The organism is Streptomyces spinosisporus (genome assembly GCF_022698145.1).
Lineage (GTDB): Bacteria > Actinomycetota > Actinomycetes > Streptomycetales > Streptomycetaceae > Streptomyces > Streptomyces spinosisporus.
The window spans coordinates 1-55,821 of record NZ_JALDAX010000017.1; the positions used below are offsets into that span (position 1 = coordinate 1).

General features: G+C 70.9%; 56 protein-coding genes and 2 riboswitches (1 of these 58 only partly in view). Of the genes, 36 read left to right on the forward strand and 20 right to left on the reverse strand.

Features of this window, described 5'->3' with window-relative positions; translation table 11 throughout:
* From MQN93_RS33760 to MQN93_RS33770, 3 genes are all read left to right on the forward strand, one after another.
* Positions 1–664 (forward strand): cytochrome c oxidase subunit I (locus tag MQN93_RS33760; RefSeq protein WP_242712529.1); only part of this gene is annotated, 664 nt, incomplete at its 5' end.
* Positions 661–1,059 carry a cytochrome c oxidase subunit 4 gene (locus MQN93_RS33765; protein ID WP_016435785.1) on the forward strand — a complete coding sequence of 133 codons (399 nt, stop codon included), beginning with the start codon at positions 661–663 and terminating at the stop codon, positions 1,057–1,059. The genes MQN93_RS33760 and MQN93_RS33765, both read left to right, overlap by 4 nt.
* A gap of 131 nt (positions 1,060–1,190) precedes the next feature.
* The gene (locus MQN93_RS33770; RefSeq protein ID WP_242712530.1) at positions 1,191–2,450 is read left to right on the forward strand and encodes a L,D-transpeptidase; all 1,260 of its coding nucleotides are present in this window, start codon (positions 1,191–1,193) and stop codon (positions 2,448–2,450) included.
* 25 nt (positions 2,451–2,475) lie between these two features.
* Here MQN93_RS33770 and MQN93_RS33775 read toward each other — a convergent pair whose 3' ends face one another.
* Positions 2,476–2,880: a response regulator gene (locus MQN93_RS33775; RefSeq protein WP_016435787.1), complete on the reverse strand. Its 405-nt coding sequence runs from the start codon at positions 2,878–2,880 to the stop codon at positions 2,476–2,478.
* 145 nt (positions 2,881–3,025) lie between these two features.
* Here MQN93_RS33775 and ctaE point away from each other — a divergent pair, with 145 nt between their 5' ends.
* The 6 genes from ctaE (at position 3,026) to MQN93_RS33805 (ending at position 10,150) form a co-directional block, all read left to right on the forward strand.
* Positions 3,026–3,646 carry an aa3-type cytochrome oxidase subunit III gene (gene ctaE, locus MQN93_RS33780; protein ID WP_016435788.1) on the forward strand — a complete coding sequence of 207 codons (621 nt, stop codon included), beginning with the start codon at positions 3,026–3,028 and terminating at the stop codon, positions 3,644–3,646.
* A gap of 78 nt (positions 3,647–3,724) precedes the next feature.
* Entirely contained in the window at positions 3,725–4,534 is an 810-nt protein-coding gene (gene qcrC / locus MQN93_RS33785; protein ID WP_037782551.1) for a cytochrome bc1 complex diheme cytochrome c subunit, read from the forward strand.
* On the forward strand, positions 4,531–5,586 hold the full coding sequence (qcrA, locus tag MQN93_RS33790; RefSeq protein WP_016435790.1) for a cytochrome bc1 complex Rieske iron-sulfur subunit: 1,056 nt from the start codon (positions 4,531–4,533) through the stop codon (positions 5,584–5,586). Before qcrC ends, qcrA begins: the two co-directional genes overlap by 4 nt.
* Positions 5,583–7,217 carry a cytochrome bc1 complex cytochrome b subunit gene (gene qcrB, locus MQN93_RS33795; protein ID WP_016435791.1) on the forward strand — a complete coding sequence of 545 codons (1,635 nt, stop codon included), beginning with the start codon at positions 5,583–5,585 and terminating at the stop codon, positions 7,215–7,217. Before qcrA ends, qcrB begins: the two co-directional genes overlap by 4 nt.
* A gap of 140 nt (positions 7,218–7,357) precedes the next feature.
* Entirely contained in the window at positions 7,358–8,422 is a 1,065-nt protein-coding gene (gene trpD, locus MQN93_RS33800) for an anthranilate phosphoribosyltransferase (RefSeq protein ID WP_016435792.1), read from the forward strand.
* A gap of 96 nt (positions 8,423–8,518) precedes the next feature.
* Positions 8,519–8,635: riboswitch (SAM riboswitch) on the forward strand.
* A 153-nt stretch (positions 8,636–8,788) separates the two neighbouring features.
* Positions 8,789–10,150, forward strand: a complete 1,362-nt coding sequence (locus tag MQN93_RS33805; protein WP_242712531.1) for an aminotransferase class V-fold PLP-dependent enzyme — start codon at positions 8,789–8,791, stop codon at positions 10,148–10,150.
* A 747-nt stretch (positions 10,151–10,897) separates the two neighbouring features.
* Here the strand turns inward: MQN93_RS33805 and MQN93_RS33810 are convergent.
* The gene (locus MQN93_RS33810) at positions 10,898–11,179 is read right to left on the reverse strand and encodes an Lrp/AsnC family transcriptional regulator (RefSeq protein ID WP_016435794.1); all 282 of its coding nucleotides are present in this window, start codon (positions 11,177–11,179) and stop codon (positions 10,898–10,900) included.
* On the reverse strand, positions 11,176–11,907 hold the full coding sequence (locus tag MQN93_RS33815) for a rhomboid family intramembrane serine protease (protein ID WP_242712532.1): 732 nt from the start codon (positions 11,905–11,907) through the stop codon (positions 11,176–11,178). Before MQN93_RS33815 ends, MQN93_RS33810 begins: the two co-directional genes overlap by 4 nt.
* Positions 11,908–12,071: 164 nt before the next feature.
* Here MQN93_RS33815 and MQN93_RS33820 point away from each other — a divergent pair, with 164 nt between their 5' ends.
* From MQN93_RS33820 to MQN93_RS33840, 5 genes are all read left to right on the forward strand, one after another.
* Positions 12,072–12,311 (forward strand): hypothetical protein, encoded by a 240-nt coding sequence (locus MQN93_RS33820; RefSeq protein WP_108013339.1) that lies wholly within the window; start codon positions 12,072–12,074, stop codon positions 12,309–12,311.
* 34 nt (positions 12,312–12,345) lie between these two features.
* Positions 12,346–13,689 carry an NYN domain-containing protein gene (locus MQN93_RS33825; RefSeq protein WP_016435797.1) on the forward strand — a complete coding sequence of 448 codons (1,344 nt, stop codon included), beginning with the start codon at positions 12,346–12,348 and terminating at the stop codon, positions 13,687–13,689.
* Between the two features lie 223 nt (positions 13,690–13,912).
* Positions 13,913–14,947: a C40 family peptidase gene (locus tag MQN93_RS33830; protein WP_242712612.1), complete on the forward strand. Its 1,035-nt coding sequence runs from the start codon at positions 13,913–13,915 to the stop codon at positions 14,945–14,947.
* A gap of 214 nt (positions 14,948–15,161) precedes the next feature.
* Entirely contained in the window at positions 15,162–16,178 is a 1,017-nt protein-coding gene (locus MQN93_RS33835) for a C40 family peptidase (RefSeq protein ID WP_242712533.1), read from the forward strand.
* A 33-nt stretch (positions 16,179–16,211) separates the two neighbouring features.
* Positions 16,212–17,402 carry a hypothetical protein gene (locus MQN93_RS33840; RefSeq protein ID WP_242712534.1) on the forward strand — a complete coding sequence of 397 codons (1,191 nt, stop codon included), beginning with the start codon at positions 16,212–16,214 and terminating at the stop codon, positions 17,400–17,402.
* A 35-nt stretch (positions 17,403–17,437) separates the two neighbouring features.
* Here MQN93_RS33840 and MQN93_RS33845 read toward each other — a convergent pair whose 3' ends face one another.
* Positions 17,438–18,673 carry a glycosyltransferase 87 family protein gene (locus tag MQN93_RS33845; protein ID WP_242712535.1) on the reverse strand — a complete coding sequence of 412 codons (1,236 nt, stop codon included), beginning with the start codon at positions 18,671–18,673 and terminating at the stop codon, positions 17,438–17,440.
* A gap of 120 nt (positions 18,674–18,793) precedes the next feature.
* Here MQN93_RS33845 and MQN93_RS33850 point away from each other — a divergent pair, with 120 nt between their 5' ends.
* Positions 18,794–19,936, forward strand: coding sequence for a glycosyltransferase family 4 protein (locus MQN93_RS33850; RefSeq protein ID WP_242712536.1), 1,143 nt, complete (start codon positions 18,794–18,796; stop codon positions 19,934–19,936).
* Positions 19,937–20,026: 90 nt separating this feature from the next.
* Here the strand turns inward: MQN93_RS33850 and MQN93_RS33855 are convergent, their stop codons facing one another.
* Positions 20,027–21,823 carry an AMP-dependent synthetase/ligase gene (locus MQN93_RS33855; protein ID WP_016435803.1) on the reverse strand — a complete coding sequence of 599 codons (1,797 nt, stop codon included), beginning with the start codon at positions 21,821–21,823 and terminating at the stop codon, positions 20,027–20,029.
* Positions 21,824–22,159: 336 nt separating this feature from the next.
* Between MQN93_RS33855 and MQN93_RS33860 the strand changes: the two genes are divergently transcribed.
* The 6 genes from MQN93_RS33860 to MQN93_RS33885 all read left to right on the forward strand — a co-directional run bounded on the left by MQN93_RS33860 (position 22,160) and on the right by MQN93_RS33885 (position 27,705).
* Positions 22,160–22,915, forward strand: coding sequence for a metallophosphoesterase family protein (locus tag MQN93_RS33860; protein ID WP_242712613.1), 756 nt, complete (start codon positions 22,160–22,162; stop codon positions 22,913–22,915).
* 126 nt (positions 22,916–23,041) lie between these two features.
* Positions 23,042–23,485 (forward strand): SRPBCC family protein, encoded by a 444-nt coding sequence (locus MQN93_RS33865; protein ID WP_016435805.1) that lies wholly within the window; start codon positions 23,042–23,044, stop codon positions 23,483–23,485.
* 113 nt (positions 23,486–23,598) lie between these two features.
* Entirely contained in the window at positions 23,599–24,768 is a 1,170-nt protein-coding gene (locus MQN93_RS33870) for an ArsA family ATPase (protein WP_016435806.1), read from the forward strand.
* A gap of 57 nt (positions 24,769–24,825) precedes the next feature.
* Positions 24,826–25,323, forward strand: coding sequence for a DUF5304 domain-containing protein (locus MQN93_RS33875; protein ID WP_016435807.1), 498 nt, complete (start codon positions 24,826–24,828; stop codon positions 25,321–25,323).
* Between the two features lie 110 nt (positions 25,324–25,433).
* The gene (locus MQN93_RS33880; RefSeq protein ID WP_016435808.1) at positions 25,434–26,387 is read left to right on the forward strand and encodes an ROK family glucokinase; all 954 of its coding nucleotides are present in this window, start codon (positions 25,434–25,436) and stop codon (positions 26,385–26,387) included.
* A gap of 565 nt (positions 26,388–26,952) precedes the next feature.
* On the forward strand, positions 26,953–27,705 hold the full coding sequence (locus MQN93_RS33885) for an endonuclease/exonuclease/phosphatase family protein (protein ID WP_037782552.1): 753 nt from the start codon (positions 26,953–26,955) through the stop codon (positions 27,703–27,705).
* A 30-nt stretch (positions 27,706–27,735) separates the two neighbouring features.
* Here MQN93_RS33885 and MQN93_RS33890 read toward each other — a convergent pair whose 3' ends face one another.
* A complete protein-coding gene (locus tag MQN93_RS33890) occupies positions 27,736–28,311 on the reverse strand; it encodes a hypothetical protein (RefSeq protein ID WP_016435810.1) in 576 nt (191 codons plus the stop codon).
* Complete coding sequence (locus MQN93_RS33895; RefSeq protein WP_016435811.1) at positions 28,304–29,083, reverse strand: alpha/beta hydrolase; 780 nt, start codon at positions 29,081–29,083, stop codon at positions 28,304–28,306. Before MQN93_RS33895 ends, MQN93_RS33890 begins: the two co-directional genes overlap by 8 nt.
* Before the next feature lie 192 nt (positions 29,084–29,275).
* On the opposite strand from MQN93_RS33895, the gene MQN93_RS33900 reads away from it, so the two are divergent.
* The 4 genes from MQN93_RS33900 (at position 29,276) to MQN93_RS33915 (ending at position 33,104) form a co-directional block, all read left to right on the forward strand.
* Positions 29,276–30,031 carry a lysophospholipid acyltransferase family protein gene (locus MQN93_RS33900; protein ID WP_037782936.1) on the forward strand — a complete coding sequence of 252 codons (756 nt, stop codon included), beginning with the start codon at positions 29,276–29,278 and terminating at the stop codon, positions 30,029–30,031.
* Between the two features lie 35 nt (positions 30,032–30,066).
* On the forward strand, positions 30,067–31,281 hold the full coding sequence (macS, locus tag MQN93_RS33905; protein WP_308404483.1) for a MacS family sensor histidine kinase: 1,215 nt from the start codon (positions 30,067–30,069) through the stop codon (positions 31,279–31,281).
* Positions 31,278–31,955: a response regulator gene (locus MQN93_RS33910; RefSeq protein ID WP_016435814.1), complete on the forward strand. Its 678-nt coding sequence runs from the start codon at positions 31,278–31,280 to the stop codon at positions 31,953–31,955. Before macS ends, MQN93_RS33910 begins: the two co-directional genes overlap by 4 nt.
* Before the next feature lie 120 nt (positions 31,956–32,075).
* Complete coding sequence (locus tag MQN93_RS33915) at positions 32,076–33,104, forward strand: 6-phosphofructokinase (protein WP_016435815.1); 1,029 nt, start codon at positions 32,076–32,078, stop codon at positions 33,102–33,104.
* 46 nt (positions 33,105–33,150) lie between these two features.
* Here MQN93_RS33915 and MQN93_RS33920 read toward each other — a convergent pair whose 3' ends face one another.
* Both MQN93_RS33920 and MQN93_RS44430 read right to left on the reverse strand, forming a co-directional pair.
* Positions 33,151–35,007 carry an anthranilate synthase family protein gene (locus MQN93_RS33920; protein ID WP_242712538.1) on the reverse strand — a complete coding sequence of 619 codons (1,857 nt, stop codon included), beginning with the start codon at positions 35,005–35,007 and terminating at the stop codon, positions 33,151–33,153.
* A 114-nt stretch (positions 35,008–35,121) separates the two neighbouring features.
* The gene (locus tag MQN93_RS44430; protein ID WP_078516689.1) at positions 35,122–35,178 is read right to left on the reverse strand and encodes a trp operon leader peptide; all 57 of its coding nucleotides are present in this window, start codon (positions 35,176–35,178) and stop codon (positions 35,122–35,124) included.
* Positions 35,179–35,274: 96 nt separating this feature from the next.
* Between MQN93_RS44430 and MQN93_RS33925 the strand changes: the two genes are divergently transcribed.
* Together MQN93_RS33925 and MQN93_RS33930 are read left to right on the forward strand one after the other, a co-directional pair.
* A complete protein-coding gene (locus MQN93_RS33925) occupies positions 35,275–36,627 on the forward strand; it encodes a class II 3-deoxy-7-phosphoheptulonate synthase (RefSeq protein WP_242712539.1) in 1,353 nt (450 codons plus the stop codon).
* 148 nt (positions 36,628–36,775) lie between these two features.
* Positions 36,776–37,009, forward strand: coding sequence for a (2Fe-2S)-binding protein (locus MQN93_RS33930; protein WP_037782556.1), 234 nt, complete (start codon positions 36,776–36,778; stop codon positions 37,007–37,009).
* A 7-nt stretch (positions 37,010–37,016) separates the two neighbouring features.
* On the opposite strand, the gene bfr is transcribed toward MQN93_RS33930, so the two are convergent.
* On the reverse strand, positions 37,017–37,496 hold the full coding sequence (gene bfr, locus MQN93_RS33935) for a bacterioferritin (RefSeq protein WP_242712540.1): 480 nt from the start codon (positions 37,494–37,496) through the stop codon (positions 37,017–37,019).
* A gap of 173 nt (positions 37,497–37,669) precedes the next feature.
* Here bfr and MQN93_RS33940 point away from each other — a divergent pair, with 173 nt between their 5' ends.
* Positions 37,670–38,317: a sulfite oxidase-like oxidoreductase gene (locus MQN93_RS33940; protein WP_242712541.1), complete on the forward strand. Its 648-nt coding sequence runs from the start codon at positions 37,670–37,672 to the stop codon at positions 38,315–38,317.
* Between the two features lie 27 nt (positions 38,318–38,344).
* On the opposite strand, the gene MQN93_RS33945 is transcribed toward MQN93_RS33940, so the two are convergent.
* The 6 genes from MQN93_RS33945 to thiO all read right to left on the reverse strand — a co-directional run bounded on the left by MQN93_RS33945 (position 38,345) and on the right by thiO (position 43,999).
* On the reverse strand, positions 38,345–38,818 hold the full coding sequence (locus MQN93_RS33945) for a DUF4396 domain-containing protein (RefSeq protein ID WP_016435821.1): 474 nt from the start codon (positions 38,816–38,818) through the stop codon (positions 38,345–38,347).
* 55 nt (positions 38,819–38,873) lie between these two features.
* Positions 38,874–39,764 carry a deoxyribonuclease IV gene (locus tag MQN93_RS33950; protein ID WP_242712542.1) on the reverse strand — a complete coding sequence of 297 codons (891 nt, stop codon included), beginning with the start codon at positions 39,762–39,764 and terminating at the stop codon, positions 38,874–38,876.
* Positions 39,765–39,798: 34 nt separating this feature from the next.
* Positions 39,799–41,730 (reverse strand): Stk1 family PASTA domain-containing Ser/Thr kinase, encoded by a 1,932-nt coding sequence (gene pknB / locus MQN93_RS33955; RefSeq protein WP_242712543.1) that lies wholly within the window; start codon positions 41,728–41,730, stop codon positions 39,799–39,801.
* Positions 41,731–41,849: 119 nt separating this feature from the next.
* Positions 41,850–42,644, reverse strand: coding sequence for a thiazole synthase (locus tag MQN93_RS33960; protein ID WP_016435824.1), 795 nt, complete (start codon positions 42,642–42,644; stop codon positions 41,850–41,852).
* A 3-nt stretch (positions 42,645–42,647) separates the two neighbouring features.
* Positions 42,648–42,848, reverse strand: coding sequence for a sulfur carrier protein ThiS (gene thiS / locus MQN93_RS33965; protein WP_242712544.1), 201 nt, complete (start codon positions 42,846–42,848; stop codon positions 42,648–42,650).
* Complete coding sequence (gene thiO / locus MQN93_RS33970) at positions 42,845–43,999, reverse strand: glycine oxidase ThiO (RefSeq protein ID WP_242712545.1); 1,155 nt, start codon at positions 43,997–43,999, stop codon at positions 42,845–42,847. Before thiO ends, thiS begins: the two co-directional genes overlap by 4 nt.
* Positions 43,997–44,108: riboswitch (TPP riboswitch) on the reverse strand. Its footprint overlaps the gene before it by 3 nt.
* Before the next feature lie 53 nt (positions 44,109–44,161).
* On the opposite strand from thiO, the gene MQN93_RS33975 reads away from it, so the two are divergent.
* The 6 genes from MQN93_RS33975 (at position 44,162) to MQN93_RS34000 (ending at position 49,068) form a co-directional block, all read left to right on the forward strand.
* Positions 44,162–44,503 carry an avidin-fold protein gene (locus MQN93_RS33975; RefSeq protein WP_016435827.1) on the forward strand — a complete coding sequence of 114 codons (342 nt, stop codon included), beginning with the start codon at positions 44,162–44,164 and terminating at the stop codon, positions 44,501–44,503.
* Between the two features lie 45 nt (positions 44,504–44,548).
* A complete protein-coding gene (locus MQN93_RS33980) occupies positions 44,549–45,793 on the forward strand; it encodes an NAD(P)/FAD-dependent oxidoreductase (protein WP_242712546.1) in 1,245 nt (414 codons plus the stop codon).
* A gap of 62 nt (positions 45,794–45,855) precedes the next feature.
* On the forward strand, positions 45,856–46,221 hold the full coding sequence (locus tag MQN93_RS33985) for an Rv2175c family DNA-binding protein (protein ID WP_016435829.1): 366 nt from the start codon (positions 45,856–45,858) through the stop codon (positions 46,219–46,221).
* Positions 46,222–46,361: 140 nt separating this feature from the next.
* On the forward strand, positions 46,362–47,018 hold the full coding sequence (gene thiE / locus MQN93_RS33990) for a thiamine phosphate synthase (RefSeq protein ID WP_016435830.1): 657 nt from the start codon (positions 46,362–46,364) through the stop codon (positions 47,016–47,018).
* Positions 47,019–47,137: 119 nt separating this feature from the next.
* Positions 47,138–48,061 (forward strand): methylenetetrahydrofolate reductase [NAD(P)H], encoded by a 924-nt coding sequence (gene metF / locus MQN93_RS33995; RefSeq protein WP_037782563.1) that lies wholly within the window; start codon positions 47,138–47,140, stop codon positions 48,059–48,061.
* Between the two features lie 56 nt (positions 48,062–48,117).
* Positions 48,118–49,068 (forward strand): SCO2102 family sporulation regulator, encoded by a 951-nt coding sequence (locus tag MQN93_RS34000; RefSeq protein WP_016435832.1) that lies wholly within the window; start codon positions 48,118–48,120, stop codon positions 49,066–49,068.
* 7 nt (positions 49,069–49,075) lie between these two features.
* Here MQN93_RS34000 and MQN93_RS34005 read toward each other — a convergent pair whose 3' ends face one another.
* The 4 genes from MQN93_RS34005 to MQN93_RS34020 all read right to left on the reverse strand — a co-directional run bounded on the left by MQN93_RS34005 (position 49,076) and on the right by MQN93_RS34020 (position 54,598).
* Entirely contained in the window at positions 49,076–50,584 is a 1,509-nt protein-coding gene (locus MQN93_RS34005) for a phytoene desaturase family protein (protein ID WP_242712547.1), read from the reverse strand.
* Between the two features lie 474 nt (positions 50,585–51,058).
* Complete coding sequence (locus MQN93_RS34010; RefSeq protein WP_108013372.1) at positions 51,059–51,694, reverse strand: TetR/AcrR family transcriptional regulator; 636 nt, start codon at positions 51,692–51,694, stop codon at positions 51,059–51,061.
* Between the two features lie 47 nt (positions 51,695–51,741).
* Positions 51,742–53,826, reverse strand: coding sequence for a YhgE/Pip domain-containing protein (locus tag MQN93_RS34015; RefSeq protein ID WP_242712548.1), 2,085 nt, complete (start codon positions 53,824–53,826; stop codon positions 51,742–51,744).
* Complete coding sequence (locus tag MQN93_RS34020; RefSeq protein ID WP_242712549.1) at positions 53,798–54,598, reverse strand: ATP-binding cassette domain-containing protein; 801 nt, start codon at positions 54,596–54,598, stop codon at positions 53,798–53,800. The genes MQN93_RS34015 and MQN93_RS34020 overlap by 29 nt, the downstream gene beginning before the upstream one ends.
* A 181-nt stretch (positions 54,599–54,779) precedes the next feature.
* Here MQN93_RS34020 and MQN93_RS34025 point away from each other — a divergent pair, with 181 nt between their 5' ends.
* Both MQN93_RS34025 and MQN93_RS34030 read left to right on the forward strand, forming a co-directional pair.
* Positions 54,780–55,346 (forward strand): SAV_6107 family HEPN domain-containing protein, encoded by a 567-nt coding sequence (locus tag MQN93_RS34025; RefSeq protein ID WP_016435837.1) that lies wholly within the window; start codon positions 54,780–54,782, stop codon positions 55,344–55,346.
* A gap of 174 nt (positions 55,347–55,520) precedes the next feature.
* Positions 55,521–55,821, forward strand: partial view of a methyltransferase gene (locus tag MQN93_RS34030; protein ID WP_016435838.1) — the 5' end (the start) only. Its footprint extends 527 nt past the window's final position; 301 of the gene's 828 nt are visible here — the first part of the coding sequence; its start codon is at positions 55,521–55,523; the stop codon falls past the right edge of the window.

Consider the following 55,821-nt stretch of genomic DNA (forward strand, 5'->3'; position numbering starts at 1 on the left):
CTTCGAGACCCCGATGCTCTGGGCCACCGGCTTCCTGATCACCTTCACCTTCGGTGGTCTGACCGGTGTCATCCTGGCCTCGCCGCCGCTGGACTTCCATGTCTCGGACTCGTATTTCGTGGTGGCGCACTTCCACTACGTCGTCTTCGGCACGGTCGTCTTCGCGATGTTCTCCGGCTTCCACTTCTGGTGGCCGAAGATGACGGGCAAGATGCTCGACGAGCGCCTCGGCAAGATCACGTTCTGGACGCTGTTCATCGGCTTCCACGGCACCTTCCTGGTCCAGCACTGGCTGGGCGCCGAGGGCATGCCGCGTCGTTACGCCGACTATCTGGCGGCCGACGGCTTCACCGCCCTGAACACGGTCTCGACGATCAGCGCCTTCCTGCTCGGCATGTCGGTGCTGCCGTTCCTCTACAACGTGTGGAAGACGGCCAAGTACGGCAAGCCGGTCGGCGTCGACGACCCGTGGGGCTACGGCCGTTCGCTGGAGTGGGCCACGTCCTGCCCGCCGCCGCGCCACAACTTCCTCACCCTGCCGCGGATCCGCAGCGAATCCCCGGCGTTCGACCTGCATCACCCTGAGATCGCCGCTCTCGACCAGCTCGAGAACGCGCCGCACGGTGAGCATGCTCTGGCTGGTGGCAAGGAGGCCGGCAAGTGAAGGTTCAGGGCAAGATGTTCATGTGGCTGAGCTTCTTCGTCCTCGCCATGGCGGTCGTCTATGGCGTGTGGTCGAAGGAGCCGGCCGGCACCACGGCGCTCTTCCTGGCCTTCGGTCTGTGCATCATGGTCGGCTTCTACCTGGGCTTCACCGCCCGGCGGGTCGACGCGGGTGCCATGGACAACAAGGAGGCGGACGTCGCGGACGACGCCGGCGAGGTCGGGTTCTTCAGCCCGCACAGCTGGCAGCCGCTCGCCCTCGGTTTCGGTGGCGCGCTGGCCTTCCTGTCGATCGCGATCGGCTGGTGGCTGCTGTACTTCTCGGCGCCGATCATCATGGTCGGCCTGTACGGCTGGGTCTTCGAGTACTACCGCGGTGAGAACCGCACCCAGTAGCACGCGCCGAGCGCACCAGAGCCCGGACACTCCGTCAGGAGAGTCCGGGCTCCTGCTTTTGCCGCAATAACCATCACTCGTACGAGTTACCCGGCGCGCCGTACTTGACGGACGTCCATAGCGTCGAGGGCATGAACCACTCTCCGCGCACCCGCACCGTCGTCAGCTGCACGCTGCTGGTGATCGCCCTCGGCGCGGGCGGCACCGCTTGCAGCAGCGGCGGCGACCCGCTGACCGACAAGCCGTTCGACGCGACGGACCAGATCTCCTTCAACGGCCTCGGCGAGGACGGGAAGAAGACCGACCCGGACAAGCCCCTCGAGGTCACCGCCGACGACGACGGCCGCATCACGGACGTCACCGCCACGGACGCCACAGGCCGCTATGTGACGGGCGAACTCTCCGCCGACGGCACCCGGTGGCACAGCACCTCTCCGCTCGCCGCAAACGCCCACTACACGGTGCGGGTGAGCACGGAGGACGACGACGGTGCGCCGGGCCGCAAGGTCCTCACCTTCGACACCAGCAAGCCCACCACCAAGAAGACCCTCGGCGTGACCTTCGGGCCCAAGTCCGGCACGTACGGCGTGGGACAGCCCGTCACCGCCGAACTGGACCGGCCCATCAAGGACAAGGCGCAGCGGGCCGTGGTGGAACGCGCGCTGCGGGTGGACGCGGTGCCCGCCGTGCAGGGCGCCTGGCACTGGGTGGACGACAAGGAACTCCACTACCGGCCCCGGGAGTACTGGCCCGCCCACACCACGATCCAGGTGCACAGCAACCTCGACGGCGTGAAGATCGGCGACCGGCTGTGGGGGAAGAAGAGCAAGCCGCTGAAGCTCACCATCGGCGACAGCCTCATCGCCGTCACCGACGCGGCGTCACACTCCATGACGGTCTACAAGAACGGCGAGGACATCAACGAGATCCCCGTCACCACCGGCAAGCCCGGCTTCGAGACCCGCAACGGCGTCAAGGTGGTGCTGGGCAAGGAGTACTTCGTACGTATGCGCAGCGCGACCGTCGGCATCGCCGAGGGCAGCTCCGACTCCTACGACCTGCCCGTGTACTACGCCACCCGTCTCACCTGGAGCGGGGAGTACGTCCACGCGGCCCCCTGGTCCGTCGGCTCCCAGGGCTACGCCAACGTCAGCCACGGCTGCACGGGCCTGAGCACCGGCAACGCCGAATGGTTCTTCGACACCGTCCGCGAGGGCGACGTGGTGAAGGTCATCAACTCCGACGGCGAGACCATGGAGCCCTTCGGCAACGGCTTCGGGGACTGGAACCTCTCCTGGAAGAACTGGCGCACGGGCAGTGCCCTGGTGTCCGGCACCCCGGACGCCCCGAGCGCCGCGCAACAGGCACGGCTGCGCCCGGAGAGCGTCTGAGCCGGACAGCAGGGGCCCGGACCGCCTAGGCGCTCTGCTGAAGGCTCTTCTTGCGCAGCAGCGAGGCCAGTGCGGAGGCGAACTCCACCGGGTCCACCGGCAGCGTGACCGCGCCGTCCGCACGGCTCCAGGTCGCCAGCCACGCGTCCTGCGGGCGGCCGATGAGCAGCAGCACCGGCGGGCAGTTGTAGACCTCGTCCTTGATCTGCCGGCACACACCCATGCCGCCCATGGGCACGGCCTCGCCGTCCAGGACGCAGACGTCGATCCCGCCCTTGTCCAGCTCCTTCACGACGGCCGCAGGGGTCGCGCACTCCACGAACTCCACCAGGGGAACGTCGGGAGCGGGCCTGCGCCCGGTCGCCAACCGCACCTGCTCGCGGGTGTTGGAGTCGTCGCTGTAGACCAGCACCGTGGCGGTCGGCTGCATTGTTCCTCCGAGACGTCAGCGTCGTACGGAAAGGCCCGTTGCGGCGGATGTTACTCCGTTCAACACCACGTCAACACCGGTATGGACGGCAGCAACACTCCGAACGGCACCCCCCGGAGTGAGGGCGGGATAAGCGACCGACATAATGTCGGTCGTGGCGACAGCAACGACAGTAGATACCGGGCACGCGCACCCGTCGGTCAACCGGCCGAACCTCACCAGCGTCGGAACCATCATCTGGCTGAGTTCCGAGCTGATGTTCTTCGCGGCCCTCTTCGCGATGTACTTCACCCTGCGATCGGTGACCGGTCCGGACCACTGGAAGGAGATGGCGAGCCATCTCAACCTTCCGTTCTCCGCGACCAACACCACGATCCTGGTGCTCTCCTCCCTGACCTGCCAGCTCGGCGTCTTCGCCGCCGAGCGCGGGGACGTGAAGAAGCTCCGGGGCTGGTTCATCGTCACCTTCGTCATGGGTGCGATCTTCATCGGCGGTCAGATCTTCGAGTACACGGAGCTGGTGAAGAAGGACGGGCTCTCCCTGTCCTCCGACCCGTACGGCTCGGTGTTCTACCTGACCACCGGGTTCCACGGCATGCACGTGACGGGCGGCCTCATCGCCTTCCTGTTCGTCCTCGGCCGCACCTACGCGGCGAAGAGGTTCACTCACGAGCAGGCGACCGCGGCCATCGTCGTGTCCTACTACTGGCACTTCGTCGATGTCGTGTGGATCGGCCTCTTCGCCACGATCTACCTGATCAAGTAGCCGGGCCCGTCCCGCGTGCGCCTGCGGGCGCACAACCCACAAGCATCGACGCAGAAGATCCTGACACCGGGGTAATCCGTGAAAAAGCTCTCCGCACGACGACGCCATCCGATGGCGGCGCTCGTCGTCCTACTCCTCGCGCTGGCATGCACCGGGGGGCTGTACGCCGCGTTCGCGCCTGCGAGCAAGGCGCAGGCCGATGAAACCGCCCAGTCCCTCGCCATCGACGAGGGCAAGAAGCTCTTCTCCGTGGGCTGCGCCAGCTGCCACGGCACCGGCGGTCAGGGCACCTCCGACGGTCCGAGCCTGGTGGGCGTGGGCAGCGCGGCCGTCGACTTCCAGGTCGGCACCGGCCGTATGCCCGCCCAGCAGCCGGGCGCGCAGGTCCCGCGCAAGAAGGTCGTCTACACGCAGGCCGAGATCGACCAGCTCGCGGCGTACATCTCCTCGCTCGGCGCCGGCCCGTCCGTGCCGACGAAGGCGCAGTACGGCCCCGAGGGTGCCGACATCGCCAAGGGTGGCGAGCTGTTCCGCACCAACTGCGCGCAGTGCCACAACTTCACCGGCAAGGGCGGTGCGCTGACGCACGGCAAGTTCGCGCCGGACCTCGAGGGTGTCGACCCGAAGCACATCTACGAGGCCATGCAGACCGGCCCGCAGAACATGCCGTCGTTCCCCGACACCACGCTGTCGGAGCAGAACAAGAAGGACATCATCGCGTACCTCCACGCGGTCAACGGAGACGACACCGAGAGCCCCGGCGGCCTTGAGCTGGGCGGACTCGGCCCGGTCTCCGAGGGCCTGTTCGCCTGGATCTTCGGACTCGGCGCGCTGATCGCGGTCGCCGTCTGGGTCGCCGCTCGGACCGCAAAGGCCAAGAAGTCATGAGTAGCCAAGACATTCCAGAAGAGAACCTGCCGGCTGAGCAGGACGAGCACGGCGCGGTCAGCGTCGCGGACGAGAAGAACCCGTTCGCCGACCCCGGTCTGCCGCCCCACGAGCACCGCGTCCAGGACATCGACGAGCGGGCCGCCAAGCGGTCCGAGCGCATGGTGGCCCTGCTGTTCACGGTGTCGATGCTGGCCACGGTCGGCTTCATCGCCTCGTACGTGGCGATCCCGCACGACAAGGCGATCTACGTCTTCCCGATCGGTCACATCAACGCGCTGAACTTCGCGCTGGGTCTGACCCTGGGGCTCGCGCTCTTCGCCATCGGCGCGGGCGCGGTCCACTGGGCCCGCACCCTGATGTCCGACGTGGAGATCGCCGACGAGCGTCACCCGGTGGAGGCCTCGCCCGAGGTCAAGGCCAAGGTGATGGACGACTTCCGGGCGGGCGCCAAGGAGTCGGCGCTCGGCCGCCGCAAGCTGATCCGCAACACGATGTTCGGCGCGCTGGCCCTGTTCCCGCTCTCCGGCGTCATGCTGCTGCGCGACCTCGGCCCGCTGCCCGGGACCAAGCTCCGCCACACCATGTGGTCCAAGGGCAAGCTGCTCGTCAACATGAACACCAACGAGCCGCTGCGTGCCTCCGACGTCTCGGTCGGCTCGCTCACCTTCGCCAAGCCCGAGGGCCTGGAGGAGAAGGACGAGAACTTCCAGACCGAGATCGCCAAGGCGGCCCTGATGATCGTCCGGATCCAGCCGGACAACATCAAGGACAAGCGCGAACTCGAGTGGTCGCACGAGGGCATCGTCGCGTACTCGAAGATCTGCACCCACGTCGGTTGCCCGATCTCGCTGTACGAGCAGCAGACGCACCACGTGCTGTGCCCCTGCCACCAGTCCACCTTCGACCTCTCCGACGGTGCCCGAGTGATCTTCGGCCCCGCCGGCCACGCCCTGCCGCAGCTGCGCATCGGCGTGAACGACGAGGGCTACCTCGAGGCGCTCGGCGACTTCGAAGAGCCCGTCGGTCCTGCCTTCTGGGAGCGCGGATGAGCACCAACGACACCACCGCCACACGGCGGGGCAAAGCGCCTGCCGGCGAGCGCGTCGCCGACTGGGCCGACGGCCGGCTGGGGATCTACTCCCTGGCCAAGACCAACATGCGCAAGATCTTCCCCGACCACTGGTCGTTCATGTTGGGTGAGGTCTGCCTCTACAGCTTCATCATCATCATCCTCACGGGTGTGTATCTGACCCTGTTCTTCCACCCGTCGATGAACGAGGTGGAGTACCACGGCAGCTACATCCCGCTGCAGGGCCAGATGATGTCCGAGGCGTTCAACTCGACCATGCACATCTCCTTCGATGTGCGCGGTGGTCTGCTGATCCGGCAGATCCACCACTGGGCCGCGCTGATCTTCCTCGCGGGCATGTTCGTGCACATGATGCGCGTGTTCTTCACGGGCGCGTTCCGCAAGCCGCGTGAGGTCAACTGGCTGTTCGGCTTCCTGCTGCTCGTCCTCGGCATGTTCACCGGCTTCACCGGCTACTCGCTCCCGGACGACCTGCTCTCCGGCACCGGTGTCCGCTTCATGGAGGGCGCGATCCTGTCCGTGCCGATCGTGGGCACGTACCTGTCGATGTTCCTCTTCGGCGGCGAGTTCCCGGGCGGCGACTTCGTGGCCCGCTTCTACTCGATCCACATCCTGCTGCTGCCGGGCATCATGCTCGGTCTGCTGGTCGGCCACCTGATCCTGGTCTTCTACCACAAGCACACGCAGTTCGCGGGTCCCGGACGGACGAACAACAACGTCGTGGGCATGCCGCTGCTGCCGGTGTACATGGCCAAGGCCGGAGGCTTCTTCTTCCTGGTCTTCGGTGTCATCGCGGCCATCGCGGCGATCGCCTCGATCAACCCGATCTGGGCCATGGGCCCCTACCGGCCGGACATGGTCTCCACGGGCGCCCAGCCCGACTGGTACATGGGCTTCTCCGAGGGCCTGATCCGTGTCATGCCGGGCTGGGAGATCAACCTGTGGGGCCACACGCTCGTCCTGGGCGTGTTCATCCCGCTGGTGATCTTCCCGCTGGTCCTGGTCGCGATCGCGGTCTACCCGTTCGTCGAGGCCTGGGTCACCGGCGACCGGCGCGAGCACCACATCCTGGACCGTCCGCGCAACGCCCCGACGCGTACCGCGTTCGGTGCCGCGTGGGTCTCCTGGTACTTCGTGCTGATGATCGGTGGCGGCAACGACCTGTGGGCCACGCACTTCCACCTGTCGATCAACGCGATCACCTGGTTCGTCCGGGTCGGCTTCTTCGTGGTGCCGGTCCTCGTGTTCATCGCCACCAAGCGGATGTGCCTCGGTCTGCAGCGCCGCGACAAGGACAAGGTGCTGCACGGCCGCGAGTCGGGCATCATCAAGCGCCTGCCGCACGGTGAGTTCATCGAGGTCCACGAGCCGCTCAGTCAGGACGCGCTGCACACCCTCACGGCGCACGAGCAGTACAAGCCGCTGGAGATCGGTCCGACGACCGACGACAACGGCGTCGAGCGCAAGGTGAAGGGCTCCGAGAAGCTGCGCGCCAAGCTCAGCGAGGCGTACTTCGGCGAGGAGTCCCAGATCGCCAAGCCGACCGTCGAGGAGTACAAGGAGATCACGAGCGGCCACGGCCACCACTGATCGCCAAGGCGTCGCCACGCCACGGCAGGGGCCCCGTCCGGTGTTCGGACGGGGCCCTTTGCCATGCCTGCGGCTGGATAGGGTGGGGGTCGGACTCCTTGCGGCGAGTCCCACCCTTCTACGACACCAGGAGCGGCCTTATGAGCGCTGTGACCCCCGCTGGAGGCGACACCGCGGCGGGCCGTTCCTGGCCCGAGGTGCTGAACGCCCTGCTGTACGGCCGCGACCAGAGCGCCGACGCGACCGCCTGGGCGATGGACCAGATCATGCGCGGCGAGGCGACGGACGCCCAGATCGCGGGCTTCGTCGTCGCCCTGCGGGCCAAGGGCGAGACCGTCGAGGAGATCACCGGCGTGGTCCGGGCGATGTACGAGCACGCCAACGTCATCGAGGTCTCCGGCCGCACCGTCGACATCGTCGGCACCGGCGGCGACGGCGCGAAGACGGTGAACATCTCGACGATGTCGGCGATCGTGGTGGCCGGTACCGGCGCCAAGGTCGTCAAGCACGGCAACCGCGCCGCCTCGTCGGCCTCCGGCGCCTCGGACGTACTGGAGAAGCTGGGCGTCAACCTCAACCTCACCCCCCAGCGGGTGGCAGAGGTCGCCGAGGAGGCCGGCATCACCTTCTGCTTCGCGGTGAAGTTCCACCCGGCGCTGCGTCATGTCGCCGCGGCCCGCGGCCAGTTGGGCATCCGGACCGTGTTCAACGCGCTGGGGCCGCTGACCAACCCGGCGAAGGTCAAGGCCCAGGCGGTCGGCGTCGCGGATCCGCGGCTGGCGCCGATGATCGCGGGCGTGCTGGCCGAGCGCGGCAACTCCTCGTTGGTCTTCCGCGGCGACGACGGCCTCGACGAGCTGACCACGACGGCCACGTCGCACGTCTGGGTGGTCCGTGATGGCAAGGTCATCGAGGAGTCCTTCGATCCCCGCGACGTCGGCATCGAGCTGGTGCCGGTGGAGGCGCTGCGCGGCGGCGACCCGTCGTACAACGCGGAGGTCGCCCGCAGGCTCCTCGACGGCGAGAAGGGCCCCGTACGGGACGCCGTGCTGCTGAACTCGGCGGCCGCGCTCGTGGCGCTCGACCCGGGGCCCGGGTCGCTCGCCGAGCAGATCGGCGCCGGGATGGCGAGGGCCGCGGAGTCGATCGACTCCGGCGCGGCCAAGCGGGCACTGGACCGCTGGGTGGCGGCGAGCAACGCATAGCGTCTGCCGGCGCCTGTGCCGGCCGACAGCGATCGCGGTTCCGTCATCCGGACACGGGTTGCGGGACCGCGATCGCTTCACGTACGTTCCTGTCCAGGTCATGAGTGACAGTCATGAGGCCCCGGCCGACTGTCCGGCAACCCTCCGTCCGTGGCGGGGTGCCCCGGGTGAAGACCAGGCCGTAGGCAGCGAGGTCTGCGGCAAGCGCGGATCCCTCACGCTCTTCGGGAGCACGGCCCAGGGATCCTGGTCACCGAGGGAGCCTTCTGTGAGCAATCGAATGCGATAGGGCGCCGAGCCCCGCCTCCGCACACCCCTTTTCACCTCTCCGCATGCACGGCGCATGCCTCTCACGGGAGTTCCCCCATGTCTGTCTCCACCGCTGCCTCCGCCCAGACCATTTGTGCACCTCTGCCTGTTCTGGGGCGGGATGTCACCGTCCCGCTCGTCACCGGGGGCGAGGTGACCTACGCGGCCCTCGACTACGCGGCCAGCGCCCCGGCCCTCCAGCGCGTCTGGGACGACGTGGCGGCCTACGCGCCCTACTACGGCAGCGTCCACCGCGGCGCCGGCTACCTCTCCCAGCTGTCCACGGACCTCTTCGAGAACGCCCGCAGGACGGTCGCCGAGTTCCTCGACTGCCGCAGCGACGACCACCTGGTCTTCACCCGGTCCACGACAGACTCCCTGAACCTTCTGGCCCGGGCCCTGCCGGCCGGCTGCCAGGTCTTCGTCTTCGAGACCGAGCACCACGCGAGCCTGCTGCCCTGGCAGGACGCCCATGTGACCTACCTCGACGCCCCACGCACCCCGCAGCAGGCCGTATCGACCCTGGAGCGCGCCCTCGCCGAGCGTGACCCGTACGGCCCCGCGCTGGTCTGCGTCACCGGAGCCTCCAATGTCACCGGGGAGCTGTGGCCGGTGCGCGAGCTGGCGGCGGCGGCGCACGCGCACGGCGCGCGCATCGTCCTTGACGCCGCGCAGCTGGCGCCGCACCACCCGGTGTCCGTCCGTGACCTGGACGTCGACTGGGTCGCCTTCTCCGGGCACAAGCTGTACGCGCCCTTCGGCTCTGGGGTGCTGGCGGGCCGCGCCGACTGGCTGCGCGCGGCGGAGCCGTATCTCGCCGGGGGCGGCGCCAGTCGCAGGGTGACGCGGCGCGGGGACGGGGGAGTGGACGTGGAGTGGCACGACACCGCCGCCCGTCACGAGGCCGGGTCGCCCAACGTCATCGGCGCCTATGCCATCGTCTCGGCCTGCAAGGCGCTGACGGAGGCCGGCTTCGACACGCTGGTGGCCCGCGAGCAGCAGCTGATCGCACGGGTCCGCGCGGGCCTGGCCGAGGTCCCGGAGGTCAGGATCCTCTCCCTCTTCGGCGACGACGCCCCCCGCGTCGGGGTGATCTCCTTCGTCGTGGACGGCTGGAACAGCTCCCACTTCGCCGCCGCCCTCTCCGCCGAGTACGGCATCGGCGTCCGCGACGGCCTCTTCTGCGCCCACCCCCTGGTCCGCACCCTCCTGGGCACCGCCCCTCAGACCCAGGGCGAATGCGGCGCCCCGGAATCCGCCCCCGGCGAGAAGTCCCTCAACGCCATCCGCCTCAGCTTCGGCGCCGGCACCCCCGACGAACACCTCGACCGCTTCATCACCGCCGTCAAGGAACTCGTCCACAACGGCGCAAAGTGGCAATACCACACAGAAAACGGCCGCTGCGTCCCGGCGATCTAGGGGCCGCCGCGCCCGCAGACGCGTGCTGCGCCGGTGAACCCGCGCTTCTCGCGAGGTGCCGCACCCGCCGGCGGCGCGGAAGCGGGCGGGCGCTTGCCCATCCGCCCGAAATGCCGCAGACCCGGCGCTGCAGAGAAGTCGCAGGCCCCACTTTCACGGCAAGCAACCGGCACAACCGTCGGACGTCCTGCAGCCGCCGCGCTTCCAGCCCGCGCCCTGGCCGCACCTCCGGACGTGCGCCGATGTCCTCGCGGATGTCAGCGACGCTGCCTACACGGCGGGCCGCGTGCGGCCGGGTCTGCGTCACATCGGTGACCCCGGGTTCCTTAGGTCGCAGCGAGCGCGGTGGATCGTCCGGCCGGAATGCGGCCGACCAGCGGTGCAGGGCCGGGCACCGCTCTCGCGGCGGGGGCGGTCGCCTCGACCGGCGGATGTTCTACGGCTGTTGCGCTGCCAGCCGGGTTGCTACGACGCGCGGTCGGGACCGCTGCGTCGACGAGCCCGTGACCGCGTCTGCGCCGTATCGGTGTACCCCGGGCCCCTCGGCCGCAGCGAGCGTCGGCCAGTCGTCCGGCCGAGGTGGCGTCGGACGTACAGGGATGTCGTTGTAAATCTCCGGGCGCTGTCTTCGCGGCAGGCCGCGTGCGGCCGGGTCTGCGGCGCTTCGGTGAACCCGGGCCCCTCGGCTCAGCTTCCCGGCGTCGCCTCGGTGAAGCGTTCTCTCGGTTCAGCCGCCGGGCGGCGCCTTCAGGAGTCCAGGCCGATTGCGAATGCTGCTTCCAGGTCGTGCTGGGAGTAGGTGCGGAAGGCGACGTGGGTGTCCGTGGCCTCTACGCCGGGGATCTTGCTGATGCGGCCCGGGATGACCTCGGCCAGGTCCTCGTGTTCCTTGACGCGGACCATGGCGATCAGGTCGTAGGTCCCGGTGACCGAGAAGACCTCGCTCACGGACTCCAGGGCCGCGATCGATTCCGCGATCTCGGGGATCCGGTCCACGCTGGTCTTGATGAGGACGATCGCGGTGATCACGGCTGGTTCTCTCCCTCGGAGGCCGGAGCTGGGGCGGTCTTCACTCTAGTCGCACGCCCGAACCGCACCCAGGCGTAGCAGAAGCCGAGTGCGAAGCCCACCAGGTGGGCCAGATACGCCACCCCCGGCCCCTGGTCCGCACGCCCCGCGGCCAGCCACTGCAGCGCCGCCCAGAACGGCAGCACCACCCACGCGGGCAGCCGTACCGGGAGGAAGAAGAGGAACGGGAGCAGGCTTGTGACCCGGGCGGCCGGGAACAAGTACAGGAACGCGCCGAGCACGGCGGAGATCGCCCCGGACGCCCCCACCAGGGACTGCCCGGAGGCGGAATTGGCGGCCGCGTACCCCAGCAGGGCCAGATAGCCGCAGCCCAGGTAGAAGAGGGCGAACTGCGTGCGGCCCATCCGCTCCTCGGTCATCACGCCGAAGACGTAGAGGAAGAGCATGTTGCCGAGCAGGTGCACCCAGCTGCCGTGGACGAACAGCGCCGTGGCCGGTGTCAGGGCGGCCCTGGCGGTGCCCTGGAACAGTTCGACCGGGACGACGCCCCAGCGGTGGAAGTACGTGCGCTGGGCGGCGATCAGCGCGTCCCCGGAGCCGTAGGCCGGATTCAGCCCTGCCGCGGGCCCGGCCACGAAGGCCAGACAGCACACGATGAGCAGCGTGTATGTCACGGGCGCCGAGGGATTCCGGCTCGTTCGGCCGGCGGTCGGGCTGTGGCTGATCATGGACACAGAGCATGACGTAAACGGACGCACTCACACAGAACGCCTCGCCGCCGTGGACGGGCGGGCGGCGACTTGCCGCCAGGCCGTAGGGTTACGGCCACACGCTCCAGGGAAGCTGGCGCGTCGAGACAACCGAGACCTCGAAGGAAAAGGTACAAGTCACGATGACGGTTCCCCTGCCGACCGCCTCGACACGGTGGCGCTGCACCCTCTGCGGCAACCTCACGCGGTTCGACGTGACCCGCTCGTCGAAGGTCGTCGAGTACGTCCACCTCGATCTGGCCGGCGAGCCGAAGGTCGAGGAGCGCGACGTGGTCAGTGAGACGATCGAGTCGGTGCGCTGCCGCTGGTGCAACGCGGTGGACCAGGTGGAACTCGTGGACAGGCCGGGCGCCGACTCCTGAGCGGAGCGGCCCCACAGGTAATGGGGTGTGACGGATGGTGGAGACCGCAGGCGGGGGGCCGGGCGACGGCACCGCCGAGGTGCTTGACCGTCCGCTGCCCGACGGAGTGCGCCGCAGAGTCGTCCAGATCGTCTCGGACGGGTTCGGCGGGCTGACCGTCGCCGAACTGCCCGCACAGCTCAGGCAGTACGCCCGGTTCACCCCGACCCGCCGGGCCAAGTTCGCCGGCAACGCGATGGCCGCCGCGCTGGAGACCGATCCGCTGTTCAGGCAGCGGATCGGGGAGAAGCTCAGAGAGGCCCAGCCGGAACTCGCCGGCGCTCTCGACTCCGGCTCCCCGCCCCCGGCCGCGGACCCGCTCGACGTGGCGGCCGCGGCCTATGTTCTGCGGCCCACCGGCTGGGTCAAGCTCGTGACCGCGGCCGGCGAGGAGGCCCAGCGGGCCGATGCCGAGCGCGCCGACGAGGAGAACCGCGCCGAGCTGGAGCGGCTGCGCGAGGAACTCGACCGGGCCCGCGAGCAGACCCGCATCGACACCGAGCGGCTGCGCGCCGAGCTGGACGCCGCCCGCAAGGAGGCCGACTCGCTGCACCGCAAGCTGCGGGCGGCCCACAGCGACGTCAAGCGGGGCGAGGCCGCCCTGCGCAAGAGGCAGGGCGAGATCGAGGCGGTGCGCACCGAGGCGCAGGCGCAGGTGTCCGCCGCCGAGAGCGAGACACGGCGCCTCAAGGCCCGCCTGAGCGAGGCGGAGGCGGCCCTGGAGGCCACGCGCCGCGCGGCGCGCGAGGGGCGCAGTGTCGAGGACATGCGCGTACGACTGCTTCTGGACACCCTGCTGGACGCGACGCAGGGGCTGCGCCGGGAGCTGGCGCTGCCGCCCGTGTCCGTACGGCCGGCGGAGACCGTCGACGCGGTCGAACCGGGACGCATGACCCCGAAGGACATCGCCGCGCGGGCGCTGTCCGAGAACGACCCCGCGATCCTGGACCAGTTGCTGGCCCTGCCGCAGGCCCATCTGCTCGTCGACGGCTACAACGTCACCAAGACCGGCTATCCCCAGATGCCCCTGGAGAAGCAGCGGCTGAGGCTGCTCGGCCAGCTCTCGCAGCTCGCCGCCCAGACCGGCGCCGAGGTCACCTGTGTCTTCGACGGCGCCGAGCTGGCCGCTCCGGTGCTGCTGGCGCCCCCGCGCGGCGTACGGGTGCTGTTCTCCAAACCGGGCGTCACCGCCGACGAGTTGATCCGCCAGATCGTGCGCGCCGAGCCGCCGGGACGGCCCGTCATCGTCGCCTCCACCGACCGCGAGGTGGCCGACGGCGTCGCCAAGGCGGGCGCCCGGCCGGTCGCCTCCGCCATGCTGCTGAAGCGGCTTTCCTAGGGCGCTGTCCCTAAGGTCGAACTTCCATGTTTAATGCCCGAATTGGCGGGATCGTCACGCAACGTAGCGTCAACCCGGCATCACCACACGTGAGTTGTGTGTAAAGAATGCATGGCGTGACGAGATTTTGCTCCTGAGGATTTGATCTGATCACGATGAGGTCACTAGGGTCTGGCTCCGAACCTCCGAGCGGGTGATCACTCAGAAGAAGGAGTTCACCTTCGTGGCGACCCACCGTCGACCCAAGCAGCCGAGCCGTGCGCGCGTGACCGTGCTCACCACAGCGGCTGCTGCAGCCGTAGCCATCAGCGCCCAGGCCGCCAACGCCGCGCCCAGCGAGAAGCCCTCCAAGGACGAGGTGAAGGCGAAGGTCGACAAGCTGTACGAGGAGGCCGAGCAGGCCACCGAGAAGTACAACGGCGCCAAGGAGAAGCAGGAGAAGCTCCAGAAGGAGATCTCCACCATCCAGGACAACGTCGCCCGCGGCCAGGAGGAGCTCAACGAGCTCCGTGACTCCATAGGCCTGGCGGCGGCCGCGCAGTACCGCAGCGGCTCCATCGACTCCTCGCTCCAGCTCTTCCTGTCGTCGAACCCGGACGACTACCTGGACAAGGCGTCCACCGCCGATCAGCTCAGCGCCCAGCAGGTCGAGGCGCTGAAGAAGATCCAGGAGAAGCAGCGCGAACTGGCCCAGGAGCGCTCCGAGGCGTCCGACAAGCTCAAGGACCTCGCCTCCACCCGCACCGAACTGGGCAAGAAGAAGAAGCAGGTGCAGAGCAAGCTCGCCGAGGCGCAGAAGCTGCTCAACACCCTGACGGCCGCCGAGAAGGCGGCGCTCGCCGCCGCCGACCAGCGCGCCAGCCGCGACGCCGGCGCACGCGTCGACCTCGGCAACACCGGCTCCGCCTCCGGCCGGGCCGCCGCGGCGTTCTCCGCCGCGCAGAGCGTGATCGGCTCGCCGTACGTCTACGGCGCCACCGGCCCCTCCTCCTTCGACTGCTCGGGCCTGACCTCCTGGGCCTACGCCCAGGCCGGCGTCTCCATACCGCGCACCTCGCAGGCCCAGGCCAACGCCGGTACGCGCATCTACAGCGAGAGCCAGCTCAAGGTCGGCGACCTGGTCCTGTTCTACGGCGACCTGCACCACATCGGCCTCTACGCCGGCAACGGCCAGGTGCTGCACGCCCCGCACACCGGTGCGACCGTGCGCTACGAGTCGATCGGCAACATGCCGTTCCAGTTCGGCGTCCGGATCTGACGACCGCCCCCGAGGCCCGCTCCAAGATCAGCACCACGTGCCGCCCGAACGGGCGAATTGCGTGAACCCGCGCTGACCCCACGCCCCGCCGATGACCTGCGTCAGCGGCGGGGCGTCACGTTGCGTTGCCACGGAGCCCTTTGGCCGGTGCCCCGCCGCGGGGCTACTGTCTGGCGCGTTTCCCTGTCCGCCAGCGGAAGGAGCGCGGTCTCCCGTGGGGTCCCATCGCCGCCTTGCACCGACGTCCGGGTTCAACCGGGGCGCCGGCGCCGCCCTGTGTGTGCTGTCCGCCGCGGCCTCCGCGCTCGGCGCGGTGCCGGCCGACGCCGCACCGCACGACCACACCAGGGCCGAGGTGGACCGCCTCTACGAGGAGGCCGAGAAGGCGACCGAGGCCTACAACAAGGCCGACGAGATCGCCGACACGCTGCGCCGTCAGGTGCGCGACGCGCAGGACCGCATCGCCCGGCAGCAGGAGCGCATCAACACCATGCGGGAGTCGCTCGGTCTGCTGGCCGGGGCGCAGTACCGCTCCGGCGGCCTCGACCCCTCCCTCGCCCTGCTGTTCTCCGACGACCCGGCCGACTACCTCGACAAGGCCGCCGTCCTCGACCGCATCGGCGCCCACCAGGCAGGCGAACTGAAGGACCTGCAGACCGCGATGCGCGACCTCGCCCAGGAGCGCGCCGAGGCGGTCCTCAAGCTCTCCGATCTGGACCGCAGCCGCAAGGCCGTCGCCGCCCACAAGAAGACCGTCGAGAGGAAACTCGCCAAGGCGCGCCGGCTGCTCAACTCCCTTCCGCTCGCGGAGCGTGCGGCCTACGACCGGGCCTCGCGCGGCAGCCGCGGCGACATCCCCGACTTCGGCAGCGCGCTCCCGGCCTCCGCCCGCGCGGCCGCCGCGATCGCCGCCGCCCGCTCCGCGCTCGGGATGCCGTACATCTGGGGCGCCTCCGGCCCCTCCGGCTTCGACTGCTCGGGCCTGATGCAGTGGTCGTACGCGCAGGCCGGGATCCAGTTGCCGCGCACCTCGCAGGAGCAGCGCTACGCCGGCCGGCAGATCCCGCTCTCCCAGGCCCGCCCCGGCGACCTCGTCGTCTACCGGTCCGACGCCAGCCATGTCGCGATGTACATGGGCAACGGTCAGGTGATCCACGCGCCGCACCCCGGCGCACCCGTGCGCTACGACCCGGTGAACATGCTGCCGGTGTCCTCCGTCACCAGGGTCTGACCAACCGCCCCGACCGGCCCTACGATCGGAATCGTGGCTGGTCGTGGACGGGCGTCGAGGTCCGGGGTGGTGGCGCTCGTGCTGCTGCTCGTTTCCCTGGTGGCGTGCGGCGGGCCGCCCGCCGGCGGTATCGGCAAGGTCGAGCTGCAGCGCATCCTCGACGGGCGCTCCACCGCCGTACTCGACCGCGACCGGGCGGCCTTCCTGCGGACGGGCGCGCTCGGCTGGTTCGAGAACGTGCGCGGGGTGCCCCTGCAGAGCTGGTCGTACCGCGTGACCGCGGTGCACGGCAGCGGCGACGAGGCCACCGCCGACGCGGAACTGCGCTACCGCATCCTCGGCTACGACAACGCCCCCGTCACCTCCGGCCGCACCCTGGACCTGTCCCGCAGGGCGAACGGGCACTGGTACGTGACCTCCGACAAGCCCGCGAAGAAATCCGCGCAACAGCTGTGGGACCAGGGCGCGGTGACCGTGGTGCGCGGCAGGCACAGCCTCGTCCTGGGCACCGGCCAGTCCAGCGAGGCGCTGCACTCGTACGCGGATCTCGCCGACCACGCGGTGCCGACCGTGACCGGGGCGTGGGGCACCGACTGGACCGGCCATGTCGTGCTGCTCGTGCCGGGGTCCGTGGAGGGCATGGCGGGGCTGCTGGGCTCGCCCGCCTCCCAGTACCGCGGGATCGCGGCGGTCACCACCGGCGAGGTGGGCGGTCCGCCGCTGGCGCCCGCGGACCGCATCGTCGTCAACCCGGACGCGTACGCCCTGCTCGGTCCGGTCGGCAAGCAGGTCGTCATCACGCACGAGACCACCCATGTCGCCACCCGTGCCCACACCAACCCCGCGACCCCGCTGTGGCTCTCGGAGGGGTACGCCGACTGGATCGGCTATCTGCGCACCGACCGCACCCCCGCCGAGGCCGCACCGGAGCTGGCGCGTGCGGTCGGCGACGGGGACGTGCCGTCCCGGCTGCCGACCGACAAGGACTTCGGGTTCGGCGGGGACGCGACGACGCTCGCGCAGGCCTACGAGAGCGGCTGGCTGGCCTGCCGGCTGATCACCGAGCGGTGGGGCGACGAGCGGCTCGGCGAGTTCTACCGCGCGGTCGGCGACCACAAGTCCCGTACGGGATCGGTCGAGGACGCGATGAAGAAGGTGCTCGGTACGAGCCTCGACGACTTCACCGTGCAGTGGCGGGACTATCTCAGGGCCCAACTCGGCTGATCCGGGCGGCCGGTGCCGTTCCGGGCCCTCCGGTGTCAGGACGAGGTCGAGGTCTCCCTCGTGCGGGTCGCCTGGGCGGGCAGGGCCGGGACCGGCTCGCGGGAGACCGTCGAGCGCCACAGCTCCACGGCTCCGAGGACGCACGCGGCGACCAGCAGGCCGTTGCGCAGGACGAGGAGCGTGATGCCGAGGGTGTCGCTCGCGACGACGTGCTCGAACCAGACGGGGAACTCCAGCACCGTCATCAGGGCGGCCGCGAGGACCAGGCCCACGGGCAGCCCCATCCGGCTGCTGCGGAAGCACATGCAGACCGCCGCCGCGCCGAGCAGCCACACCATGTACTGCGGGCTGATCACCCGGCTGGTCGCGGTGAACATCAGCACCGTCACGAAGGCCGCGTCGGCGAGCGTGTTCGGCAGGAACCGCGTCGCCATCAGCCGCCACAGCAGCAGCCAGCCGAAGGCGACCCCGGTCAGGAACAGGGCGGCCGAGCTGACCAGGGTGACGTAGGGGCCGAGGAACTCCACCGAGCCGTAGTTCAGGAGCACCCGGCCGTTCCAGCCGAAGTGCCGGGCCACGTGGAAGACGAGGGAGCCCAGCGACTCCACCTCGGTGCCGCGGTCGCGCTGGAAGGTCAGGAAGGCGAACGCGCCCGGCATGGTCGCCGCGAACAGCACCGCCAGCGCGGCCACGGTGCCGCCCGCCCATCCCCAGGCGCCGCGTTTGCGGGCGCCGAGCACCAGCAGCGCCGGCCACACCTTCAGCATCGCCCCGAAGCCCACCAGGACACCCATCACCCGCGGGTGCCGGGCGCCCGCCAGCAGCCCGGCCACGGCGACCGCGGTGACCATCACGTCGTAGCGCGCGTAGACGGTCGGCCCGAGCAGCGGTACGCCGGCCACCCACACCCAGGTGCCGCGCAGCGTCTTGCCGGGGCGCAGGCCCGCGTACAGGAGCAGCAGGAGGACGACGAGGTCGGCGAGGAAGGCGAGGACGAAGAAGGCCTGCGCATACGAGAGGAAGCCCAGCAGGGCGGGGGAGAGGACCGGCAGCGCGGCCGCGGGCGGGTACTGCCAGGTGACGTCGCCCAGCGGGAACGTGCCGTGCCGCAGCGTGTCGTACCAGCCCTGGTAGATCACCGACACATCGGTCGTGACGTCCGGGCCGGGGAAGACGAACACCTTGAAGACGAACAGCAGCAGCACCAGCCGCGTCAGGCCCCAGGTCCCCAGCAGCCCGGCCAGGGACCGCCTTGTACCCGCACTGTCCACCGGAGCCCCTGCCTGTCCGTTTCCCGACTTGAGGGGAACATGATGGCGTGCCTTGCTGTGAGCGTGCCACCGACGTGGCCGTGCCGAGTGGTGTGCGCCGGTTGGATAGGGTCGGCGCCGATGCACAAGACCCTGATCGTGACGAACGACTTCCCGCCCCGGCCGGGCGGCATCCAGGCGTTCCTGCACAACATGGCGCTGCGGCTCGACCCCGAGCGGCTCGTCGTCTACGCCTCCACCTGGAAGCGCGGCCGGGAGGGCGCCGAGGCGACGGCCGCCTTCGACGCCGAGCAGCCCTTCACGGTCGTACGCGACCGTACGACCATGCTGCTGCCCACGCCGGCGGCCACGCGCACGGCCGTCGGCCTGCTGCGCGAGCACGGGTGCACTTCGGTGTGGTTCGGGGCGGCGGCGCCGCTCGGCCTGATGGCGCCGGCGCTCCGGAAGGCGGGCGCCGAGCGGCTGGTGGCGACGACCCACGGGCACGAGGCAGGATGGGCCCAGCTGCCCGCGGCGCGGCAACTGCTGCGCCGGATCGGCGAGTCGACGGACACGATCACCTACCTCGGCGAGTACACCCGCTCACGGATCGCCTCCGCGCTCACGCCCGCGGCCGCCCAGCGGATGGTGCAACTGCCGCCGGGCGTCGACGAGAAGACCTTCCACCCGGCGTCGGGCGGGGACGCGGTCCGGGCACGGCTGGGGCTCGCGGACCGGCCGGTCGTCGTGTGCGTCTCCCGGCTGGTGCCGCGCAAGGGCCAGGACACCCTGGTGCTCGCCATGCCCCGCATCCTCGCGGCCGAGCCGGACGTGGCCTTGCTGATCGTCGGCGGCGGCCCGTACGAGAAGGAGCTGCGCAAGCTGGCGCGGGAGACCGGGGTCGCCGACTCGGTGCGCTTCACGGGCGCGGTGCCCTGGTCGGAGCTGCCCGCGCACTACGGCGCGGGCGACGTCTTCGCGATGCCGTGCCGCACCCGCCGGGGCGGCCTCGACGTCGAGGGGCTCGGCATCGTGTATCTGGAGGCCTCCGCGACCGGCCTGCCCGTCGTCGCCGGCGACTCCGGCGGCGCCCCGGACGCGGTGCTCGACGGCGAGACCGGATGGGTGGTCCGCGGCGGCTCCCCGGAGGAGGCCGCCGACCGCATCGTGGCCCTGCTCGGCGACGCGGAACTGCGGCGGCGCATGGGGGAGCGGGGACGGGAGTGGGTCGAGGAGAAGTGGCGCTGGGACCTCCTGGCGGAGAAGCTGAAGACCCTGCTCTGAGCCGACGCTCTGGCACTACGGACGATGGCGCGGGTCCTCGCCGAGGACCCGCGCCATCGTCCGTGGTCGCGAGAAGGCGTACCAGGCGTACTACTTCGCGTAGATCGCCTCGATCTCGCCCGCGTAGTCCTTCGCCACCACATTGCGCTTGAGCTTCAGCGACGGCGTCAGATGGCCCGACTCCTCCGAGAACTGGGAGGCGAGGATGCGGAACTTGCGCACCGACTCCGCCTTCGACACCGCGGCGTTGCCGTCGTCGATCGCCGTCTGGATCGCGGCCAGCAGGTCGGGGTCCTCGCGCAGCGACGCCGCGGTGGAGCCCGCCGGCTTGCCGTGCTCGTCGGCCCAGCGGCCCAGGAACTCGTCGTCGATGGTGACCAGCGCGCCCACGAACGGCCGCCCGTCGCCCACCACCATGCACTCCGCGACCAGCGCGTGCGCCCGGATGCGGTCCTCGATCACGGCCGGGGCGACGTTCTTGCCGCCCGCGGTGACGATGATCTCCTTCTTGCGGCCGGTGATCCTGAGGTAGCCGTCCTCGTCGAGGGTGCCGATGTCACCGGTGTGGAACCAGCCGTCGGTCAGCGCCTCGGCCGTCGCGGCCTCGTTGTTCCAGTAGCCCTTGAACAGGTGCTCGCCGTGCAGCAGCACCTCGCCGTCGTCCGCGATGCGCACCACCGAGCCGGGCAGCGGCTGGCCGACCGTGCCGATCTTGGTCCGGTCCCAGGGGTTGAAGGCGGTGGCCGCGCAGGACTCGGTCAGGCCGTAGCCCTCCAGGACCGTGAAGCCGATGCCGCGGAAGAAGTGGCCGAGGCGCTCGCCCAGCGGGGCGCCGCCGGAGATGGCGTACTCGCCCCGGCCGCCGAGCACCGCGCGCAGCTTGCTGTAGACGAGCTTGTCGAACGTCTTGTGCTTGATCTTCAGGCCGAGCGAGGGGCCCTGCGGGGTGTCCAGCGCCTTGCTGTACGCGATCGCGGTGTCCGCGGCCTTGTCGAAGATCTTGCCCTTGCCGTCCGCCTGCGCCTTGGCGCGCGCCGAGTTGTAGACCTTCTCGAAGACGCGCGGGACGCCGAGGATCAGCGTCGGACGGAAGGAGGCCAGCTCGTCGGTGAGCTGCTTGATGTCGGGGACCGTGCCCAGCTTGATCGGCGCCATCAGCGGGGCGATCTGCACCATGCGGCCGAAGACGTGGGCGAGCGGCAGGAACAGCAGGACCGAGCACTCGCCGGTGCGGAACAGCGGACGCAGCCGCTCCACGATGTTGCCGCACTCGGCGAAGAAGCTGCGGTGCGTGAGCACACAGCCCTTGGGGCGGCCGGTGGTGCCGGAGGTGTAGATGATCGTCGCCGGGTCGTCGGCCCGCGCCAGCGAGCTGCGGTCCTCGACCATGCCGTCGGTGACGCCCTTGCCGAGCCTGCGCAGCTCCTCCAGCGCGCCGGCCTCGATCTGCCAGATGTGCTTGAGGGCGGGCAGCCGGTCGCGCACCGCCTCGACGGCGGCCAGGTGGTTGTCCAGTTCCACGACGACCGCGGTGGCGCCCGAGTCGGAGAGGATCCACTGCACCTGCTCCGGCGAGCTGGTCTCGTAGACGGGAACGGTGATCGCGCCGGCGCACCAGATCGCGAAGTCCAGCAGCGTCCACTCGTACCGCGTGCGGGACATCAGGGCGACCCGGTCGCCGGGCTGGATGCCGGAGGCGATGAGTCCCTTGGCGGCCGCGTGCACCTCGGTGAGGAAGGCAGCCGCCGTCACGTCCTGCCAGGCACCGCCCACCTTGCGGGAGATGATGGCGACATCGGGATGCTGCGCGGCGTTTCTCCGGACGATGTCGGTGAGATTGCCGTCCGCAGGGACCTCGTACAAAGCCGGAAGGCTGAACTCGCGCAAGACTGCTGCTCCTCATAGGGCGCCGGCGCCACGACGTTGTGTGATGCGACGGGGGTCCACGGCTCGGGCAGGTACTCGGGTTTTCAGAGGTTGAAATCCTGAGTAGGACTGAACGGCCCGGACGTTACCCGCCGGTATGGCTTCTTCGACAGGGGGTCCCGGCGAGATGTTCCCTGCGTCACACAGGCTGGTGTTCCATTGCGTACGGTAGTCCACCAGCTAACTGACTGGCCAGTAACCGCAGGGTCACCCAGCACTGTTCACGTACACCGCACACGCTTACCCTTGATCGCCATGGCATCCTCACCAGCCGGCAACCGCAGGACACGTGTTCATGTGGTCAGTGACGTCCATGGCAACGCCCGTGACCTGGCCGGCGCCGGCGAGGGTGCGGATGCCCTGATCTGCCTGGGCGACCTCGTCCTCTTCCTCGACTACGCCGACCACTCGCGCGGGATCTTCCCCGATCTGTTCGGCCGGGAGAACGCCGACCGCATCGTGGAGCTGCGCACCGCCCGCCGCTTCGAGGAGGCGCGGGAGTTCGGGGCCCGGCTGTGGAGCGGTATCGGCTCGGACCGCGCGGCCGTGATCGAGCAGGCGGTGCGCAAGCAGTACGCCGAGATGTTCGCCGCCTTCCCCACCCCGACGTACGCCACCTACGGCAATGTCGACATGCCACCCCTGTGGCCGGAGTACGCCGGCCCGGGCACCACCGTGCTCGACGGCGAGCGCGTGGAGATCGGCGGCCGCGTCTTCGGCTTCGTCGGCGGCGGCCTGAAGACCCCCATGCGCACGCCGTACGAGATCGGTGACGAGGAGTACGCGGCCAAGCTGGAGGCCGTCGGCGAGGTGGACGTCCTGTGCACCCACATCCCGCCGGAGGTGCCGGAACTCGTCTACGACACCGTCGCGCGCCGCTTCGAGCGGGGCAGCCGGGCGCTGCTGGAGGCGATCCGCAGGACCCGTCCCCGGTACGCCCTCTTCGGCCATGTCCACCAGCCGCTCGCGCGGCGGATGCGGATCGGCGCGACGGAGTGCGTGAACGTCGGGCACTTCGCCGGGACCGGGAAACCGTGGGCGCTCGAATGGTGAGGGAACGATGCCGGCGGAACGCAGGTGGGGGTGAAGTCCCCTCCTCACGTGCGCGGTAGCCTTCACGCTGCACACACGTGTGCACGACGACCTCTCTACCGGCCCGCATCTGGAGGAGCCACGGCGATGGCGGAACACACCAGCTCGAGCATCACGATCGAGGCGGCACCGGCCGACGTCATGGGGGTGATCTCCGACTTCGCCCGGTACCCGGACTGGACCGGCGAGGTGAAGGAGGCCGAGGTGCTCGCCTCGGACACCCAGGGCCGTGCCGAGCAGGTCCGTCTCGTCATGGACGCCGGTGCGATCAAGGACGACCAGGTGCTGGCGTACACCTGGACCGGTGAGCACGAGGTCTCCTGGACCCTGGTCAAGTCCCAGATGCTGCGCTCCCTCGACGGCTCCTACCTGCTGAAGCCGGCCGGGTCCGGCGCCACCGAGGTCACCTACCAGCTGACCGTGGACGTCAAGATCCCGATGCTGGGGATGATCAAGCGCAAGGCCGAGAAGGTCATCATCGACCGGGCGCTGGCCGGGCTGAAGAAGCGGGTGGAGTCCGGGGAGAAGTAGCGGGTGGGGTTCGGGGGAGAAGCAGCGGGTCGGTCGGGGGAGCTGTAGCGCCCGCGCTGCACCGGGCGCCGCTCGCGCACGACCGCGCGCCCGCCTCCGTTACGGTTCAGCGCATGCGCACCATCCTGATCACAGGCTCCGGCGGCAGCGGTCGTACCACGATCGCCGCCGCCACCGCCCTGGCCGCCGCCCGCGAGGGAACCCGCACCCTCGTCCTGAGCGCCGACCGCACCGACACCCTCGGCGCGGCCCTCGGTGCGGCCGCGGGACCGGAGCCGAACCGGGTCGCCCCGGATCTCACGGCCTGGCGCCCCGACGCGGCGGCCGGCTTCCGGGACGACCTCACCGCCTTCCAGGAACGCGCGGCCGGCGTCCTCGACCTGCTGGGCGCCGCCCGGCTGGACGCCGAGGAGGTCACACCCCTGCCCGGGGCCGAGGAACTCAGCTTTCTGCGCGCCCTGCGCGACGCCGCGCTCTCGGAGCGCTTCGACCTCCTCGTCGTCGACCTCCCGCCCGTGCCCGGCGCGCTCGCCCTGCTCTCCCTGCCCGAGGAACTGCGCCGCTATCTGCGCCGGCTGCTCCCGCCCGAGCGCCGGGCGGCCCGCGCGCTGCGCCCGGTCCTCGGCAAGCTGACCGGCGTCCCCGTGCCCTCGGAGTGGCTGTACGACACGGCCGCGCGCTGGGACACGGAACTGGCCGCCGTCGAGGCCGTGCTGGCCGACCGCGACACCGTCGTACGGCTGGTCGCGGAGCCCGGCCCGGCAGGCGCGGACGCCGTGCGCACCGCAGCCCTGGGGCTCGCCCTGCGCGGTCTGCGGCCCGACGTCGTGGTCGCCAACCGGGTGCTGCCGGAGCGGGCCGCGGAGGGGTGGCCCTCCGGACTCGTCGCCCAGCAGCGCAAGGCGCTGGAGGAGTGGCAGGAGTCGTACGACGTACGGCCCGTGCACCACCTCGGGCACGACCCCCGCGGCACCGACGACCTCGCCGCCCTCCCCGTCCCCGGCGTCAACGGCGCTGCCTCCACGGTCGAGTGGCCCGTCACCGACCGGCGCGCCGACGACGGTGTGCTGGTCTGGCGGATCCCCCTGCCCGGCGCCATACGCGACGACCTGGACCTCGTCCGGCGGGGCGACGAACTCGTCGTCGCGGCGGGCCCGTTCCGCCGTGTCGTCAGGCTTCCCTCCGTGCTGCGCCGCTGCACCGTGAACGGGGCCGCGCTGCGCGAGGGCGAGCTGCGGATCCGCTTCGCACCCGACCCGGATCTGTGGCCCCGGACCCGGTGAAGCACATACGCCCGTTCGGGTAACGTCGTAGGGACGAACCGTAGTCAGGAGGTCGTCATGAGCGAAGAGCTCCCCCCGTCCGACGCCGAGCAGAACGAGGCGGCCGACGAGGTGCGGGCGACCGACGCCGACGCCTGGTCGACGGCGTGCGCCGAAGACCTCGCGGCGGAGAAGGCCCGCCGCCGCGCCGAGTACGGCCCGCCGCCGGGCTCGGCCGCCGAGGAACTGCGCAAGTTCGTCGACGCCGTCTCCGAGAAGCTGTCGTCCGTCCAGTCCCCGCTGCTCGGCTCCCTCGCCGGACCCGCCGCGCAGCAGGTGGTCAAGCAGGTCGTCCAGCAGGCGAAGGCCGCCGTCGAACCCGTCATCGAACGCAACCCGGACGTCTTCGACCACCTCGCCGCCGCGGGCAACGAACTGCTGGCCGCCTACCGCTCCGCGGTCGTGGCCCAGGAACAGCGGTGGACCACCCGTGCGACGGACCTCCACAAGGACCTCGACGAACGCCGTGACGGCGGCGAGGACACCGGTCCCGGACAGCGCATCGATCTGGACTGACTCCCCCCGCCGTCGGGCCCCGCCTGCCCGGACGCTGGACGCCAGGACTGTCACGGCAGGGCCTCGGGTACGGTTGGCCGTAGCGGGGCTCGACCGAAACTGAGGGATTCATGGGACTCACCATCGGCGTCGACATCGGCGGTACCAAGATCGCGGCCGGTGTGGTCGACGAGGAAGGCAACATCCTCTCGACCCACAAGGTGCCGACCCCGGGCACGCCCGACGGGATCGTGGACGCCATCGCCTCCGCCGTTGAGGGAGCACGCGCCGGGCACAAGATCGTCGGCGTGGGCATCGGCGCGGCCGGCTATGTGAACCGGCAGCGCTCCACCGTGTACTTCGCGCCCAACATCGACTGGCGCCAGGAGCCGTTGAAGGAGAAGGTCGAGAGCCGCGTCGGCCTGCCGGTCGTCGTGGAGAACGACGCCAACGCCGCCGCGTGGGGCGAGTACCGCTTCGGCGCGGGCAAGGGCCACCGCAACGTCATCTGCATCACCCTCGGCACCGGCCTGGGCGGCGGCATCATCATCGGCAACAAGCTGCGCCGCGGCCACTTCGGCGTCGCCGCCGAGTTCGGCCACATCCGCATGGTGCCCGACGGCCTGCTGTGCGGGTGCGGGTCACAGGGCTGCTGGGAGCAGTACGCCTCGGGACGCGCCCTGGTCAGATACGCCAAGCAGCGCGCCAACGCCACCCCCGAGCGGGCCGAGATCCTGCTCGCGCTCGGCGACGGCACTCCCGACGGCATCGAGGGCAAGCACATCTCCATCGCCGCCCGCCAGGGCGACCCGGTGGCCACCGACTCCTACCGCGAGCTGGCCCGCTGGGTGGGCGCCGGTCTCGCCGATCTCGCCTCCCTCTTCGACCCGTCCGCCTTCATCGTCGGCGGCGGCCTCTCCGACGAGGGCGAACTGGTCCTCGACCCGATCCGCAAGTCCTACAAACGCTGGCTCGTCGGCGGCAACTGGCGCCCGGTGGCAGACGTCATCGCCGCCCAACTGGGCAACGGCGCGGGCTTGGTGGGAGCAGCGGACCTGGCCAGGGAGCCGGATCCGATCATGTAGCCGGGGGCCGCGGGGGCGGGGCCGTGTGATTGCGGGGCGGGTGCCGTGTGCCCGCGGGGCCGGTGTTCGCGTGGTCGGTGCCCGCGTGCCGGTGACCGATGCCTGCTCGGCCGGTGACCGCGTGGCGGGCGACCGGGCCCGCTTAACTGGCGACCGCGTGGCCGGTGCCCGGTGACCGGTGCGCGCGTGACCGGTGATCGGCGCCCGCTCGCCCAATGCCCGCTGGGCCGGTGACCGGTAACCGTGCGGTCGGCGCCCTGCGCCGGTCTCGGGTGGGGCCGGTGCCAGGTGTCCGCCTGGCCGGTGATCGCTCGGCGCCCGCTTGGCCGGTCCCGCGCGGTCGGTGCCCGATGCCTGCTTGGCCAGTGACCGTTCGGCCGGTGCCCGGTGCCCGGTGCCCGGTGCCCGGTGCCCGGTGCCCGGTCCCCGGTGTCCGCGCCCCCAGCGCCCCGTGCCGGTCTCCGCTGCCAGTCGTGCTCGAGTGTGATGAGCTCGCCGTGTTCGAGCGTGATGAGCCCGCCGTGCCCCGGCGTGGGGCGGCGGGGCTCGTCGTATGTTGATCGGCATGGCGACTTCGACCCCGCTGCCCAACTCCCGCACCGAACCCGACGGTTCCGTCCTGCGTGTCCTCAGTTACAACATCCGCTCCCTGCGCGACGACACCGCGGCCCTCGCCCGGGTGATCGGCGCCTGCGCCCCGGATCTCGTGCTGATCCAGGAGGCCCCCCGGTTCTTCCGCTGGCGCAAGAAGCTGGCCCGGCTGGCCGCGGCCTCCGGCCTGGTGGTGCTCACCGGAGGTGCGACCGCCGCAGGACCGGCCATCCTGTGCAGCCTGCGCGCGACCGTCGAGCGCACCGAGGACGTACTGCTGCCGCTCACCCCGGGGCAGCACCGCCGCGGCTTCGCCACCGCCGTCGTACGCTTCGGCGGCGCCCGCCTCGGCGTCCTGAGCTGTCACCTCTCCCTGCAGAAGGACGAGCGGTACGAACAGGGCGGCATGCTCCTCGACCGCCTCGCCGGCCTCGGCGTGGACCACGCGGTCGCGGGCGGCGACCTCAACGAGCGGCCCGGCGGCCCCACCTTCAGCCGCCTCGCCGACGGCCTCCAGGACTGCCGGGCCGTGGCGCCCTGGGGCGGCGAGAACACCTTCACGCCCGTCACCCCCTTCCAGCGCATCGACGCGATCTTCGCCACGAAGGGCGTCGAGGTGCTCGGCTGCGGGGTGCCGCTGGGCCTGCCGGGAGTGACGGAGACAGACCTGAGGGCGGCCACGGACCACCTTCCGGTCCTGGCCGCCCTCAAAGTGCCGGTCGGCTAGCCGAGCAGCGCAGTGCCGGCCGGCCGAGGGTCAGACGACGGCCCCGCGCCCCGGGTCGTCGTCGTCCTCGTCGTCCGTCCGCATCCGTACGACCAGGGTGGCGAAGCCGCCCACGAAACCGCCGATGCTGAGCGTGGCGAGCCACCAGGTCATGTCCCACCCCAGCACCACCGCCAGCAGGAGCAGGATCGGACCGCCGATCACGCCCAGCCAGGCGAACTTCGCCGTCGTGTCCGCGGCGGGCAGCGGCGGCGGCTCCGGCGGGACGAAGTGGCCCTCGTCGTCCTCGTCGAAGTCGTCCTCGGACGGCTCGGCCGCCGCGTAGTCGCGAGGGCCCACGCCGGGGGCGAAGGAGACCGAGCCGCCGAGAGGCCGCGCGGGCCTGTCCTTCTCGGGCGTCTCGCCCTTGGGCCCGTCGTTCGTGTCGTTGGGCTCCGTCTCCAGCAGCGCGAGATCCTCGACGGGCTTGAACGGCTTGCTGCCCGGCGGGTCCTTCGGCTCGTCGCCGTAACCGGCGACGATCGCCGCCCAGGCGGCGTCCTCGTCGAAGGGGACGCCCTGCTCCTCGGGCTCGAGATCCTCGCGGTCCGAGTCGTGCTCAGCCACCTACGGCCGTCCCTTCCTTGCCGACACTGGGTGCGAGCCGGGCGATGAACGCGAGGCTCTCGTCGAAAATCCGGTCCGCGTCGTGGTCCAACGTCGCCACGTGGTAGCTCTGTTCCAGCAGGATCTCCGTCACGTCGTGCGAGGAGACCCGGCTGAGGATCCGCGCCGAGTCGGCCGGCGGCACGACATGGTCCTGCGGGCTGCGCAGCACCAGCAGCGGCTGGGTGACCTGCGGCAGTTCACCGTCGACCAGCCGGAAGAAGTTCCGCAGGGAGTGGGCCGCGTGCAGCGGCACCCGGTCGTACCCCAGCTCGGCGCCGCCCTCCTTGGCGATGTCGCTCGCGATGCCCCGCGTCGTCCGTACGAGATGACGTGCCACCGGAAGGGCGTAGGGGGAGAGGCCGTGCATGCGGTTGGCCGGGTTGACGACGACCACCCCGCCGACCGCCTCCCCGTGCTTGGCCGCCAGCCGCAGCGCCAGGGTCCCGCCCATCGACAGGCCGGCCACGAACACCTCGGTGCAGCGCTCGCGCAGGGACCGCAGCTCGCGGTCCACCTCGGCGTACCAGTCCTGCCAGCCCGTGAGCTGCATGTCCTCCCAGCGGGTGCCGTGGCCGGGCAGCAGCGGCAGCGACACCGTCAGGCCGTGCTCGGCCAGGCGCTTCGCCCAGGGGCGCAGCGACTGGGGGGAACCGGTGAAGCCGTGGCAGAGGAGGACGCCTGTTTCCCCGCCCTCATGGCGGTACGGCTCGGCTCCAGGAAGGACCGGCACCTTCGGTCTCCTGTTCATGAGGAGTGACAGTTCTTGAGGAAGTGACAGTTCATGAGAGTGACGTGAAGTCCAGGTGTGCTTCACCGTACGCGACCGCACTGACACCGACCAGGGCCGTCGGAGCCTTTGGGGGTGGGCCGGGTTAAGGTCTGAGCGAAGGAGTCAGGAGGCACTCGGTTGTTGTACGGCACGATGAAGGTCGCCATCGGGGGACCGCTGAAGGTTGCCTTCCGGCCCTGGGTGGAGGGCCTGGAGAACATTCCGGCCGAGGGCGCCGCCATCCTGGCGAGCAATCACCTCTCCTTCTCCGACTCGTTCTTCCTGCCCGCGATGCTCGACCGCAAGGTGACCTTCATCGCCAAGGCCGAGTACTTCACCACGCCCGGCGTCAAGGGCCGGCTGACGGCGGCCTTCTTCAAGAGCGTCGGCCAGCTCCCGGTGGACCGCTCCGGGGCGCGCGGCGCGGGCGAGGCGGCCATCAAAAGCGGTCTCGAAGTGCTGGAGCGCGGCGAGCTGTTCGGCATCTACCCCGAGGGCACGCGCTCGCCCGACGGCCGGCTCTACCGGGGCAAGCCCGGCGGCCTCGCGCGCGTGGCGCTCGCCTCCGGCGCCCCCGTCATCCCGGTCGCGATGATCGACACCGAGAAGATCCAGCCGCCCGGCCAGGTGATGCCCAAGCTGATGCGCCCCGGCATCCGCATCGGCAGGCCCCTCGACTTCAGCCGCTACCAGGGCATGGAGCACGACCGCTTCGTCCTCCGCGCGGTCACCGACGAGGTCATGTACGAGATCATGAAGCTCTCCGGCCAGGAGTACGTCGACATGTACGCGACCGCCGCCAAGCGGCAGATCGCGGAAGCGGCGAAGGCGGAGAAGGAGGCCGAGAAGGCGGCGAAGGCCGCTCTCGCGCAGGCCGGGAAGGAACAGGCCGAGAAGGAGAAGTCCTAGCCTAGGGTGGGGACGGTCCGGGCCTGGAGGGGGAAGTGGCCAAGCGCGAGAGAGTCATGAGGATGTCGGTCGAGCAGCCGCTGTGGCGTGCGCTCACCGCATACCGGGTGCTCACGATGCTGTACGCGGTCGGCCTGTTCGCCACCGCCTACGACGAGTACGACCGCCCGGACGTCGCCGTCGTCTACTTCGTCGTCCTGTTCGTCTGGACGCTCGCCACCCTGCCCCGCGTCCAGAACGCGGCCGCCTGCACCAAGCGCTTCCTCGCCGTCGACCTCGCCGTCGCGCTCACCGGCATCCTGCTCACCCCGATCGCCGTCAACGACCAGCACATCGAGAGCGGCGGCCCCACCCTGCCGTCGATATGGACCGCCGGCTCCGTCCTCGCGTACGCGATCAAGGGTGGCTGGCGCTGGGCGGCCTTCGCCTCCACGCCGGTCGCGGTCGCCAACCTGATCGAGCGCGGCGCCCCCGCCCGCGACACCGTCCACAACGTGATCCTCGTCTGGGTCGCCTCCATCGCCATCGGCTACGTCGTCGAGGTCGCCCGCGCCTCCGAGCGCACCCTCGCCCGGGCCCTGGAGATCGAGGCCGCGACGCGGGAACGGGAGCGGCTGGCCCGGGACATCCACGACGGCGTCCTGCAGGTGCTCGCCATGGTGCAGCGCCGTGGCCTGGTGATCGGCGGGGAGGCCGCCGAGCTCGGGCGGATGGCGGGCGAGCAGGAGGTCGCGCTGCGCACCCTGGTCTCCGGCGGCCTGGTCCCCCTCTCCCGGGCCTCGGAGGACGCGGCCGAAGGCGCGGTCGTACGCGCCGTGGAGGAGCCCTCCCACGACGAGAACGGCCCGGTGGACCTGCGCGCACTCATCGCCCCGTACGCGGCGGCGAAGGTCAGCTTCGCCGAGCCGGGCGCCCCCGTGCTGCTGCCCGGCCCGGCCGCGAAGGAGATCGCCGCGGCCGTCGGCGCCGCCCTGGACAACGTCCACAAGCACGCCGGTGAGCACGCGCGCGCGTGGATCCTCGTCGAGGACGAGCCCGACGAGGTCGTGGTGTCCGTACGGGACGACGGCCCCGGCATCCCGGACGGGCGGCTCGCGCAGGCCGAGGGCGAGGGACGGCTCGGGGTCGCCCTGTCGATCCGGGGCAGGCTGCGCGAACTAGGCGGCAGCGCCGAGCTGATCTCGACTCCGGGGCAGGGCACGGAGGTCGAGCTGAAAGTACCCAAGGACGCGAAGGCGGGGCACCGATGAGTGAGCAGCGGGACACGATCAAGGTCATGGTGGTTGACGACCACCCCATGTGGCGCGACGCCGTCGCCCGCGACCTGACCGAGTCCGGCTTCGACGTGGTCGCCACCGCGGGCGACGGCGAGCAGGCCGTGCGCCGCGCCAAGGCCGCCGCCCCCGACGTCCTCGTGCTCGACCTCAACCTGCCCGCCAAGCCCGGTGTCCAGGTCTGCAAGGAACTCGTCGGCCACAACCCGGCCCTGCGCGTCCTGGTGCTGTCCGCGAGCGGTGAGCACGCCGACGTCCTGGAGGCGGTGAAGTCCGGGGCCACCGGCTATCTGCTGAAGTCGGCGTCGACCGGTGAACTGCTCGACGCGGTGCGCCGTACGGCCGTCGGCGACCCGGTGTTCACGCCGGGCCTGGCCGGTCTGGTCCTCGGCGAGTACCGCCGCCTGGCCTCCGAGCCCGCGCCCTCCTCCGACCCCGACGAGCCCAGGGCACCCCAGCTCACCGACCGCGAGACCGAGGTGCTGCGCCTGGTCGCCAAGGGTCTGAGCTACAAGCAGATCGCCGATCGTCTGGTCATCTCCCACCGCACGGTCCAGAACCACGTCCAGAACACCCTCGGCAAGCTCCAGCTGCACAACAGGGTGGAACTGGTGCGGTACGCGATCGAGCGAGGACTGGACGACGAGTAGACGACGAGTAAAGGCAGCGCCCCACAGTTCACCGGAATTGCCCTTCCCGCCCATCCCTCTGTGACGCGGCTCACCATTAGCGTGGCTGTCACCAGGCAACCGCGGCGAAGGGACTTTTCCATGCGGGTCGGAGTACTGACCGGAGGCGGCGACTGCCCCGGGCTCAACGCCGTCATCCGGGGCATCGTCCGCAAGGGCGTGCAGGAGTACGGCTATGACTTCGTCGGCTTCCGGGACGGCTGGCGCGGTCCACTGGAGTGCGACACGGTACGCCTCGACATCCCCGCCGTGCGCGGCATCCTGCCCCGCGGCGGCACCATCCTCGGTTCTTCGCGCACCAATCCGCTCAAGCAGGACAACGGCATCCGGCGCATCAAGGAGAACCTCGCCAAGCTGGAGGTCGAGGCGCTCATCGCCATCGGCGGCGAGGACACCCTGGGCGTCGCCGCGACCCTGACCGACGAGTACGGCATCCCCGTCGTCGGCGTACCGAAGACCATCGACAACGACCTGTCCGCCACCGACTACACCTTCGGCTTCGACACCGCGGTCGGCATCGCCACGGAGGCCATCGACCGGCTGCACACCACCGCCGAGTCGCACATGCGCGTCCTGGTCTGCGAGGTGATGGGCCGTCACGCCGGCTGGATCGCCCTGCACTCCGGGCTCGCCGGCGGCGCCAACGTCATCCTCATCCCCGAGCAGCGCTTCGACGTCGACCAGGTCTGCGCCTGGATCACCTCCCGCTTCAGGTCCTCGTACGCCCCGATCGTGGTCGTCGCCGAGGGCGCCATGCCCAAGGACGGCGACATGGTGCTCAAGGACCAGTCGCTGGACTCCTTCGGGCACGTCCGGCTGTCCGGCGTCGGCGAGTGGCTGGCCAAGGAGATCGAGAAGCGCACGGGCAAGGAGGCCCGTACGACGGTCCTCGGACACATCCAGCGCGGCGGCACCCCGAGCGCCTTCGACCGCTGGCTCGCCACCCGCTTCGGCCTGCACGCCATCGAGGCCGTCCGTGACGGCGACTTCGGCAAGATGGTCTCCCTGCAGGGCACCGACATCGTCCGCGTCCCGATCGGGGACGCGACGGCCAAGCTGAAGACGGTCGACCCGAAGCTGTACGAGGAGGTCGGGGTCTTCTTCGGCTGACGCGCCCCCCAGCCGTACGTCCGGGGGCGGCAGCGCCCCCGGACGACTACACCGTCGTGTTGCGCAGCTGAGCGATCAACTCCCGTACGACCGCCGCGCCGTTGAGGGTCAGGACCGACTCCGGGTGGAACTGCACACCGGCGAATCCCGGACCGCGTAGCGCGTGCACCTCGTGCGACGCGCTCCGGCTGACCTCCACGCCGTGCGCGGCCAGTTCGGTGAGCGCCTCCTCGTCGCAGCGCGCCACGAAGCTGTTGTAGAAGCCGACAGTCTCGGTGCGTCCGAACAGGTCGATCGCGGTCTGCGCGCCCTGGTACGGCACCTCCTTGCGCACGATCTCCAGGCCCAGTTCGGCCGCGATCAGCTCATGGCCCAGGCAGACGCCGAGGACGCCGTGCCGGTGGCTGCGGATCACCTCGGCGGTCAGTTCGCGCAGCAATCGCATCTTGGTGTCATCCAGGTCGGACGGATCACCGGGGCCGGGGCCGAGCACGAGGGGCCCCTCGTGCGCGAGCACGGCGTCCCGCAGTCCGGGCTCGTCGTAGCGCCGGACGCTCACGTCGAGGCCGCTCGACCGCAGCACATGCGCGAGCATCGCCGTGAAGGTGTCCTCCCCGTCGACCACCAGGGCGTGCCCGTCGAGCTCGGCGGACCGCTCCTGCATCCGCAGCCAGAAGGGGGCGAGCGAGGCCCGGCGTCCGTCGAGCGCGGCACGCACGCGTGGGTCGTCGGCGAGGCGCACGCGCGCGTGCTCACCACGCGGCCGCGCCGGACGCACCCCCAGGGCCGCCAGTACGCCCGCCGCCTTCGCGTGCGTCTCCGCGACCTCGCCCGCCGGGTCCGAGCCGCGCACCAGGGTGGCGCCGACCGGAACGCGCAGCCGCCCGTCGCCCGCGATGTCGGCGGTGCGGATCAGGATGGGGGAGTCGAGGGTCTGGGCACCGCCGGAGTCCCGGCCGAGCAGGGCGAGGGCGCCCGCGTAGTAGCCGCGCCCGCCGACCTCGTGGCGCTCGATGACCCGGCAGGCGTTCTGCACGGGCGAGCCGGTGACGGTCGCCGCGAACATGGTCTCCTTGAGCACCTCGCGCACATCCAGCGAGGACTTCCCCCGCAACTCGTACTCGGTGTGCGCGAGATGGGCCATCTCCTTCAGCCGCGGTCCGACCACGACCCCGCCCATGTCGCCGACCGTGCACATCATCTTCAGTTCCTCGTCGACGACCATCGACAACTCCTCGATCTCCTTGCCGTCGGCGAGGAAGCCGAGCAGATGCTCCGGGGTCGGGCCCTCGGCGGGGTAGCGGTACGTCCCGCTGATCGGGTTCATGACGACCGTGCCGCCCGACATCCGCACATGGACCTCGGGGCTCGCCCCGACCAGCGTCCTTTCCCCGGTGTGCACGACGAACGTCCAGTACGCCCCCCGTTCCCCCACGAGCAGCCGCCTGAACAGCGCGAGGGCGTCCCTGCGTGAGAAGCCGGGGATCTCGCCCTCGTACGTCCGCCGGATCACGAAGTTCGCGCCCTCGCCCCGCCCGATCTCCTCGCGCAGCACCCGCCCGACGATCTCGGCGTACTCCTCGTCCCCGACGTCGAACCCGCCGCCCTCGACCCGTACGTCCTCGTCCGGGAGCTGCGCGAGCACGTCGTCGAGCGGGATCCCGTACGACTCCTCGGGGGTGAGGAAGGCGAGCGGTGTGCCGTCGTCGCGGACGTCGAAGCCGCGCTCGCGGATCTGGCGGAAGGGGACCAGGGCGAGACCCTCGTCGGGGAGGTCGGCGAGGCGGTCGTAGGTGCCGACCGGGCCGAGGAGCAGTTCGACGGTGTCCCCGTCATGGCCCGGGGCGCGGCGCCGCAGCAGGGCGAAGGGCCTCGGGTCGTGCAGCAGGTCCAGCAGTTTCATGGGTCCGGGTTCCTTCTCGGTCGGCGACGACATCGTCGTCAGGGAGAGGAACGACCCCGGGAACACCGAAGGCCGCCCCTCGGGCGGCCTTCGCGAAGTCTTTCGTACGCGCAGTCAGCGGGCCGCCGGATGAGCGGTCCACCACCAGTTCTGGGTCGAATGCGCGAACATGCCAGGCACCCTACCGCATGTCCGGCAGCCGTACCCCGTGTCTCAATTGCTGGGCATGGGGCAGGACGCCCGACACGACCCCGTAGTGTTGAGGTCGTGACCGTGAACGCTAAGACCAGCGCGAGTGCTGGCAACACCTGGCGAAATCTGCCCGCGGCGCAGCAGCCCGAGTACCCCGACACCGAGGCTCTGCGCGCAGTGATCGCGGACCTCGAGTCGTATCCGCCGCTCGTCTTCGCGGGCGAGTGCGACCAGCTGCGCGCCCGGATGGCGGCCGTCGCCAAGGGAGAGGCGTTCCTCCTCCAGGGCGGCGACTGCGCCGAGGCCTTCGACGCGGTGTCCGCCGATCACATCCGCAACAAGCTCAAGACCCTGCTCCAGATGGGCGCCGTGCTGACGTACGCCGCCTCGGTGCCGGTCGTGAAGGTCGGCCGGATCGCCGGCCAGTACTCCAAGCCGCGCTCCAAGAGCACCGAGACCCGCGACGGCGTGACGCTCCCGACCTACCGCGGCGACTCGGTCAACGGCTTCGACTTCAACGAGGCGGCCCGCGTACCGGACCCCGAGCGCCTGAAGCGGATGTACAACGCCTCGGCCTCCACGCTCAACCTGGTGCGCGCCTTCACCACCGGCGGCTACGCCGACCTGCGCCAGGTGCACGCCTGGAACCAGGACTTCGTGAAGTCGTCCCCCTCCGGCCAGCGCTACGAGCAGCTGGCGCGGGAGATCGACCAGGCGCTGAACTTCATGCACGCCTGCGGGGCCGACCCGGAGGAGTTCAAGACGGTCGAGTTCTACTCCTCGCACGAGGCGCTGCTGCTGGACTACGAGTCGGCGCTGACCCGTGTCGACTCCCGCACCGGGCAGCTCTACGACGTCTCCGGGCACATGGTGTGGATCGGTGAGCGCACCCGGCAGCTGGACGGCGCGCACATCGAGTTCGCCTCGCGGATCCGCAACCCGATCGGCATCAAGCTCGGCCCGACCACGACGGCCGAGGAGGCGCTGCAGTACATCGAGCGCCTGGACCCGGAGCGCGAGCCGGGCCGGCTGACCTTCATCGTCCGGATGGGCGCGGACAAGATCCGCGACAAGCTCCCCGAGCTGGTCGAGAAGGTCACCGCCTCCGGTGCCACGGTGGCCTGGGTGACCGACCCGATGCACGGCAACACCTTCGAGGCGGCCTCCGGCCACAAGACCCGCCGCTTCGACGACGTGCTCGACGAGGTCAAGGGCTTCTTCGAGGTCCACAAGGGCCTCGGCACCCACCCGGGCGGCATCCATGTCGAGCTCACCGGTGACGACGTCACCGAGTGCGTGGGCGGCGGCGACGAGATCTTCGTCGACGATCTGCACCAGCGCTACGAGACGGCCTGCGACCCGCGGCTGAACCGCAGCCAGTCGCTCGACCTGGCGTTCCTCGTCGCGGAGATGTACCGCGACCAGTGACGGCTTCGCCGTCGCACAGGCGGTGAGTGGGGCGCGGATCACATCCGATCCGCGCCCCTCCGCACTTTTGCGGACTCTGTGCGACGGGTAAGGTTAGGTTAGCCTCACCGATCATCGGGACGGCAAGACTGATCGATCCCGTCGGGAGGTGAACCGCGTGTACGTCTGCAGTTGCTTCGGTATCACTGAGCAGCAGGTCAAAAAGCACGCGGAGAACGGCGCCTGCACCCCACGCCAGGTGGCTTCCGCCTGCAAGGCGGGCACGGACTGCGGTTCGTGCGTGCGCCGCATCCAGGCGATCCTGGGTCGAGGGGAGTGCCCCCGCCGTGAACTCGCCGACCAGGGCAAGCCGGTCCTGAGCGCGCTGGACGAGGCCGCCTAGCAGTCGCTCAGCTCTCCGGCTGCTCGATCAGCTGGGCGATGTAGAGCGCGTCGCCGAGCTTCTCCACCAGTTCCAGCTGGGTGTCGAGATAGTCGATGTGATGCTCCTCGTCCTCCAGGATGGACTCGAAGATGTTGGCGGACGTGATGTCGCCCTTCTCGCGCATCACCTTGATGCCCCGCCTCAGCCGGTCGATGGCCTCGACCTCGATCATGCGGTCGGCCTCGAACATCTCCTTGACGCTCTGCCCGACCCGCACATGGAAGAGCCGCTGGTAGTTCGGCAGCCCCTCCAGGAAGAGGATGCGGTCGGTGAGCACCTCCGCGTGCTTCATCTCGTCGAAGGACTCGTGACGGGTGTACTTCGCGAGCTTCGTCCAGCCGAAGTTCTCCTGCATCTTCGCGTGCAGGAAGTACTGGTTGATCGCGGTCAGCTCGCCGGTGAGCTGCTCGTTGAGGAATTCGATGACCTCGGGGTCGCCCTGCATCGCGCGGGCTCCTTCCAAGCGGGGGGACTGGCAGGTTGCGCCGCATGATTGCACCGGGAAACAAGATCGTCCAGTAAGTCTTCACTTAGTAAGTAAGTGCAGGCTTAGTCGTAATTGCCCGTGTTTGCGGGGGCCGGTCAAGGGCATCGCTCCCGGTCTGTCAGGATGGAGACATGGGTCAGCCGGCGGAGCGTGAATCGGGAGAACGCGATTCGGGAAGAGCAGCACAGCCCGAGCTTCCGCCGGGGCAGCGGCTGCAGCGCGGCTGGCCGGTCACGCATTACGGGCCCGTTCCCAAATTCCGCCCGGAGCGCTGGGAGTTCAGGGTCTTCGGCGCGACCGCGGACAACGAGAAGCACTGCTGGACCCATGAGGAGTTCGCGGCCCTGCCGTACACCACGGTGCTGGCCGATCTGCACTGCGTGACGAAATTCAGCATGCTCGGCGCCGAGTGGGGCGGCATTCCGGCTCGTACGATCCTGCAGATCGCGCCGCCCGCTCCGGCGGTCACCCATGTGATGGTGTGGGCCGAATACGGATTCAGTTCGAATCTGCGCCTCGCCGACTTCGCGTCCGCGCGGACCATCTTCGCCACCCACAAGGACGGCGAGCTGCTGACGGCGGAACACGGCTTCCCGCTCCGTCTCGTCGTGCCCCATCTCTACGCCTGGAAGGGCCCCAAGTGGGTGCGCGGCGTGGAGTACATGACCGCCGACCGTCGCGGCTTCTGGGAGGAGCGCGGCTATCACAACGTCGGCGACCCGTGGCGGGAGCAGCGCTACTCCTACCAGGAGGAGCCCGGGGAGGGCCCCGAGCTCTGACTCCCGGTCGGCTCCCGGCCCAAGCGGTCAGTGGTGGTACGCGTGCACCACTGCGTGGCCCTTGCCGCGGCCGATCATCCACTTGTTGACGGGTGTCGTCACGACGAAGGCGAGCGCGAGCGAGATTGCGAGCGAGACCCAGAACAGCAGGTCGGCCAGCTCGGCGTCCATCGCGTCCGGCCACAGCACGATCACGCCGTTGTCGATCAGTTCCATCACGGCGATGGACAGGGTGTCCGCGGCCAGCGCGACCCGCACGGCCGTACGGAAGCCGACGCCGGCCCGCAGTACCCCGCGCAGGGTGAGCGAGTAGCCGAAGAAGAACGCGAGCACGACGGCGAGGACCGTGGTCGCGAGGTTGCCCCAGCCCAGGGCGGTGCCGATCACCATGCCCAGCACCTCGCCGATGGCACAGCCCGTGAGGCAGTGGAGGGTCGCCTGGGCGGCCATGCTCCAGGTGGCGGCGGCCGGGTGGTGGTGTGCGTGTGCCTCGTGCTGCATGAGTGCCCCCTACGTCAGGTCGCGGTTCCTGCACCCGGCCTCAACCGTATACCCCCTAGGGGTATTCCTGTACGGGCGACGAGTCACGCAGTCTCTTCAGCCGCTCCACGTCCGCCGCGTGCCCCTCCTTGCCGCCGGGCGTCTCGATGACGAGCGGTACGCCCTCGGTCGCGGGGTGCGTCATCAGGGCCCGGAACGGGTCCTCGCCGATATGACCCGAGCCGATGTTCTCGTGCCGGTCCTTGTGCGCGCCGACGACGTCCTTGGAGTCGTTGGCGTGGATCAGCTTCAGCCGGCCCTCGCCGACCGTGTCCACCAGCAGATCCAGCGTCTGGTGCATGCCGCTCGGCCCGGTCAGATCGTGCCCGGCCGCGAAGACGTGACAGGTGTCCAGACAGACACCCAGCTTCGGATGGGCGTCCAGCGCCTCGAAGTACGGCCCGAAGTCCCATGTGCGCGAGCAGAGCGAGGCGCCCTGCCCGGCCGTCGACTCCAGCAGCAGGAACGGGTCGTCGTCGTGCGTGAGCTCGTCGAGCAGCGGCAGCAGATGCTCGCGTACCTGCTTGAGCGCCACGGAGCGGTCCCGGCCGCCGGTCGCGCTGCCGGTGTGCACGACCACGCCCAGCGCCCCGATCTCCCGCCCGCGCCGCAGCGAGTGCCGCATCGAGTCGACCGACCGCTCGACGGTCGCCTCGGTGTGGGAGCCGAAGTTGATCAGATACGGGGCATGGACGTACGCCGGGATCGACTCGGCCTCGCACACCGCCCGGAACTCCTCGTCCTGCCGCGGATTGCCGGCGGGCGTGGCCCAGCCGCGCGGATTGGCGACGAAGACCTGCACGGTCTCGGCCTTGAGGTCATGGGCGTAGGACAGGCCGACGGAGCGAAGACCGCCGGCCACGGGGACATGGCCGCCGACGGGGTTGCGGGACTGCTGACTCTTCACCGGGCCAGGGTGTCACGCGGTGCGCCGCGCTCCCTCACCGGATCTTGATGGTGATGGTCGACCCCTTGGGCGCCTGCTCCCCGCCCTTCACGGACTGGCCCTTGACGGTGTCGCCGAACAGGCCCAGCAGGCCGCGGTCCTCGTCGACCTTGAAGCCGGCGTCCTCCAGCGTCCGCTTGGCGTCGTCGACGTTGTCACCGGTGACGTCCGGGACCTCGATCATCTCCGGGCCCTTGGACAGGGTCAGCGTGACCGTGTCCCCTTCGGCGGCCTGGCTGTCGGCCTTGGGTGACTGCGTGGCGACCTGGCCCTTGTCGAACTCCGAGTTGACCCGGCCGGGGGCGATCTTCACCGCCAGGCCCGCATCCTCCAGATCGGCCCGCGCGTCCTCCGGGTCCTCGCCGGTGACGTCCGGGACGTCCACCGGGCTGCCCTTGCTGACGAGCAGCGCGATCGCCGAACCCGCGTGCCGCTTGGTGCCCGCCTCCGGGTCCGTGGAGATCACGGAGCCCTTGTCGACGTCGTCGCTGAACTGGCGGGTGACCATGCCCGGCTCGAGGGCTGCCTTCTTCAGCTGAGCCCTGGCCGCCGCAAGTGACCGGCCCTCCAGATCCGGCACCCGAACGGTCTCCGGGCCGTCGGAGATGGTGAGCGTCACCGACGCGTTGTCACGGATACGGGTGCCCGGTTCGGGGTCCGAGCTGATGACCGTGCCCCGCTTCACCGTGTCGCTGTAGGCGTGCTTGACCGTCCCGAGGTCCAGTCCGGCGTCGTCGAGCTGCTCGCGGGCCTCGGCCTGGGTCTTCGCCAGCACCGGCGGGACCTTGGTGAACTGACCGGAGTTGATGTACCACACGCCCGCACCGACCCCGAGGAGCAGCAGGACGGCGACGACGAGCGCGAGCGGACCGCGCCGCACACCCGTGCCGCGGCGGCGCGGCGGCAGCGGCGGCGGGGTCTCCAGCACGCTGGTGTGATGCAGCTCCTGCCGGCTCTCGTCCTCGTTGACCGGCAGCGGGCTCTGCACGTTCAGCGCGCGCGGGATGACGCTCGTACGGTCCTCGGAGATGTTGCGGTGCTCCGCGGCGAGCGCCTGCGGCGGCATCGCGTCCAGCTGCTCCACGCCGAGCCCGGCGCGCACGTCACGCGTGTGTGCCAGCAGCGCCACCGCGTCCTGCGGGCGCTGCCCGGGGTTGCGCGCGGTGGCCACCGCGACCAGTTCGTCCAGCGGGTACGCCAGTCCCGGCACGGCGGCCGAGGGCGGCGGGACGTCCTCGTGGATGTGCTTGTACAGGACGGTGGCCGGGGAGTCGCCGTTGTGCGGGCGCTCGCCGGTCAGCATCTCGTACAGGACGACACCGCAGGCGTACACGTCGACCCGGGGGTCGGCGATGCCGTGCTCGATCTGCTCCGGGGCGAGGTAGGAGACGGTGCCGAGGACGGTGCCCGTGGTGTTGGTGACCGTGTCCACGGACCGCACGAGCCCGAAGTCGGCGACCTTGACCCGGCCGTCGTCCCCTATCAGCACGTTCTCCGGCTTCATGTCCCGGTGCACGAACCCGGCGCGGTGCGCGGCGCCGAGCGCGGCGAGGACCGGCTCCAGGATGTCCAGGGCGGCGCGCGGCTGCAGCGCCCCGCGCTCGCGCAGCACGTCGCGCAGGGTGCACCCGGCGACGTACTCCATGGCGAGATAGACGTACGACCCGTCGGTGCCCTGGTCGAAGACCTGCACCACGTTCGGATGCGCCAGCCGGGCGACCGACTTCGCCTCCCGGATGAACCGCTCGACGAAGGTGACGTCGGCGGCGAGCGTCGGGTGCATCACCTTCAGCGCGAGCACGCGGTCGAGGCGGGTGTCCAGGGCCCGGTAGACCGTGGCCATCCCGCCGACCGCGATCCGCGCGTCCACGCGATAGCGCCCGTCGAGCACCTGCCCGACCAGAGGGTCCTGAAGGGTCGTATCCACGCAGGTGAGTGTACGAGCCGTGACTGACAGGGCCGTCCTTTCCTGCCGTATCGGGGCGGGACTGCAGCCGACCTGTGACGGACGTCCCACCCGTTCTCCACGGTTGTCGAACGTGCGTTTTAGAACGCGGGGCGCTCGGGGTCGAGGTGCGCGCGACCCTCGTGCGGCGAGGACGCCTCGGCGAAATGGCGGCGCGGGATACGGCCCGCCCGATACGCGAGGCGGCCCGCCTCCACCGCGTGCCGCATGGCCTCGGCCATCAGCTGCGGCTGCTGCGCGCGGGTCACGGCCGAGGCGAGCATCACACCCGCGCACCCCAGCTCCATCGCGAGCGCCGCGTCCGACGCCGTGCCCGCGCCCGCGTCCAAAATCACCGGTACGCGCGCGTGCTCGGTGATCAGCTGGAAGTTGTGCGGGTTGCGGATGCCGAGACCGGAACCGATGGGCGAGCCGAGCGGCATGATCGCCGCGCAGCCCACGTCCTGCAGCTTCCGGGCGAGCACGGGGTCGTCGTTGGTGTACGGCAGCACCGTGAAGCCGTCGTCGACCAGCGTCTCGGCCGCCTCCAGCAGCTCGATCGGGTCGGGCAGGAGGGTGCGCTCGTCGGCGATCACTTCGAGTTTGACCAGGTCGGTGCCGAGCGCCTCGCGCGCGAGGCGGGCGGTCAGCACGGCCTCGCCGGCCGTGAAGCAGCCGGCCGTGTTCGGCAGCACCCGGATGTCGAGCCTCTCCAGGACGGACAGGACGGATCCGTGCACCGAGGGGTCCACGCGCCGCATCGCGACCGTCGTCAGCTCCGTGCCGGACGCCACCAGGGCCCGCTCCAGCACGTCGAGGCTGGGGGCCCCGCCGGTGCCCATGATCAGACGGGACGTGAAGGACGTACCGCCGATGACGAAGGGGTCGTCGGCCATGGGTCAGCCTCCTTGGACGGCGGTGAGGACCTCGACGCGGTCCCCCTCACGGAGGGGCGTCGACGACCACTGCGCGCGCGGGACGACGGTTTCGTTGAGGGCGGCGGCGACCCCGGAGGGGGCCGGGGTCAGCGTCTTCACGACGGTGTCGAGAGCCGTGCCGTCGGCGATGCGGCGGGGCTCTCCGTTGACGGAGATGTTCATACGGGCTGCTCCACGCGCGCGAAGCGCCTCGGGGTGAACGGACGGGCCTCGTCGGTGAGTTCGCCGGTGGCGAGGACGTGCGCCATGGCGTCGCCGGTGACCGGGGTGAGCAGCACGCCGTTGCGGTAGTGCCCGGTGGCCAGCAGCAGACCGGGCAGCTCGGTCGGGCCGAGCAGCGGAGCGTTGTCGGGGGAGCCGGGGCGCAGTCCCGCCCGCGTCTCCGTCAGCGGCAGCTCGGTGAGGCCGGGCACCAGCTCGTGGGCGTCGCGCAGCAGCTCGTACACCCCTCCCGCGGTGACCGTGGTGTCCCAGCCGAGCTCCTCGGTGGTCGCGCCGATCACCAGCTCGCCGTTCTCGCGCGGCACCAGATAGACCTGGCTGCCGCGCACCACGGCGCGCACGGTACGGCTCAGGAAGGGCGCGAGACGCCGCGGCACGGTCAGCCGCAGCACCTGCCCCTTGACCGGCCGCACCGGCGGCAGCACGTCGTCCGGGACCCCCGGCAGCCGCCCGCTGTGGCTGCCGGCGGCCAGCACCACCTGGCCCGCGCCCAGCTCGGTGCCGTCCGCCGTGGTGACCCCGGCGGCCCGCTCACCTGCGACCCGGAAGCGCTCGGCCCACGCGCGGTGGAAGACCACGCCCGCCCGCTCGCACGCGAGCACCAGCGCGCGTGCCAGGCGCCGCGGGTCGATCTGGTGGTCGCCGTCGACGCGGAGACCGCCGCGCACGCCCGGCGCGAGCATCGGCTCCAGACGTCGGCAGTCGCGGCCCGACAGCCACTGCGACTCAAGGCCCGACTGCTGCTGCAGGGCGTGCAGTTCACGCAGATGGGCCCGGTCGTCGGCGTCCAGCGCGACGGCCAGCGTGCCGCAGCGGCGGTAGCCGAGATCCTGGCCGGAGACGTCGGTCAGCTCGGCTGCGAAGTCCGGATAGCGGCGGGCCGAGGCGAGGTTCAGGCCGAGCAGGGTCTGCTCGCCGTGGTGCAGCTCCGTGACCGCGGCGAGCATGCCCGCGGCCACCTGTGCGGCGCCGCCGCCCGGCTCGGGGTCCACGACGGCCGTGGCGAGCCCGCGCTGCGCGGCGCGCCAGGCCGTGACGAGGCCGATGATCCCGCCCCCGATGACGAGGACGTCTGAGGTACGTGACGACATGGGCGTCCAGCCCCTCCCTTCGCCGGCATGACCCGGATCAGGTTCGTACGGTCGGAGGCCGCCAGCCTCCCTCTCAGCCCGGTGCGTCCGGGCTCCCGCGAGTGCTTGTACGTTGGCCACCCTAGCCCGACCCGCCGCGCCTCTGTAAGGGAGCCCACCGCCATGCCCGCCTCACTGGACGGTCTCGTCCTCGCCCCCGTCGCCGACCAGGCCCCAGGTCAGGTCGGCACCCGGACCCGGTTCACGTACCACGAGACGGACGGCGAGATCTGGGCCGAGTACGCGGGCGGGGACGTCGTGCGCGGACATCTGGTGGGCACGCGCGCGGGTGACCGGCTGGACTTCCGGTACGTGCAGCTCAAGCACGACGGGACGACGTCCTCCGGGCACTGCGTGTCCACGGTGGTCCTGCTGCCGGACGGGCGCGTGCGCCTGGAGGAGAGCTGGCAGTGGGAGTCGCAGACCGGCAGCGGGACCAGCGTTGTGGAGCAGGTCACTGAGTGAGCACGACCGCTGACTGACAATTTGTCAGTTGTCTATGGTGATCAGGTGAGCGAGCAGACGCGGGAAACGGGCGGGTCGCCCCTGCGGCGCGTGGTCGTGGTGGGCGCGGGCATGGCCGGTGTGCAGACCGCGGTCGCCCTGAGGGAACGGGGCTTTCCCGGCAGCGTGACCCTGATCGGCGCCGAGCCCCACCAGCCCTACGACCGGCCCCCGCTGTCCAAGGCGGTCCTGCTCGGCAAGTCCGAGGGCTCCGCCTTCGAGGTCGACTTCGAGGCGCTCGCCGTCGAACTGCGCCTCGGCTGCGAGGTGGTGGGCCTGCGCCCCGGCGCGCACGAACTGGACACCGAGGCCGGACCCGTCCCGTACGACGTCCTGGTCCTCGCCACCGGCGCCGAACCGATCCGTCTGCCGGGCGCCGAAGGCGTGCCCGGAGTGCATCTGCTGCGCACCCTGGACGACGCCGAGCGGCTGCGGCCCGTGCTCGCCCGCCAGCACGACATCGTGGTCGTCGGCGCGGGCTGGATCGGTGCCGAGTTCGCCACGGCCGCGCGCGAGGCGGGCTGCGCGGTGACGGTCGTCGAGGCGGCCGAGCGGCCGCTCGCCGGTGCGCTGCCGGCCGAGGTGGCCGCGCCGATGGCCGCCTGGTACGCCGACGCCGGCGTCGAACTGCACACCCACGCGCGCGTGGAGCGCGTCGAACCCGGCGAGGTCGTCCTCGACGACGGCTCGCGGCTGCCCGCGGGCGCGGTCGTCGTCGGCATCGGCGCACGTCCCGCAACCGCCTGGCTGACCGGCTCCGGCATCGAGCTCGGGGAGCACCGGGAGGTCGTGGCCGACGTCCATCTGCGCACCTCGGTCCCGGACGTCTACGCCGTCGGCGACTGCGCCTCCTTCCCCTCCGGGCGGTACGGCGAGCGCCTGCTGATCCACCACTGGGACAACGCCCTCCAGGGGCCGCGCACGGTGGCCGAGAACATCGTCGGCGGCGCCACCGGCGCACCGCCGGCCGTCTACGACCCGGTCCCGTACTTCTGGTCCGAGCAGTTCGGCCGCTTCGTCCAGTACGCCGGTCATCACGCCGGCGCCGACACGCTCCTGTGGCGCGGCGACCCCTCGGGGCCCGCCTGGTCCGTCTGCTGGCTGCGCGAGGACCGCCTGGTCGGGCTGCTCGCGGTCGGCCGGCCGCGGGACCTGGCGCAGGGCAGACGGCTGATCGAGTCCGGCACGCCGATGGACCCGGCGCTGCTCGCGGACCCGGCGAAGCCTCTGAAAGCCGCCACGGCGCGGTAGGAAGCCGCAGGTCGGGCACGTCCGACTTCCGACTGTCAGTGCGGGATGGCAGGCTTGATTCCGTGACCGAGATTGACGCAAAGACCGATGCTCTCGTCCCCGCCTGGCTCACCCTCCCCGACATCGCAGAGATGCTCGACGTCGAGGTGACGCGAGTGCGGCAGCTGGTCAAGGAGGGCCAGCTCATCGCCGTACGCCGTGGTGAGAACCGCGCACTGCACGTCCCCGCCGCCTTCATCGACGGGAACAAGGTCGTCAAGGGCCTCAGCGGCACCCTGACGCTCCTGCGGGACGACGGCTTCACGGACGAAGAGATGCTCGAGTGGCTCTTCACCCCCGACGAGAGCCTGCCAGGGACCCCCGCCCAGGCCCTGAGTGAGAATCGAGGCACGGAGGTGAAGCGCCGGGCCCAGGCGCTCGCCGTCTGAGCCGACCCGCCGATCCGAACACCGTCCGGCGTACGGGCCGGGGCCCGCGAGGGCCGCGGCCGTGGTTCACTGCGGCCCGCAGCACCGACGCTTCCGGCGGGCCCACGGCCCGTACGCCACCGACCACGGGGGACACGCCCATGCCCGACACCGCCGCCACCGCACGCGCCCGCCTCGCCGACGCCCGCGTCTACCTCTGCACGGACGCCCGCAAGCGCCAGGGCGACCTGCCCGAGTTCCTGGACGCCGTCCTGGCCGGCGGTGTCGACATCGTGCAGCTGCGCGACAAGGGCATGGAGGCGGCCGAGGAGCTGGAGCACCTGAAGGTCTTCGCCGAGGCCTGCGCCCGCCACGGCAGGCTGCTTGCGGTCAACGACCGCGCGGACGTGGCGCACGCCGCCGGTGCCGATGTGCTCCACCTCGGCCAGGGCGACCTCCCGGTCCCCGCGGCCCGGGCGATCCTCGGCGACGACGTCCTCATAGGCCGCTCCACGCACGCGGACGCCGAGGCGGAGGCCGCAGCCGTCCAGGAGGGCGCCGACTACTTCTGCACCGGACCCTGCTGGCCGACCCCCACCAAGCCCGGCCGCCACGCCCCCGGCCTCGACCTGGTCCGGCACACCGCCGCCCTCGGCACCGACCGCCCCTGGTTCGCCATCGGCGGCATCGACCTCGGCAACCTCGACGAGGTGCTCGCGGCCGGTGCCCGCCGGGTCGTGGTCGTCCGTGCCATCACCGAGGCGGACGATCCGGGCGCGGCGGCGTCGGACTTCGCGAAGCGCCTGCGGCAGGCGTAGGCCCGGCCGCTGCCCGCCGCTGCCCTTCCGCTGTCCGAGGCGTGGACAGCAAATCGACAATTCGGGTAAAAATCCCGGGTTCGGTTGGGGGACCGACGGCCCCTGGTTAACCTGCGAGTATGGCCCTCGGAACCGCATCCACAAGGACTGATCGCGCACGGACGGTGCGCGACATGCTCGCCACGGGCAAGACGACGTACTCCTTCGAGTTCTCGGCGCCGAAGACCCCCAAGGGCGAGCGGAACCTGTGGAGCGCGCTGCGCAGGGTCGAGGCCGTGGCTCCCGACTTCGTCTCCGTGACCTACGGCGCGGGGGGCTCGACGCGCGCGGGCACCGTCAAGGAGACGGAACAGATCGTCGCCGACACCACGCTCACCCCGGTGGCCCACCTCACCGCCGTCAACCACTCGGTCGCCGAGCTGCGCAACATCATCGGCCAGTACGCCGACGCCGGGATCCGCAACATCCTCGCCGTGCGCGGCGACCCGCCGGGCGACCCCATGGCGGAGTGGGTGCAGCACCCCAAGGGCCTCGCCTACGCCGCCGAGCTCGTCCGGCTCATCAAGGAGTCGGGCGACTTCTGCGTGGGCGTCGCGGCCTTCCCGGAGATGCACCCGCGCTCCGCCGACTGGGACACCGATGTCGCCCACTTCGTGGACAAGTGCCGGGCCGGAGCCGACTACGCCATCACACAGATGTTCTTCCAGCCGGAGTCCTATCTGCGGCTGCGCGACCGGGTCACCACGGCCGGCTGCCGGACCCCCGTCATCCCCGAGGTGATGCCGGTGACCAGCGTCAGGATGCTGGAACGGCTGCCGCAGCTGAGCAACGCGCACATCCCGTCCGTCCTGAAAGAGCGGATCCTCACAGCAAAAGACGATCCGGCCGCTGTACGCTCCATTGGCATTGAATTCGCCACGGAGTTCTGCGCGCGGCTGCTGGCCGAGGGAGTGCCCGGACTGCACTTCATCACGCTCAACAACTCCACGGCCACGCTGGAAATCTACGAGAACCTGGGCCTGCACCACCCCCCGCAGGCCTAGACCGGCCGCACGGGTATACGACACACTGCGTAGCGGCGACTGGGAGAGGGGCGTACATGGGCTGGACGGTCCTCTACATCGCGTTCGGCATCGTCGCGCTGTGGCTGCTCGGCGAGGTGCTGCTGCAGTACAAGGCACGGCTGCGCTGGCGGCTGCTGGCGTTCGCCGGCTTCCTGGGCGTCGTGATCGGGGTTCTGATCCCCTCGGTCGTCGTCATCGGTCTGGGTGCGGCCGCGTTCGCGGTCGGCCAGACCTATGTCACGCTCTCCTTCCGCCGCGGCTTCTCCGCGGGCTGGGCCGTCAAGCGCCCCGAGGCCGGCGAGCCCGTCAAGCGGCGCCGCGGCAAGGCGGACCACCAGGACCCGACTCTGCAGGTCTCCGACCTCGAACCGGGCGACGGAGGCTACGGCGAGCAGGCCGCCTACCCCCAGGAGCAGGTGGCGTTCAACAGCGAGGACGACTTCGACCGCGACGACGTCTTCACCCCGGCCCGTCCCGGCCAAGGCATGGCCGCGGACAGCACGATGGTGTACGAGCCGCAGCCCATGCCCGACGACACCGGTTCGTACGGCATATACAACGACCCGGCCTACGCGGCCGCCGCCGACCCGTCCTACGCGGGCGCCACGGGCCAGGACCAGTACGCGACGGCCGCCCAGGGCGCGGACCAGGCCTACGGCTACGACTACTCCGGCTACGACCAGCAGCAGTACGGCTACGACACCACCGGCCAGCAGTACGCCGCCTACTCCGACCCGTACATCGGCACGCAGACCTACGGCGGCTACGACACCGGCTACGGGCAGTACGGCCAGCAGGGATACGGCCAGGACCAGTACGCCACCGGCGGCTACGGCCAGACCCCGGCGGGCGGGGTGTGGGTCCCGCAGCAGCGCACCGACGAGACCTACGGCGGCGAACTCCCGCCGGAGCAGCCGTATCCCTACCAGGACAACGGCCAGGGTCAGCCACAGGGGAATGGCTTCGACGAGCAGTACCGCTTCTGAGCGAAGCTCACTGAGAGCCCCTGAACTCCGGTCCCTCCACGATGAGTCCGGCCACCAGCGCGCCGGACATGCCCGCGTGCGGGAGGCCGCCGCCGGGGTGCGACCAGCCGCCGACCCGGTACAGCCCCGGCAGGCGGGTGGTGTTGGCCGGGTGCAGGAAGCGCCCCTCTCCCGCGGCCAGCGAAGGCGCGGACACCCCTCCGGAGTCGCCGTCCTCCGTCTCGCGCCACAGGATGCGCTCCCGCAGCCCCGGTATGACGGCCTCCGCGGCGGTGACCAGCTCGTCGGCGAGGGCCTCGCGCCGCTCGGACGGCAGCTGACCGGCCTCCGACGCGACCACCGCGGACAGCACCACCGACTCGTGATCCCCGTCCGGGCGCAGCGCCGGGTCGTCCGGCCGCAGCACGGTCACCGTGGGCCGGGCGGGGACGGACGGGGGAGACAGGAGGGAGTCCAACTCGGCCGTGCGGTCGGGCGCGTGGACGATCGTGCGGTGCACCGCACCGGCCTCCCGCGGACCGCGCAGCGCCAGCAGCACGGTGAACCGTCGGGGGCGTGAGCCGGTGTCCGGCCGTACGTCACCGTCGTCGTCCAGCCGGTGCTGCGTCAGCTCCCGCAGCCGGGCGGGACGCACACCGGCGATCACATGGTCCGCCTCCGCCACGAGCCCTCCGTCCCTGCCGGAAGGGTGGGAGGAGCCCTCGGCCACCTCCACCCCCACGGCCCGGCCGTCCTTCTCCAGCACCCCGGTCACCTCGGTGCCGAAGTGGAATTCGACCCTGCGGGCCAGGCACCGCTCGTACACCGCGCGCGCCAACTCCCGCATTCCGCCGCGGACATACCAAGTGCCGAAGGCATGCTCCATGTAGGGCAGCACGGCCGCGCTCGCCGGAGTGACGCGCGGGTCCAGGCCGTGGGCGAGGGCGTGGCTCTCCAGCAGGGCCGTGAGCCGGGGGTCGCGCAGCTCCCAGGCGCCGATCTCGGCGAGCGTGGCCGCCCGCCGGGTGCGCAGCAGGCGTTTGTGGGGGACCGCGGGATAGGGCTCGCGCTCCGCCAGCACCGGCCAGTTGGGCCACAGGGGCTCCTCAAGGAGCGGGCGGCGGGTGCGGTCCCAGGCCTCGCGGGCGCGCACCAGGAAGTCGCCCCAGCGCCCGCCGGCGCCGGTCCCGAGGGCTTCGTCCAGGGCGTCGACGACACCCGCGCGGGAGGCATTGGGCAGAGCGGCCTGGGTGCCGTCCGCGAAGAGGTGCCGCGAGGAGGGGTCGACCTGGACCAGCTCGGCACAGTCCTCCAGCGGCTCCTTGCCGGTCTTGATGAACAGATCGCGCCAGACCGCGGGCAGCGTGAGCAGCCCGGGGCCGGTGTCGAAGGCGAAGCCGTCCCGCTCGAACCGGCGCACCGCGCCGCCGTACGTCTCCGTGCGCTCGTAGACCGCCACCCGGTGGCCCGCCACGGCCAGCCGGGCGGCGGCCGCCATCGCGCCCATCCCGGCGCCGATCACCGCAATCCGTCCCATGCCTGCGACTTTATCGATCGCCACTGACAGTCACGGCACGGGCGGCCCGCCGCGGGGGAGTACGCACACGGGCGCATTCGTCACCAGTCGGCAACGGAGCGTCCTGGGGGTGAGTGCGCAGTGCTGAGTACGCGTACCTAGTGAGTGAGTTGAGTACGCACGCGGATGGGGCCGGACCTGCGGCGACGAGACAGTGGAGGCACGGAAAGGGGCCCGGCTCCGGCACCGGCGACACGGGGCGTCGGAACGGAGCCGCCCTCGATCCGCTCCTTCCGCCGGCTGCGGTCGGCGGGAGCGAGGCACGGGGGAACCCGGGGGAGCGACCGCAACGGGGGCCCAACGGGGGGAAGTGGAAACGGGGGAGCAGGAAAAAGCGCCGGTTCGAGGTGGCCCGCGGGGGACGTGGCCACAGCGGACCGGCGCTTTCGTGTTCGGCGGGATCAGCGGCCGCGTGAGGGCACGGCGTCGTGGGGATCAGCCGCGGCCCGGACCGCTCACCCGCCCCTGCAGCAGCCGGGACAGCGCGGCATGGACGTCGTCCAGGGAGCGCTCCGGCTGGAACGACTGCCAGTCGAGGGCGGCCACCAGGACCATGCCGACCAGGGCCGAGGCCGTCAGCGGCACATCGATCTCGTCGCTGAACTCGCCGCCCTCGACGCCCTCGCGCAGCACGTCCTCCACGACCGCGACCGCCTGCTGCCTGACCACCATCAGCGTGGACTGCCAGGCCCGGTTGGTGCGCCACATCTCGGCCACGTAGAGCTGGGTGAAGGCGGGGTAGCGGTCGATGAAGACGAGACCGGCCCGCACCATCGCGTCCAGGGCGTCCACCTTGCTGCCGCCGTCCCTGGCCGTCTTCTCGGCCGCCTCCCGCAGGGAGGCGGCGAGGAGTCCGACGCCGTGCCGCAGCAGTTCCTCGAAGAGGACGGACTTGCTCGCGAAGTTGTAGTAGACCGTGCCCTTCGCGACCCCGGCGCGCTCGGCGATCTCGTCCACCGTGGTGGCGGAGAAGCCCTGCTCGGCGATGAGGGTGACGGCCGCCTCGTAGAGCTTCTGCCGGGTGGCCTCGCGGCGCGTGCTGCCGCCGGGAGCGGTGCTGCTGCTTTCCATGGCCCTGATTGTCACAGGAGCCGTGCCCGCGGATGTCACCGCGGCGCTCACAGGCTCAGCTCCGGGTGCAGCCGGTCCAGCGTCCACACCTGCCGTCGGCGGGCCGACACCGCGGTGAGCGCGAGCGCGCCCGCGGTGAACGCGACGAGCACCACGCACGCGTGCCACACCGGTCCGAGGCCGCCGCCCGTGATGAGCCTCCTGAGGGCGTCCACGACGTGGCTCATCGGCAGGAAGGGGTGCAGCGCGTTGAAGAAGCCGGGGCTCGTCTGCACGGGATACGTGCCGCCCGCGGACGTCAACTGCAGCATCAGCAGGGCGAGGACGAGGATCCGGCCCGCCGCTCCGAAGCGTGCGTTCAGCCACTGCACGATCGCCCCGAAGCACGCCGTCACCAGGAACAGGAAGCCGACCGTGCCGGCCGCCCGCGCCATCTGCAGGCCGATCGCCCAGTGCAGCACCGCCATCAGGGACACCGTCTGCAGCACTCCGATCGCCACCACCGGGAGCCAGCCCGCGAGCGCGATCCGCCACGCAGGGGCGCCCGTGGCGAGCGCGCGCCGGTTCATCGGCGGGATCAGCATGTACGCCACCATGGCGCCCACCCACAGGGACAGCGGGATGAAGTACGGGGCGAACCCGGTGCCGTAGTTGGGCGCCTTGTGCAGGTCCTCGGAGACGAGCCGCACCGGGTCGGCCATGACCTCGGTGCGCCGGTCGCGGTCGTCCTTGTCGTAGTCGGGGATCTTCCCGGCGCCGTCGTGCAGCCCGCCCGCGAGCTTCCCGGAGCCGTCCACGAGCTTGAACATGCCGCCGTTCAGGTCCTGGGCGCCCGTCTTCAGCTTGCCGACGCCCTCGTCCAGGTCGCTCGCGCCGCCGGAGGCCGTGCCGAGCCCCTTGTGCAGCTTCTTGGCGCCCGCGGCGACCTTGCCCGCGCCCTCGTTCAGCTTGTTGATCTTCGATACGGCGTCGTCGAGGTCCTCGGAGAGGTGCGGTGCCCGGTCGGCGAGCGCCTGGGCCTGGTCCTGGAGGGTGGCCAGGTTCGTGTCGAGTTTCTTCAGGTCGCCGTCCTGGTCGCCGATCAGTGTGTTGAGGTCGTCGGCGATCGTCGCCACGTCGGCGGCGGCCTCCTTGGCCTTCTTCAGGTCGGAGCAGGCCGCATCCGGCAGCACGGGGTTCTCGCAGCGCACCCGGTAGACGTCGTCCAGCGTGTCGGAGGCGGCGTGGGCGCCCTTGGCGGCGACCGGGGCGGTCTTGACCAGGGTGCCCAGGTTGTGGCGGATCGCCTTGGAGGAGTCGGCGACCAGCTGTGCGGTGTCCCCGATGGTCTTCTCGTTGTCCTTGAGGAAGGGGCCCGCCTTCTTGTCGACCGCGTTGACCTTGTCGGCGAGCGTCTGCGTGCCCGCCGCGACCTGCTTCGAGCCGTCCTCCAGCGCGCCCGCGCCCGTGTTGAGCTTCTTCAGGCCCTTGGCGAGCTTGCCGCTGCCGCTCTTGGCGTCCTTCAGGCCGTCGGCGAGATCCTTGGAGCCCTTCTCCGCCTTCCCGATCCCGCCGTTGAGCTTGTCCGCCCCGTTCGCGGCCTTCACGGTCTCGCCGTGGATGTCGGAGAACGAGATGAAGATCCTGTCCAGGAAGGACCGCGACGCCTTGGCGGAGGCGGCCTGGCGCACCTCGCCGAACACGGTCCGCGAGATCTGCCCGACGATGTAGTTGTTGGCGTCGTTCGTCCGTACCCGGAGCGCGCCCGTCTCCGGGGAGTCGCCCGCGCTGGACGCGATCCGCCTGCTGAAGTCGGCCGGCATGGTCAGCGACAGGTAGTACGTGCCGTTCTCCACGCCCGCGCGTGCCTCGTCGGCGCTCACCTCCTGCCAGTCGAAGACGTCGCTGTCGCGCAGCCCCTCGGTGAGGTCGTCGCCCGCCGTGAGCTTCTTCCCGTCGGCCGTCGCCCCCCGGTCGTCGTTGACGAGCGCCACGGGGATGCGGTCCAGGCGGCCGTAGGGATCCCAGAACGACCACAGGTACAGCGCGCCGTACAGCAGCGGCAGCACCAGGAGGGCCACCAGGGCGGCGCGGGGCAGCCGGCCCCTGCCGAAGCGCCTCAGCTCAAGCGCGGCCAGTTTCGGCGAGCGCATCCGCCTTCTCCTTCGTCTCGGGCTTCACGGGCGTCTCGGGCTTTCCGGTGGCCTCCTCGGCGGGCCCCTTGGCGGCCCCCTTGGCGGCCTCCTTGGTGGACACGACGACGGCGTCGTCGGGAGCCTCGCTGCACACCGCGACGACGGTCGTCCCGGACTCGGCGATCGACCTCAACAGCGCCCAGACCTCGCCCCGTTCGGCGTCCGAGAGCTTGAGGTCGGTGTCGTCGACGCCGAGCAGCCGGGGGCTGCCCATCAGGGCGAGCGCGATGGACAGCCGCAGCGCCTCCAGCCGCTCCAGGTCCCGTACGGCCGTACGGGAGCCCTTGGGCAGCGCCTCCCGGTCCAGGCCCGCGGCGGCCAGTGCGGCGTCGATCCGCAGCCCCGCCTCGGCCCGGCGCTCGGCGCGCGGCCGAAGCAGCGCGCGCAGCGAGTCGCCGAACCTGCGCTGCAGCAGCGCCCGCTCGTGCAGATGCTCGCCCACGGTCAGGGCCGGTTCAAGGTCGGTGACCCCGGCGACGTGCGCGAGCGCGGAGGCCCGTCGTACGGCCGCCATCTGCTGGGGCAGCTTCCACCCGCCCACCTCTGCCGCGCCCGCCGTCGGCTTCATCCGGCCCGTGAGCGCGAGCAGCAGACAGGTGCGGCCGGACCCGGACGGGCCCTCGACCGCGATCAGCGAGCCGGGCTCCGCCTCGAACGAGACGTCGCGGAAGGCCCAGCCGCGCGGGCCCTTCAGCCCCAGCCCTCGTGCGGTGACACCCACACCGGACACGGTTCTCCCCACCCCTGCATCCCCAAAAATTTGAACTGACTGGTCAGTGCAAAAACTATCCCGAACCTTCGATCGAAGCAAAACCCCAGGTCAGAACGGATTGTCAGTGGCATACCGCACGATGGACACATACGGCCCCCTTCTCGGGCGATGCCGTCACGCAGACGACAGGAGGTTCGTCATGGCCAGCTACCACGCAGCAGCCGCCCGCCGGCGCCGCGCCACCGGCCCTGCCCCCTCACTGACCGGCCCGGCGAGCGACGTCCACCCCGTGCTCCGCCGGACCACGGCCCCGCCCGCCGCCCTCGACCTGCTCGCCCAGGCCCGCGCGGGACTGGACGAGGCAGCCGTCCTGGAAACCCCCAACGAGCGTTACGCCACGGCCCATCTCGCCGCCCTGCGCACGGCCGCGGCGGTGCTCGCCGCCCGGGGGCGCCCGGAGCCGTCGTCCCGACGCCGTGCCCGCATCCGGAGCGCTTGGGAAGTGCTCCCCGAAATCGCGCCCGAACTGACCGAGTGGAGCGTGCTGTTCGCCTCCGGGGCCCGGCGGCGCGCCCGCGCCGAGGCGGGCATCCAGGGAGCGGCCAGCCGCCGGGACGCCGACGACCTGATACGGGACGTGGCGATGTTCCTGCGCCTGGTCGAGCGGATGCTCGTCCTGCAGCCCGTTCTCCCGCAGCCGCGCCAGGACGCCGACCACCCGCACACGGATGCGCAGAGCGACCGCGACTTACCGGACACGGGATGAGGGAGTCCGCCGTACGAGACGTTGAGCGGGGCACACCACCGCTGTGACCGGGCGGAGCGCCGAAGGCAATAGGGTGGAAGCCGCCTGAAGTCTTCCCTCCCGCGTCCGGGCGGGGAGGCAGCCCGTTCGCTCCGCCGTGCCAAGGGGCGGTGCCGCGCCGAGGAGTCATCTGCCGTGTCGGACCCGATGCGCCCACCCGTCTCCCACCACCACCCTCAAGCGACGTCGCAGCGCGCCGACCTCCCTCGTTCGCGGGCCTCGCTGCGTACCGCCGTGGTCTGGGAGGTCCTCCAGGACGCCCTGGAGCGCCGGGTCAAGGCCACCGGGCGTGAGTCGCTCGACGTCCTCGACACCGGGGGCGGCAGCGGCAACTTCGCCGTGCCGGTGGCCCGTCTCGGCCACCGGGTCACCGTCGTCGACCCCAGCCCCAACGCGCTCTTCGCGCTGGAGCGCCGCGCCGCCGAGGCCGGCGTCG

What these genes read in the sequence shown, in the direction of transcription:
- MQN93_RS33815 (WP_242712532.1), bottom strand. Translation starts at nt 11,907, where the DNA reads ATGATCAGCCACAGCCCGACCGCCGGCCGAACGAGCCGGAATCCCTCG.
- MQN93_RS33920 (WP_242712538.1), bottom strand. Translation starts at nt 35,007, where the DNA reads ATGAAACTGCTGGACCTGCTGCACGACCCGAGGCCCTTCGCCCTGCTG.
- MQN93_RS33850 (WP_242712536.1), top strand. Translation starts at nt 18,794, where the DNA reads ATGCACAAGACCCTGATCGTGACGAACGACTTCCCGCCCCGGCCGGGC.
- metF (WP_037782563.1), top strand. Translation starts at nt 47,138, where the DNA reads ATGGCCCTCGGAACCGCATCCACAAGGACTGATCGCGCACGGACGGTG.
- MQN93_RS33885 (WP_037782552.1), top strand. Translation starts at nt 26,953, where the DNA reads ATGGCGACTTCGACCCCGCTGCCCAACTCCCGCACCGAACCCGACGGT.
- MQN93_RS33880 (WP_016435808.1), top strand. Translation starts at nt 25,434, where the DNA reads ATGGGACTCACCATCGGCGTCGACATCGGCGGTACCAAGATCGCGGCC.
- MQN93_RS33805 (WP_242712531.1), top strand. Translation starts at nt 8,789, where the DNA reads ATGTCTGTCTCCACCGCTGCCTCCGCCCAGACCATTTGTGCACCTCTG.
- bfr (WP_242712540.1), bottom strand. Translation starts at nt 37,496, where the DNA reads ATGCAGGGCGACCCCGAGGTCATCGAATTCCTCAACGAGCAGCTCACC.
- MQN93_RS34015 (WP_242712548.1), bottom strand. Translation starts at nt 53,826, where the DNA reads ATGCGCTCGCCGAAACTGGCCGCGCTTGAGCTGAGGCGCTTCGGCAGG.
- MQN93_RS33875 (WP_016435807.1), top strand. Translation starts at nt 24,826, where the DNA reads ATGAGCGAAGAGCTCCCCCCGTCCGACGCCGAGCAGAACGAGGCGGCC.
- MQN93_RS34010 (WP_108013372.1), bottom strand. Translation starts at nt 51,694, where the DNA reads ATGGAAAGCAGCAGCACCGCTCCCGGCGGCAGCACGCGCCGCGAGGCC.
- thiS (WP_242712544.1), bottom strand. Translation starts at nt 42,848, where the DNA reads ATGAACATCTCCGTCAACGGAGAGCCCCGCCGCATCGCCGACGGCACG.
- thiE (WP_016435830.1), top strand. Translation starts at nt 46,362, where the DNA reads ATGCCCGACACCGCCGCCACCGCACGCGCCCGCCTCGCCGACGCCCGC.
- MQN93_RS33825 (WP_016435797.1), top strand. Translation starts at nt 12,346, where the DNA reads ATGGTGGAGACCGCAGGCGGGGGGCCGGGCGACGGCACCGCCGAGGTG.
- MQN93_RS33960 (WP_016435824.1), bottom strand. Translation starts at nt 42,644, where the DNA reads ATGGCCGACGACCCCTTCGTCATCGGCGGTACGTCCTTCACGTCCCGT.
- MQN93_RS33820 (WP_108013339.1), top strand. Translation starts at nt 12,072, where the DNA reads ATGACGGTTCCCCTGCCGACCGCCTCGACACGGTGGCGCTGCACCCTC.
- MQN93_RS34005 (WP_242712547.1), bottom strand. Translation starts at nt 50,584, where the DNA reads ATGGGACGGATTGCGGTGATCGGCGCCGGGATGGGCGCGATGGCGGCC.
- MQN93_RS33775 (WP_016435787.1), bottom strand. Translation starts at nt 2,880, where the DNA reads ATGCAGCCGACCGCCACGGTGCTGGTCTACAGCGACGACTCCAACACC.
- MQN93_RS34025 (WP_016435837.1), top strand. Translation starts at nt 54,780, where the DNA reads ATGGCCAGCTACCACGCAGCAGCCGCCCGCCGGCGCCGCGCCACCGGC.
- MQN93_RS33770 (WP_242712530.1), top strand. Translation starts at nt 1,191, where the DNA reads ATGAACCACTCTCCGCGCACCCGCACCGTCGTCAGCTGCACGCTGCTG.
- qcrB (WP_016435791.1), top strand. Translation starts at nt 5,583, where the DNA reads ATGAGCACCAACGACACCACCGCCACACGGCGGGGCAAAGCGCCTGCC.
- MQN93_RS33975 (WP_016435827.1), top strand. Translation starts at nt 44,162, where the DNA reads ATGCCCGCCTCACTGGACGGTCTCGTCCTCGCCCCCGTCGCCGACCAG.
- MQN93_RS33945 (WP_016435821.1), bottom strand. Translation starts at nt 38,818, where the DNA reads ATGCAGCACGAGGCACACGCACACCACCACCCGGCCGCCGCCACCTGG.
- thiO (WP_242712545.1), bottom strand. Translation starts at nt 43,999, where the DNA reads ATGTCGTCACGTACCTCAGACGTCCTCGTCATCGGGGGCGGGATCATC.
- MQN93_RS33915 (WP_016435815.1), top strand. Translation starts at nt 32,076, where the DNA reads ATGCGGGTCGGAGTACTGACCGGAGGCGGCGACTGCCCCGGGCTCAAC.
- MQN93_RS33865 (WP_016435805.1), top strand. Translation starts at nt 23,042, where the DNA reads ATGGCGGAACACACCAGCTCGAGCATCACGATCGAGGCGGCACCGGCC.
- MQN93_RS33910 (WP_016435814.1), top strand. Translation starts at nt 31,278, where the DNA reads ATGAGTGAGCAGCGGGACACGATCAAGGTCATGGTGGTTGACGACCAC.
- MQN93_RS33900 (WP_037782936.1), top strand. Translation starts at nt 29,276, where the DNA reads ATGAAGGTCGCCATCGGGGGACCGCTGAAGGTTGCCTTCCGGCCCTGG.
- ctaE (WP_016435788.1), top strand. Translation starts at nt 3,026, where the DNA reads ATGTCGGTCGTGGCGACAGCAACGACAGTAGATACCGGGCACGCGCAC.
- MQN93_RS33940 (WP_242712541.1), top strand. Translation starts at nt 37,670, where the DNA reads ATGGGTCAGCCGGCGGAGCGTGAATCGGGAGAACGCGATTCGGGAAGA.
- MQN93_RS33870 (WP_016435806.1), top strand. Translation starts at nt 23,599, where the DNA reads ATGCGCACCATCCTGATCACAGGCTCCGGCGGCAGCGGTCGTACCACG.
- trpD (WP_016435792.1), top strand. Translation starts at nt 7,358, where the DNA reads ATGAGCGCTGTGACCCCCGCTGGAGGCGACACCGCGGCGGGCCGTTCC.
- qcrA (WP_016435790.1), top strand. Translation starts at nt 4,531, where the DNA reads ATGAGTAGCCAAGACATTCCAGAAGAGAACCTGCCGGCTGAGCAGGAC.
- MQN93_RS34000 (WP_016435832.1), top strand. Translation starts at nt 48,118, where the DNA reads ATGGGCTGGACGGTCCTCTACATCGCGTTCGGCATCGTCGCGCTGTGG.